Raw genomic sequence first — 56,678 nt, 5'->3', positions numbered from 1 at the left:
GCCGGGTCGGCGAACACGGCGACGACGGTGTTCACCACCATCCTCGGCTTGCTCGCCCTCCTGCTGACCTGGTGCGCCCGGCGCGCCCGCCGCGGGACCCCGGCCGGTGCGGGGTCGGGTGCGCTGACGTCGGCGGGCGTGCTCACCGCGCTCTACCTCCTCGCGCTGTACGCCGCCTGGAGGTTCAACGCGATCAGCCCGTACGTCCTCTCCGACGACCAGAGCGGCTTCAGCGAGGCCCGGCCCTGGTGGCAGCCGCCCGCCCTCACCCTCACCCTGGCCCTCGCCGCACTGGCCCAGGTGGCCGGCCTGGCCGGGCTCAGCGGTAGGCCGACGCCTGCAGCGAGTACAGGTCGGCGTACAGGCCGTCTAAGGTCATGAGCTGCTCGTGGGTGCCCTCCTCGACGACCTTGCCGTGGTCCAGCACGTAGATGCGGTCGGCGTAGCGGACGCTCGCCAGCCGGTGGGTGATCAGCAGGACGGTGCGCCCGTCGGAGTGCGCCCGGATGCGCTCGAACAGGGCGTGCTCGGCCCTGGCGTCGAGGGCGGCGGTCGGCTCGTCGCAGATGAGCAGCGGCGCGTCCCGGTGGAAGCCGCGGGCCACGGCGATGCGCTGCCACTGGCCGCCGGACAGCTCCTGGCCGTCCTTGAAGCGCCGGTCCAGGAGTGTGCGGTAGCCGTACGGGAGTTCGGCCACGACCTCGTCGGCGCCGGCCACCTCGGCGGCCGAGACCAGCGCCGCCTCGCCCTTGTCGGTGCCCATGGTGATGTTGTAGCGGGCGGTCAGCGGCCAGCGGGTGTGGTCCTGGGCGATGACGGCGGTGTTCAGGCGCATCGCCTCGGGAGGGACCAGGCGCAGGTCGAGGTCGTCCCAGGTGACGGTGCCGCTGTCGGGTTCGTACAGGCCGGACAGGATCTTGGCCAGGGTGGTCTTGCCGGAGCCGTTCTCGCCGACGAAGGCGACCACCTCGCCCTTGCCGATCTCGATGCTCACCCCGCGCAGCGCGGGGTTCTCGTTGCCGGGGTAGGTGAAGGTGATGTCCCCGGCCCTGATCAGCTCGAAGTCGGCGGGCGCCGCGGCGGGACGCGGCGCGGCCAGGCGCCGCTCGGCCCCGGCGCAGAAGTCCAGGAAGTCGGTGAAGTACAGGCCCTCCTCGTAGAGGCGGTTGGTGGCGTACATCAGGTTGGCGAGCGAGGTCTGCGCCGACCTGATCGCCAGTACGGCGGTGCCCGCGACCGCCAGCGGCACGGCCCCGGCCGCAAGCAGCAGGCCGAGCGCGACGTAGACCAGGCCGGTGCCGAGCCCGCCGAGCGCCTCGCCGACCAGCCTGGCGAACGTCTGCCGCCTGGCCAGCCTGAGCAGCACCTCCTGCTCGGCCCGGGCGACCGCGTCGTACATCCGCAGCAGGAATCCGCGCATGGTGAACGAGCGCACCTCGGCGGCGGCCCTGCGCTCGGCCAGCAGCTCGGAGATGATCCACTTGCGGCGGCTGACCGGGATGAGGGCGTACAGGGTGGAGTAGCGCATCTTGGCCGTGCGCACGGCGGCCCACGCGTCGGGGAGGACGGCGAGCACCAGCAGCGGCAGCAGCACCGGATGGAGCACGCCGAGCACGCCGGCCACGGCCACGATGCCGATGAGCGCGGTCAGCACGTTGATCGCGGTGGCCACGACGGCGTCGGCCATGGACACCCCGCGCGTCCTGGCCCGCTGGAGGGCGTCGTGGAACTCTGAGTCGTCGTAGGAGGCTAGGTCGACGAGGCTGGTCAGGCCGTACAGCCGCTCCTCGATGACGCGGGAGACCTGCGGGTCGAGGCGGGACTGCGCCCAGCCCGCGGCCGCCTGGGTGGTGGTGCGCAGCACCGCCGCGGCGGCGACCAGGATCAGGCTGGGCAGCGCCGCCGTGACCCGCTCGGCGGTCGGCCCCTCGCTGAACAGCGCGTAGAGCACGCCGGTGGTGGCCAGCAGGCCGAAGGCGGTGAACACGCCGCCGAGCAGGTTGAGCGCCACGGTGGCCACGGTGTCGCGGGGGCTGGCCCGCCAGGCCAGGCGCAGGGCCTGGCCGACCAGAGCGGGCAGCCGCCGGGCGATCGTCAGGAAGCCGACCTCGGTCAGCTTGTCGGTGTGCGCGTACCAGTCGGAGATGGATAGCTCGCCTAGTTCGAGTGGTTCTTCCGCGTCCGCCATGACTGCAGTGTGAGCTGAGTCACCGACAAATCTCCAGGGGTGTGAGTACGCCATGCGGCGGACGGTGATCGGTGGAACACTTCGAGTGATGCTCCAACGTCAGATCCACTCAGGCACCGTGAACGCGCCGAGCAACCTCCCGGTGGAGGCCAACGCGTTCATCGGGCGCGCGTCCGACGTCGGCGAGCTCCTCGACCTACTCGCGGCGGCCCGCGCCGTGACGCTGTGCGGCTCGGGCGGGATCGGCAAGACGCGGCTGGCGCTACGGGTGGCCCGCGAGGCCGCCGCCACGTTCGCCGACGGCGTCTGGCTGGTCGAGCTGGCCGACGTCGACAGCGGCGGCCGGCTCGCCGAGCATGTGGCGATGGCGCTCGGCGTGACCGCCTACGGCGCGGTGGACGCCACCCAGGCGGTGGTGTCGGCGCTGGCCTGCGGGCGGCAGCTGGTCGTGGTGGACAACTGCGAGCATCTGATCGACGAGTGCGCGCGGCTGTGCGCGCGGCTGCTCGCCTCCTGTCCCGAGCTGCGGCTGCTGGCCACCAGCCGCGAGCCGCTGCGGGTGCAGGGGGAGACGGTGTGGCGGGTGCCGCCGCTCTCGGTCACCGCGACCGCCGACGCGCGCAGCGACGCGGTGCGCCTGTTCGTCGACCGGGCCGGCGCGGCCAGGCCCGACGCCCGCTGGAACGGCGCCGACGGCGAGGCGGTGGCCGCGCTCTGCGCGGCGCTGGAGGGCATCCCGCTGGCCATCGAGCTGGCCGCGGCGATGACCAGGGTGCTGTCGGTCGAGCAGATCACGGCCCGGCTCTGCGACCGCTTCCACCTGCTGACCAACGGGGCGCGTACGGCTCCCGCCCGCCAGCGCACCCTGCTGGCCACGGTGGAGTGGAGCTACCGCATGCTCACCGGCCCGCAGCAACTGCTGCTGCGGCGGCTGACGGTCTTCCGTGGCGGCTGGACCCTCGGCATGGCCGAGCGGGTGTGCACGTCCCCCGGGCTGCGCGTGGAGCAGGTCCTGCAGACGCTGACCGAGCTGGTCGACAAGTCCCTGGTGCTGGCCGACGAACTCATCGGCGAGGAGGTCCGCTACCGGATGCTGGAGACCGTCCGCGACTACGCCAGGCAGTTGCTGCCGCCCGGCGCGGGCGACGACGGCCTGCGCCAGCGGCACCTGCTCTGCCTGTGCGAGATGGCCGCGCACGGTGGCGAGCTGATCGCCCAGCGGTCGCGCTCGACCTGGCCCGAGGTGTGCCGGCAGATGTCGATCATCGACGCGATGCAGCCCAACCTCTACGCCGCGATGGGCTACGCGATCGCGACCGGCCAGATCGAGCGCGGGCTGCGGGTCTGCACCGACCTGCACTGGGCGATCATCAGCGGCGGCCGGTTCGACGAGTACGTCCGGCTGCTCGACCGGCTGCTGGAGAACGCCGCCGCGGCGCCGCCCGGACTCGTCGGAGAGGCGTTGGCGCTGCGCGCGGCGCTGTGCTACTTCGGCGGAGACGCCGGGCCGGTGGTCGAGCTGGCCACCAGGTCGCTGAGCCTGTCGAGGCTCGGCGGCAACCGGACGGGCGAGGGGCTGGCGCTGATCGTGCTGTCCATGTTCGAGCCGCGCGGCGCCGAGGAGTCGCTGCGCCGGGCCTTCGAGCTGGCCCGCGAGGCGGACGACGGCTACCTGGAGGCGTTCGCCCTGTACGCGCAGGCCATGCGCGCCCAGCTCGCCGGGCGGCTGCGCGAGGCCGAGCGCGGCTACCTCCTGCTGCTGGACAACCAGCGCGACGCCAACGACTGGGGCATGGCGATGGCGATCATCGGCCTGGCCGAGCTGGCCCACGGCCGGGGTGACCTGGCCGCCGCCATGGACCACTACGAGCACGCCCAGAGGCTGCTGGACACGCTCGACTACCGGGGCGAGCGCATCCGCTGCCTCAACGGCCTCGGCCGCATCGCGATCGAGCTGGGCGACGTCGAGACCGCCCGCGCCAGGCTGGCCGAGAGCCTGAGCCTCAGCAGCGGCCTCGGGCGCCGGGCCACCGCCGTGGAACTGGTCGGCGCCTTCGCCGAACTGGCCTGCCTGGAGGGCGACCACTGCCGTGCCGTACGGCTGGCGGGAGCCTCCGCCGCGCTGCGGCAGCGGATGGGGGTGGCCGAAGGGGCCGGGGTGGGCACCCGCGCCGAGGCGATCACCGCGGCGGCCCGGAGGGAGCTGGGCGAGCCGATGGTGGCACGGCTGTGGAGCGAGGGGGTGACCCTGCCGTGGGCCAGGACGGTGGAGTACGCCCTGTCCGATCCCCCCTCGGGCAGGCCGGTGCCGCCGCTGGCGGAGCCGGTTCGGGCCGCCCCGGCGGGGGTGCTCACCGAGCGGGAGCGCGAGATCGCCGCGCTGATCGCCCGCGGCCTGTCCAACCGGGCGCTGGCCGACGAACTGGTGATCAGCCCGGCCACGGTGGCCAGGCACGTGTCCAACATCCTGGCCAAGCTCGGATTCACCTCCCGGATCCAGGTGGCGGCCTGGGTGATCGAGCATGTGGGCGGGCCACGCGGATAGCACGGCGTACACAGGTGGCGGGCCGGGGCGCGCCCGCCTACACATCCCCGCCCGTCGCGTATACACCCTCGAATGGCCATCTCGGCGCATGCGCGCGGCCGGTCGCCCGCCTAGCGTTCTCGATGTGATCGACCGGCGGCGCAGACCTCGTCCCCAGACCTCAGGGGCGCTCACGCCTGAGGCCGCGTTACCGGCCGGTCCTTCGGGGACGTCGCGTACCTCGCTCGCCGGATCTCCTCGGAGGGGTGGGGGTTCGTGCACGGGTGCGCGACAGCGGGCTCGAGCCGCGCAGGGCTCGGGCCCGCCCAACCATGGGAGAGCCCTCGATGAATACACATCGCTCTACATACATCGGGGGATGCTGTGTCCCACGGGCCGGGCATACCGTCTGCGGTATGACGCCGACACCCACCCCGTCGGCCACAGGCACCGTGATCCGCGAGGTGTTCGGCGGGGCCTACGACCGAGGCGACCGCCCCGCCCTCATCGACCTGCGCGGCGGCCTGGTGTACGGCTACCGCAAGCTGGTCACCGAGGTGACCGTGGCGGCCTCGGGGCTGGTGCGCAGGGGCGCCAGGCGCGACCAGGTGGTGGGCGTGCTGGTCAGCACGGCCTGCGCGCAGACCCTGGCCGTGCACACGGTGCTGGCGGCCGGGGGTGTGGCGGCGCCCGTCGACCCGGCGCTGCCGCCGGAGCGGGTGGCCGAGCTGCTGAACGGCTGGGACGCGCGGATGCTGATCACCACCTCGGACCTGGCCGACACGGCGGTCCGGGCGGCCGACCAGTCCAGGGTCAGGCAGGTGCTGTCGTTCGGCGACGCGCTGGACACCATCGACTTCGCCGACCTGTTCGGGCTGGAGCCCGCCTCGCTGCCGTCCATCGACCCCCGGACCCAGCAGGCCGTGGTGACCGCGGGCGGCGTCCCGCTCACCCACCGGGCGGTGCTCGCCAGGATGGCCGAGCTGGACGTCCCGGCCCGGCTCACCGAGGCGGACGTGCTGCTGGTGACCTGGCCGCCGGACGGCGGCTACGACCTGGTGGCGCTCATCGGCCTGGCCGTCGCCAGGGGAGCGCTGGTGGTGGCCGCCCACGGGCTGGGCCTGGCCGACCTGCCGGCCACCGTGCACGACTTCGGGATCACCGTCACCGCGCTGCCCGACGGGTCGATCGAGCGGCTCTGAGCCGGAGAGAGCGCTCCCCGGCTATGCCGAGCTGTTACCACCCACGCCTTGACGCCCCTGTGGGCGGAATGCGTTGATGGCCCTACTGACAACGTTGTCAAATCGGTCTCGGGGGTCGGAAAAGGACGGTGCGAGATGCGACGACGATGGCTGGTGACCGTCGCGATCACCATGACGAGCGTGCTCGGCCTGACCGCCTGCGGAGGCGGGGGCGGCACGCCCACGGACAAAGCCTCCGGCGGCGGGGGCGACGCCAAGAAACAGGTCGAGGTCTTCTCCTGGTGGACGGGCCCCGGCGAGGCCGACGGCCTCAAGGCGATGCGGGCGATCTTCGAGCGGGAGAACCCGAACCTGACCTTCTTCGACGCGGCGGTCGCGGGCGGGTCGGGCGACAAGGCCAAGGCCGTCCTGCAGTCGAAGCTGCAGGCCAAGACCCCGCCCGACAGCTTCCAGGGGCACGCGGGCGCCGAGCTGCAGGGCTACATCAAGGCCGGTGACCTGGAGCCGCTGAACTCCCTGTACGACGAACTCAAGCTCAGGGACGTCTTCCCGGCCCAGCTCGTCGAGCAGATCAGCACCGGCGGCCAGATCTACTCCGTGCCGGTGAACATCCACCGCTCGAACGTGCTGTGGTTCAACCCCGCCGTGCTGAAGGAGGCGGGGGTCGCGGGAGCGCCCAAGACGATCGAGGAGTTCATCGCGGCGCTGGGCAAGGTGAAGGCCAAGGGCAAGATCCCGCTCTCGATCGGCTCGGAGTGGACGGTCACCCACCTGATGGAGAGCGTGCTGCTCGGCTCGCTCGGCACCGACGCCTACAACGGGCTGTTCAAGCCCGGCGCCAACTGGGCCGACCCCGCGGTGACCAAGGCGCTGGACAGCTTCAAGACGATCATGTCCTTCGCCGGCGACCCGCAGGACGACTGGCAGCCGGCCGCCCAGCAGGTGGCCAACGGCGAGGCGGCCTTCAACATCATGGGCGACTGGGCCTACGGCTACTTCCACAACCCGCCGGAGGGCGGCCTGGGCAAGCAGTCGAAGACGGACTTCGACTGGGCGCCGTCGCCGGGCACCGAGGGCACGTTCCTGTGGCTGTCGGACAGCTTCACGCTGCCCAAGGGCGCCAAGAACCGGGACGGGGCGGTGGCCTGGCTGAAGGTCGCGGCGAGCAAGGAGGGGCAGGACGCCTTCAACCCGAAGAAGGGCTCGATCCCCGCGCGCAAGGACGCCGACACCTCGCTCTACACCGACTACCTCGCCGACTCGCTGAAGGACTGGGGCGGCGACAAGCTGGCCGGGTCCATCCAGCACGGCGTGAGCGTGAACCAGCCGTGGCTGGCCTCGATCAACGAGGCGGTCGGCCTGTTCCTGGGCACCAAGGACGTGGCCGCCCTGCAGACCGCGCTGGCCGACGCGGCCAAGGCCAACACGCAGTGACGCTCGTCACCCTCGCCTCACACCCCCTGGAGGGGGCGTGAGGCGGGTCCGCGCCTGGCTGCCGGGCCTGCTGCTGGTGGCCCCGTCGATCGTGGCGATCGGCGTGTTCGTGTACGGCATGCTCGGCTGGAACCTCCGCCTGGCCATGACCGACCAGCACGACGAGCTGAGCGAAGGGACGTTCGTCGGCCTGGACAACTTCGTCGGCATCTGGGACCAGCCCCGGTGGCACCTGTCGGTGCAGCACGCCGTGCTGTTCACCGTCGTGTTCGTGCTCGGCGCGCTGGTGCTGGGCTGGCTGCTGGCCTTCCTGATGGAGAAGGGGATCAGGGGCGAGGGCACCTTCCGGGCGATCTACCTGTTCCCGATGGCGATCTCGTTCGTCGCGACCGGGATCGTCTGGCGCTGGCTGATGAACTCGGGGCAGGACGAGCGGGCGGTCGGCCTGAACCGGCTGTTCGATGTGATCGGCCTGCCCCAGTGGGAGTGGTTCAGGAATCCCGACTGGGGCATGGCCGCAATGGCCATCCCAGCAATCTGGCAAATGTCCGGATATGTCATGGCGTTGTTTCTGGCGGGGTTCCGGGGCGTGCCCGAGGAGTTGCGGGAGGCGGCCCGGGTGGACGGCTGCACCGAGTGGGGGGTCTACCGCCACATCGTGCTGCCGCTGCTGCGCCCGGTCACGCTGACCGCGCTGATCATCCTCGGCCACATCTCGCTCAAGGTCTTCGACCTCATCGTCGCGGTGTCCGGCAAGCAGATCATCACCGACGTGCCCGCCGTGTTCATGTGGGTGGCGGTCTTCGACTCCCACGACCCGGCCAAGGGGGCCACCATCGCGTCGTACATCGTGCTGAGCGTGGCGGTCTTCGTGATCCCCTACCTGATCTGGTCGGTGCGCAGGGAGCGGCGCCGGTGAGCGCGCGGGCGGTGTCGTGGGTCAGGTTCGCGCTGCTGATCGCCTTCGTGCTGGTCTTCCTGATCCCGGTCTACGTGCTGCTGGTCACCAGCTTCAAGCCGCTGAGCGAGGCCTCGCCCGGCCAGGCGTGGAACCTGCCCGCCACCTGGACGCTGGAGGCGTGGCGGGTGGCGTGGGAGAAGCTCTCGCCCGGCCTGCTGAACAGCGTCCTGCTGGCCGTGCCCGGCGCGCTGCTGTCGTGCGCACTCGGCTCGCTGAACGGCTATGTGCTGTCGAAATGGCGCTTCCCCGGCGCCGACCTGCTGTTCACCCTGTTCCTGTTCGGCATGTTCATCCCCTACCAGGGGGTGATGATCCCGCTGGTGCGGCTCCTGGTGAACCTCAACGAGGTGACCGGGCTGCAGGGCGTGTTCTACGGCGGCATCCCCGGGCTGATTCTGGCGCATGTGGTCTACGGCATCCCGATCTGCACGCTGATCTTCCGCAACTACTACGTGACGATCCCCGACGAGCTGATCGAGGCGGCGCGGGTGGACGGGGCCGGGCTGATCCGGGTGTACCGGTCGATCGTGCTGCCGGTCTCCGGGCCGGCGATCGCGGTCGTGATCATCTGGCAGTTCACCTCGCTGTGGAACGACTTCCTGTTCGCGGTCTTCCTCACCGGGCCGCAGAGCTGGCCGGCCACCGTGCTGCTGAACAACATCGCGGGGGCGCAGGCCACGCCGTACAGTCAGCAGATGGCGGCGGCGCTGCTGTCCTCGATCCCCACCATGCTCATCTACCTGTTCCTGGGGCGCTTCTTCATGCGCGGGCTGATGGCGGGGGCGCTGAAAGGTTAGGGGGCGACGCCCGTGGCCAGGGCGTCGCCCAGCGGGGTGCGGGCGTACAGGACGCTGCGGCCGGTGCGGGTGCCCAGGATCAGGCCCGCCGCCCGCAGGGCCGCGAGGTGGCCGCCGACGGTGCCGAGGCTCTGGCCGAGCAGCGCGGCGAGCTGGGTGGTGGTCGCGGGCTCGGCCAGCTCAGCGAGCAGGCGCGCCCGGGTGCGGCCGATCAGCCGCCGCAGCCCCTCGCCGCCGGGGTGCGGCATGGCGCCGACCCCGCGCGCGGGATAGACCAGCGCGTACGGCCAGGCCTGGTTCAGATAGGCGCCCAGCCGGGCCCCGAACACGGTCGGCACGAACAGCAGCCCGCGCCCGCCGGGCCGGTGCCGCCCTCCGGCGCTGAGGCGCAGCTCGATCACGCCGTCCCGCCAGCGCACCTGCGAGCTGAGATCGTCCAGCGCGGCGGCCCAGCCGAACGTCGCCAGCCGCCCGGCCCGCTGCACCACGTCCCGCTCCAGCACGGCGCGGAAGCGCGGCCACGCCGTGGAGACGATCTCCTCCCACAGCGCCTCGAAGCCGTCGGCCACCAGCCGCACGACCTCGTCCCCGAGCAGCGTCCGCCTGGTCGCCTCGGGCACGCGCGGCAGCTCGGCCAGCACCCGGCGGACCTCCTCGTGCGCCCGCTCGACCGGGGTGGCCCGCACGGCGGCCAGCTCCAGCTCGAACGGCACGTTCACCCCGGTCGGCGGCGGCGCGATGAAGTCCACGTTCGCGTTCCCCCGATTCCCGGAGATCGCCAGCGCCGCCCGCAACCCGGGAAACCCCCGTTCGAGCCCCCGGTACGGCTCCCGCCACCGCTCCACGAACCGGCGGTGCACCCCCGCTTCGTGCTTGCCCGCCAGCACCCACAGCGCGTGCATCGTCTCGATGAGCGGCGAGATGGCGAAGCGGCTGGCCGCGACATCCTGCAGGCTGACCTCAATCGTGGTCATATTTCACGACCTTTCGCCTATTTCCGAAAGCTTAGCCGGGGCGTGCCCGGCCCCCCGAGCATCGGAGGTGTGACAGAGGTGTCCGAGCGTGGAGCCACGTTCAAAGACGTGTTCGCGGTCAAGGAGTTCCGGGTGCTGTTCGGCAGCTTCGCGCTGCTGGTGGGCGGCGACTCGGTGAAGATGCTGGCCCTGTCCGTGCTGGTCTACGACAGGACCGGCTCGCCCGGCCTGTCCGCGGCGGCCTACATGGCGGGCTGGCTGCCGTACATCTTCGGCGGGCTGTTCCTGCTCTCGCTGGCCGATCGCCTGCCGCCGCGCGGGCTCATGATCGCCGGTGAGGTGGTCCGGCTGGTGGTGTGCCTGCTGATGGCGTTCGCGGGGCTGCCGGTGTGGGCGATGCTGGCGCTGGTCCTGGTCAGCGGGCTGTTCTCGCCGGTGTTCGGCGCGGCGCGGAACGCGCTGCTGCCCGACCTGCTGCCCGGGGACGCGTTCGTGCTGGCCCGCTCGCTGCTCGGGGTGACCTCGGCGAGCGCGCAGATCGGCGGGATGGCCCTGGGCGGCGGGATCCTCGCGCTGACCGGTCCGGCGGGCGCGCTGGCCCTCACCGCGGGGTTGTCCGCCGTGGCGGCGGTGGTGCTCAGGTTCGGGCTGCCGTACCGGGCGGCCAGGAACGCGGGCGGGCGGGGGACGATCAGGACCACGCTGCGGGTGAACCGGGGGCTGGCGGCCGACCGGCGGGTGCGGGGGCTGCTGCTGGCGATGTGGGTGCCGGTGATGTTCCTGGCGGGGGCCGAGGCGGTGCTGGTGCCGTACCTGGGGGCGGCGGCCGGGGTGGCGCTGGCGGCGGCGGCCTGCGGGATGGCCGTGGGGGAGTTCGTGGTGGGCCGGTTCGTCGCGCCGGGGACCAGGGAGCGGCTGTCGCTGCCGCTCGCCGCGATGATCGGGGTGCCGTGGCTGGGGTTCGCGCTGCAGCCTGGCGTGGTGGTCGCCGCCGCGCTCGCCGCGCTGTCGGCCGGGTGCATGGCCTACCAACTGGGGTTGCAGCGCCGCTTCGTGACGGCGGTGCCCGAAGACGTGCGCGGGCAGGCGTTCGGCCTGCAGTCGGCGGGCCTGATGACCGGCCAGGCGGTCGGCGCCGCCCTGGTCGGCGGGCTGGCCGAGGTGACCGGTACGCACCAGGCGATCGCCGTCTCCGGGGGCCTGGCCATCCTCGCCGCGCTAGCCCTGGCCCGGCCGCTCCGCCCCGAGCTCCCCTGAGCCGCGCGGGACGAGCCTGACGGGCAGCGTCAGGTGCTCGGCGGGCCCCTGGTCGCCGCCGATCCGGCGGAACAGCAGCTCGGCGGCGGCCCGGCCGAGGCCCGCCGGGTCCTGGGCGATCACGCTGACGCCGGGGGTGAGCAGATCGGCCAGCTCGAAGTCGTCGAAGCCGACCAGCGCCAGCCGCCGTCCGGCCAGGGCGCGCAGGGCGGTCACGGTGAGGCGGCCGTTGCCGGTGAACACCGCCGTGGGCGGGTCCGGGAGGGCCAGCATGCGCTCCAGGTCGGCGCGCAGCCGGTCGAGGCCGGGCGGGGCCATCGAGACCAGGCGGTCGTCGGCCAGGTCGCCGAGGGCGTCGCGGTAGCCGTACAGGCGTTCGGCGGCCGTGAAGATGGACGGGCTGTCGCCGAGGAAGGCGATGCGGCGGTGACCGTGGCGGCGCAGGTGCGCCACGGCCAGCCGCGCGCCGCCCGCGTTGTCGCACAGCACCGTGTCCACGTCGAGGCCGGGGCCGGGAGGGCGGTCGAGGAACACGGCGGGCGTGCCCGCGTCCAGTTCGGGACGCAGGTAGGAGTGGTCGGATCCGGCGGGTACCACGATCAGGCCGTCGACGCGCCGGGCGCAGAAGGTGAGCACCAGCTCGCGCTCCCTGGCCGGGTGCTCGCCCGAGGAACCGCTGAGCACCAGGCTGCCGTGCCTGAGCGCGACGTCCTCGACGGCCCGGGTGACGCCGGAGTAGAACGGGTCGGCGACATCCTCGATGACCAGTCCGACACTGGACGTACGGCCCCGCCGCAGCACCCGCGCGCTCTCGTTGCGGCTGTAGCCGAGCCGCTCGATGGCCGTCCGCACCCGCTGGGCGGTCGTCGCGTTCACCCCGGGCTCGTCGTTGACCACCCTCGACACGGTCTTCAGCGCCACCCCGGCCGCGGCGGCCACGTCCTTCATCGTCGGTCTCACACCTGGATCATTTCTCACCCGCGGACCATGGACAACGTTGTCAGGGATCGCAGCGCGTGGTCGCGTCCACGCCCAGATCCAGCGGGCCAGAGGTGAACGATGAGCCGTCCCCGGCCGGGAGATATCGTTTCCCGCGTGCCTGAGACGCCGTGGAGATCGGCCCTTCTGGTCGCCGGGTTCGTCCTGGCCGCGCTGAACATGCGCCCCGCCCTGGCGGGGATCTCGCCGCTGCTCGACGAGATCATGACCGATGTGGGGCTGACCCCGGCGGGCGGCGGCGCGATCACCACGGTCATGGTGGTGTGCCTCGGCCTGTTCAGCGCCCTCACCCCGATGCTGGCCAGGCGGATCGGTCTCGACCGGACCCTGCTCGCCGCCCTGCTGCTGCTCGCCGCCGGGATCGCGGTGCGCAGCCTCGACGGGGCGCCCCTCCTCTACCTGGGCGCGGCCGTCGCGGGCACCGCCATCGCCATCCTCAACGTCGCCATGCCCGGCATCGTCAAACACCACTTCCCCGGCAAGATCGGCGTGTACACGGCCGTCTACGTCACCGGCCTGGTGGCGGGCGCCTCCGCGGCCTCCGCGCTGATGATCCCGCTGGAGCGGGCCACCGGCTACGACTGGCGCGGCGCCTCCGCCCTGCTGGCCGTGCCCGCCCTGGCCGCCGCCGCGCTCTGGCTGCCCCAGACGTTCCGTAGCGAGCGGAGCCCCGGCAACGGCCCGCGGCATTTCGCCGCCCTCATGCGCAGCCCCGTCACCTGGTACGTCACGGCCTTCATGGGCCTGCAGTCGATCACCTTCTACATCGTGCTCGCCTGGCTGCCGACCATCTTCCAGGAGGCCGGGCTGCCCGCCGACCAGGCCGGATACCTGCTCGGCCTGACTAACCTGGCCCAGGTCGCGGCCACGCTGACGGTGCCGCCGCACGCGGGCCGGGCCCGCTCGCAGGTCCCGCACGTGGCCGCCGCGGCGGTGCTGACCATCGCCGGGTACGCGGGCGTGCTGCTCGCGCCCACGACCCTCCCGTGGCTGTGGATGATCGTGCTGGGGCTCGGCCAGGGCGCCTCGATCGCGCTCGCGCTGCTCATCATCACGCTGCGCGCGCCGGACGCCTCCTCGGTCACCGCGCTGTCGGCGGTGGCCCAGTCGTTCGGGTACGCGCTGGCCGCGCTCGGGCCGGTGCTCATCGGCGTGCTCCGGCAGGTGTCGGGCGGATGGACGGTGCCGCTGCTGGCCGGGCTCGCCCTCTGCCTGATCCAGTTCACCGTAGGCGTCATGGCCGGTCGCCCTCTGCTACCTTAGGTAAGGCTAACCTTTTTATCTGGAGGGCCTGCCCGTGCCGCTCGCCGAGTTGACCGGCGTCCTCGAACGCCTCTCCGCCGAGCGCGGCGGCGTGCTCGGCGTGCCGCCCGGCCTCCTCGTCGAACCGGACGACGGGTGGACGCCGGTGACGGAGCTGCTGCGGGAGCCGTACGAGCTGCTCGGGGGGCTGGTCGAGCAGACGGCGGCGCGCTGGGACGCGCCGCGGCATGTCGGGGCGGCGCTGCTGTGGAAGTCCTACGGGTACTGGCACACCGTGCCGATGGCGCTCGGGTGGGCGCTCGGGCGGCGGGTGCCGATCATGCGGCTGGCCGACACCTACGTCAAGGTCTCCGGCACGGGGCTGACCATCGGGGCCACGGCCGTGTCCGTCGCCTCCGACGCCGCCGCCATCCGGGCCGCGCTGCTCGACGGGCAGGCGCCGCTGGTCGCCGCGATCAGCTCGCTGGCCAGGGTCGGGCAGCGCACGCTGTGGGGGTCCACGGCCGAGGCGTTCGCCCACCCGCTGCGGCACTTCGTCCAGGCCGACTACATGGAGCTGCTCGCCGCCGTCGGCGCGCCGGTCGACGGGCTCATCGAGCGCACCGCCGACGGCCACCGGCGCAAGACCTGCTGCCTGTGGGTCACCCTGCCCGACGTCCAGCCGTGCGCCACCTGCTGCGTCCGGTGCCGCTAACCTCCCTGGCATGATCCCGCACCGGCCCATCGTCATCGCCCACCGGGGCGCCAGCGCGCACCGGCCCGAGCACACCCTGCTCGCCTACGAGGCCGCGATCGCCCTGGGCGCCGACTACATCGAGCCCGACCTCGTCGCCACCAGGGACCACGTCCTGGTGGCCCGGCACGAGAACGAGATCTCCGGCACGACCGACGTCGCGGCCCGCCCGGAATTCGCGGCCAGGCGCGCCACCAAGACGATCGACGGGCGGACGGTCACCGGCTGGTTCACCGAGGACTTCACCCTCGCCGAGCTGAAGACCCTGCGGGCCAAGGAGCGCATCCCCGACCTGCGGCCCGGCAACACCGCCTTCGACGGCCTGGCCGAGATCCCCACCTTCGAGGAGATCGTCCGGCTGGCGCGGCGGCACGACGTGGGCGTCTACCCGGAGACCAAGCACCCCGGCTACTTCGACTCGATCGGCCTGTCGCTGGAGGAGCCGCTGCTGGAGGTGCTGGAGTCGGCCGGGCTGCGGAAGGTGTTCATCCAGTCGTTCGAGACGGCCAACCTGCGCGAGCTCCGGCTCAGGACGCGGCTGCCGCTCATCCAGCTCATCGGGGCGAGCGGGGCGCCGTACGACTGGGTGGCCGCCGGGGACCCGCGCACCTACGACGACATGGTCACCCCCGAGGGGCTGCGCGAGGTGGCCGAGTACGCCGCCGGGATCGGCGTGGACACTCGCCGGGTCGTGCCCGTCGGGCCGGACGGCAGGCTGGGGGAGCCGACCACGCTGGTCGCCGACGCGCACCGCGGGCGGCTGGACGTGCACGTGTGGACGGTGCGCAACGAGAACGCCCAGCTCCCGTTCGACCACCGGCTCGGCGACCCGGCCAGCCCTGCCTACGCTCAGGCCACCGGGGACGTGATGGGGTGGTTGGCCAGGCTGGTGGAGCTGGGGGTCGACGGCGTGTTCGCCGACGACCCCGGCCTGGCCCGTGCTGTACTCGCCGGACGGGGTCAGGCGACGACGACGTCGTCCAGCGGGCGGAGCTCGTCGGCGTAGCTGACCGACACCCGGCGCATCACGCCGGACTCGTCGATGGAGTACTGCCCGAGCCGCCACAGCGGCGGTGAGTACGCGTGGATGGACACGCTGCGGTCCACCGCCCCGGTGAGCCGGTGGATGTGGTCGGGGCCGAAGGAGAACGACTGCCCCTCGGGCACGACGGTCTCCAGGTGCTCGCCGCCGATGCGCGGGTTGCACTCCCGCAGCGCGCCCTGCACCACGTGCACTGCGCCCGAGGAGATGTCGTGGTCGTGCCAGCCCGTGTCGTCCTCGGGCCGCCAGCACAGCAGCCAGACGTCCACGTAGGCGTCGCGGTAGAGCGAGGCGTAGTGACGGCCGCCGTCGGCGGGGAAGTCCACCTCCTGCCGCCACTCCTCCGGATTCGCGGCCAGGTCGTTCACCAGCTCGCGCAACTCCCGCCGGTCCAGGGTCCGTTCGGGGAGCCCCGCGCAGGTCCGCTCGTCCTTGAGCTGGTTCGTGTTCACGTACGAGACTCCTTTCGGCCTAGGAGGCGGCGGGGGTTGGTGACGCGGATGGCCTGGTCGGCCGCCGCGCCGAGTCTGGGGTCGGGGGCGGTGGCGTAGGGGGCGTCGGAGCCGTTGACGACGACGTCGATGCCGAGTTCGCGGACGACCGCGTCGATCGCGCGCGGGCCGTAACTGGAGGTCTCCAGGTAGAAGCCGGGGTCGACCTGGCCGCGACCGGTGCCGCCCCTGGCGATCAGCCGTTCGGAGTGCAGCGGCGCGAGCCCGGCCAGCAGCGCGAAGCACACCCGCAGCCCGGGGTGCCGCGGCCGGACCACGGCGTGGAAGTGATGCCACGCCTCGTGCATCTGCTGCACGTACGGCACGACGGCGGCCCACCACCCGGGCCGGCCTGGCCGCCCTGCGGCAGGTCCCGGGTGCACGAACAGCGGGAGGTCGCGCTGCACGAGGAGGTCCAGCAGGCGGTCGTCGGGGTCGGCGGTGGCGGGGATCTGCAGCCCGGCGAAGCCCCGGTCGAGGTCGTGGGCCAGGCGGCCGGGGTCGGGCTCGCTGTGGCAGGTCGCGGCCCACGCGCCGAACCGTCCGGGCAGCGCCAGGGCACCCTCGTGGTAGGCGTCGATCAGCGGCCAGGCCTGCTCGGGCGGGAGGAACTCGATGCCCAGCGGGCTGGACAGGGAGACCAGGGCGAGGTCACCGGTCTCCCGGACGGCGGGGTCGTGGTCGGCGGGGTCCACCTCGTACGGCGGCTCCCCGTCGAGGTGCAGCGTCCACCCGTCGAGGTAGGGCGGGGCCGTGCGGCGGCGGAGCGCGTCGACGAAGGACGGGGTCCAGACATGCTGGTGCACGTCGATGCTCACGACCACTCCTCCCTCTATTTCCTACTAAGAATATAGGCAAACCTGCTGCGCTGCGGAATCGGGCTTGTGAACCGATTCAGTGATGCGTTTCAGTGAACCGCTTCACAAGAGAGTCTGTCAACATGCCCGGCAATCTGTCGGCGTCGCGGAATAAGCTGGCGTGATGCCTCGAAAACGAGCGACGATCCGAGAGGTCGCCCAGGCCACGGGACTGTCACCGGCAGCCGTGTCCTACGCGCTGCGCGGTCTCCAGGTCTCCGAGGAGACGATGGAGCGGGTGCGGGCCGCCGCCGCCGAGCTCGGCTACGAGGCCGACCCCATCGCCCGAGCCCTGGCCAGCGGCAAGACCGGCATGATCGGCGTGCTCTGCGGCTCGCTGGAGGACCTGTGGCAGCAGTCGCTCGCCGTCGGCATCAGCAGGGGCCTGCGCGAGAAGGACCGCTACGCGCTCATCCTCGACGCCGTGGGCGACCCCGCCAGGGAGCGCACGCTCGCCCAGCAGCTACGCGACCAGCGGGTGGACGGCCTGATCGTGCAGCCGGTCGATCCGGCGGCGACCTTCTGGGCCGCGCTCTGCGAGAGCGTGCCCGTCGTCACCATCGGCGACGGCCTGGCCGGGGCCGGCGCCGCGGGCGAGGTGGTCTTCGACAACCGCAAGGGCGTGACGCTCGCCCTCGAACACCTGCACGCGCTCGGCCACCACCGCATCGGCGTCCTCACGCCCACCAAGGCGAGCACCCCCGACCGCCCCGCCGACCTGCACGTCAGCGCCGAGGGCGAGCGCCTGGGGCTCGACATCACGGTGGCCACCGCCCCGCACGGCCTGGCCGCCGCCACCGAGGTCGCCGGCCGCCTGCTCGGCGGCGACCGCCCCACCGCCGTGTTCTGCTTCTCCGACTCGATCGCCTACGGGGTGTACGCGGCGGCGGCCGAGCGCGGCCTGTCCATCCCCGGCGACGTCTCGGTGATGGGCTACGACGCCCACCCCATGTCCGGCCTGCTCAGCCCCGGCCTGACCACCGTCGACTGGAACATCGGCGGCATCGTCCGGGCCGCCGTCCGCCTGGTCTCCGCCGCGGCCGACGGAGGCGCCCGCCGCCGCCGCGTCGTGCAACTGCCCACCCTCCGCGAACGCGCCTCGGTCAGCCCGCCTGCGGCCTGAGCCGGAGCCGGGCCTGGATGAGGGCCTCGTCCAGCGGGTGGTCCGGTGGGGGCGGGGGGTTCAGGGCGCGGGTGGAGGCCACATGCTCGCAGGCCAGGATGATCTCCAGGGGTTCGACGCAGCGCAGGGCGTGTCTCGCCGCCTGGGTGGCGAATCCGGCGTGGTCCTCGGTCCCCCGGGAGATCACGGCGGTGGCGCCGGTGACGGGAGCGGCCAGGTGCCGCAGTTCCGCCAGGGCGTCCTGGGCGATGTACTCCAGGATCATGACGCCGGACTCGCCGGGCGTCGCCGCGAGGAAGGGCAGGTGGCCGGTGTAGGCCGGGTCCATCAGGGTGGCCAGCCGGGCGGTGCTGAGCTGGGCGGTCGGGACCACGGCGGCGCGCAAGGCGTCCAGTGCCAGGGCGATCGGGGCCGAGTGGAAGTTGCCGTTGTGCCAGGCCAGGTCGCCGGCGATCAGCGGGTTCTCGGTGGCGGCGTTCAGGTCGACGGCGACGACCTGGTCGGCTCGCTCGCGGGCGTCCACGGCCGCGCCGTGCACCTGCGCGAAGGCGCGGTAGCCGTACGGGTCCTGGATTCTGGTGGCGTGCTCCCGGGAGAGCAGGCCGCGCAGGCGCGCGGCCGTGACCGCCTGTCCCGGATGCGGCCTGGCCTCCTGTACGGCCCCGGCGAACGGCTCGGCCGACGCCCCGGTGGCGACGAAGGAGAGGGCGGCGACGTCGACGGCGACGTCCAGCAGATGCCCGAGGGAGTGACAGGCCAGCGCCGCGTCACCCAGAGTGGCCGCGCCGGAGGAGATGAATGGCAGCGCGTCACCGGAGGCCAGCGCGAACCGCGGCTCGGCGGCGGGCGGGGCGAAGGCCGATGGCGAGCTGGGCGCCCGCCAGGGGACCTCCCCCAGCAGACAGAGGGCGGTGGTGGCCAGGGCGGTGAGGTCGCCGGTGCCGATGGCGCCGTACCGGCGGATCGGAGGAGTGCGGCCGGAGTTGATCGTGTCGGCCAGCACGGGCAGCAGACGCGGGTCCACGCCCGAGCCGCCGGCCAGGAGTTGGTTGAGGCGGACGACGAGCATCGCCCGCGCCCGCACCTCCTCGACCACCGGCCCGGCGCCTCCCGCGTGGCTGCGGAGCAGGGCGAGCCCGCCCGCCGCCACGTCCACGTCCTTGTTGGCGCCGACCCCGGTGGTCTGGCCGTAGACGGCGCCGGACAGCGACCTGGCGGTACGCCAGGCGGTCCGGGCCCGATCGAGGGAGTCGATCGAGACCGGCGCCCGGCCGTACGCCGCCGCGGAGACCTGCGCGCAGGTCAGACCGGAACCGTCGAGGCGCATGGGACTAGTCGGGGATGATCAGGTCGAGCAGCCAGCTGACCACGGCCACGATGATGCCGCCCAGCAGGGCCGTCCAGAAGTCGTCGACGTGGAAGGGGACGTTGAGCTGCTCGGCGATCCAGCTCGTCAGCAGCAGCAGACCCGCGTTCACCACCAGGGCGAACAGTCCGAGTGTCAGCACGTAGAAGGCGCAGCCGATCGTCTGGATGATCGGCTTGAGGACGGCGTTGATGACACCGAAGATCAGTGACACGACGACCAGGGTTCCCCAGTACTTGGCCGTGGTCGTGGTGGTGATCTCGATGCCGTCCAGGAGTTGGGCGGCTACCCAGAGGGAGACCGCGACTACCAGGATTTTGATGATGAACTTCACGCGACAGCATCCTCGCACTTCTGGCCGGGGGTTCGATAGAGGCGCAGGGCCGCCAGGGGATAGAGCATCACGCTGAGGACCCCGGCGGTGACCATGGCGGCGGCAGTGCCGGAGGTGATGGCCCCGGCCTCGACGCCGGCGGTGGTGAGCACCACGATCAGCGGGAGGCCCGCGGCGGCGAACAGCGCGAGCGCCTTGGCCTCGCCGGGCCGCAGCGCCGGGTCCCGGCGGTGCAACACATACGTGGGCAGGCCGCGGACCAGCAGGAACAGCAGCAGGAAGATCGGGATCAGCAGCAGGCTGGCCGGACTGGCGACCAGTGACCTCAGGTCGAGCTTGACGCCGCTGACCACGAAGAAGAACGGGATCAGGAAGCCGAAGCCGATGGCGTCCAGCTTGGCGGAGACGACGTGTCCCTCGACGGGCGAGCCCGCCTCCATCGCCAGCCGTACCACGATGCCCGCCGCGAACGCGCCGAGCAGCACGTCCAGCCCGAACTTCTCGGCGATCCACAGCATGCCGACCAGCGTGAACATGACCAGGCGGACGGCGAGCTGGCCGCTGCCGCCCATGGTCGCGGTGACGAGCTGGGCGAGCATCGGGTGGCGGGGGCGGGCGGCCATGACGGCGGCGACCAGCGCGATCAGCGTGAACAGGACGATGGGGATGAGCGTGTGCAGCTTCCTGGCGTCCTCGGAGAAGACGAACGCCATCGCCACGATCGGCCCGAACTCGCCCAGCGCGCCGATCGCCAGCACCCGCCCGCCGAACGGGGTGGGCAGCGCGCCCGCGTCCCGGACCATCGGCAGGATGGTGCCGAGCGCGGTCGTGGTGACGGCCAGCCCGACCACCTGGCCCGCGATGCCGAACCCCTGCGTGGCCAGCCCGAAGCTCACGCCCAGGACCAGCGAGACGAACCACCCGATGGTCGCCAGCCTGATCGGCCTGCCCTTGATCCGGTCGAACTCGATCTCGTAACCGGCCATGAACAGCAGCATGGCCAGCCCGAACTGGGCGAAGGCGTCGACCACGACGTCCATCACGACCCAGCCGAGCACCACGGGCCCGGCGAGCACGCCGAGCAGGATCTCCAGCACCACGCCGGGCATCCTGACCCAGCCGGCCAGCACCGGCGCCAGCATGCCGGCGAGCACGACGACCAGGACGCTCGTCAACGCGCTGTCGGACATACACGTGGTGTGCCCCTCGGTCACTCTTTGTAGTCGCCTACGGTGGGGAACATGGAGAATCGCACGCGGGAGATCCGTCTGGCGTCGCGGCCGAGCGGTTGGCCGACCGCCGAGACGTTCGACCTGGTCACCGCAGACCTGCCGGAGCTCGGCGAAGGTCAGGCGCTGGTCCGCAACCTGTACCTGTCGGTGGACCCCTACATGCGCGGGCGGATGAGCGAGGCGAAGTCCTACACGCCGCCGTACGAGGTCGGGAAGGTGATGATGGGCGGCGCGGTGGGCAAGGTGATCGACTCGCGCACCCCCGCGCTGGCGCCCGGCGACCTGGTGCTCCACGGGTACGGCTGGCGCGAGCACGCCGTAGTGGACGGCACCGACGCCCGCCAGATCGAGCCGGTCCCCGGGCTGCCGCTCTCCGTCTACCTGGGCGCGCTCGGCATGCCGGGCCTGACGGCGTACGCGGGGCTGCTGGACGTGGCCGCGTTCAAGGAGGGCGACGTGGTGTTCGTCTCCGGCGCGGCGGGCGCGGTCGGCGGCATCGTCGGGCAGATCGCCAGGCTGAAGGGCGCCGCCAGGGTGATCGGCAGCGCGGGATCGGCGAAGAAGGTCGACTATCTCACCGGCACGCTGGGCTTCGACGCCGCCTTCGACTACAAGCGGGCGCCGGTCGCCGAGCAACTCGCGGAGGCGGCCCCCGACGGGATCGACGTCTACTTCGACAACGTGGGCGCCGACCACCTGGAGGCGGCCATCGGCGCGATGAACATCCACGGCCGGATCGCCGTCTGCGGCATGATCGCGACCTACAACGCGACCGAGCCGCCGTGCGCGCCGCGCAACCTCGGGCAGCTCATCGGCAAGCGGATCACCATGCGCGGCATGCTCGTGCGCGACCACGCCGCCCGCATGCCCGACCTGGTCCGCGACGTCGGCGGCTGGCTGCGCGACGGCAGGCTCGTCTTCAGGGAGACCGTGGTCGACGGGCTGGAGAACACGCCCCAGGCGTTCCTCGACATGCTGCACGGCGCAAACACCGGAAAGATGATCGTTCGCCTTTGATGGCGTTAATGAGGCCGATTCAGGGGGAGAAGCGGTCAAGGGGAGGGAGTGACATGGACAGTGAGGCTCTCGATTCACTGCCGGCCAGCGAACTGCACGAAAGGGCTGTGCGCTACGCGGTGCGCCACGGGGACTTCGGGTTCCTGTGGGACCTGCTCAGCAAGATCCCGGCCGCCGAGGTGGCGAGTGGGCACTCCGGCGAGGCCGCCAACGACCTGAGCAGGGTCTCCGCGCTGCTCAGCGATGCCATGAGCGCGGGCGAGGGCCACCTGGGAGAGGCGTTGCGGCCGGTCTACGTCGAGTACCTGACCAAGCATCCCGACGCCTGATCAGTCCGTGAGCCGGGCCTCCGCCGATCCGCCGTGCCCGGATCACGCCCTTTGCCGTGCCTTGAACAGCGGGGGCCTCGGCGTCCTCGCGGGCACCTCCAGCCTGGCGAGCGCGCCCCTGACATATCTGGCGAAATCGCGCGGGCCGGTGACGTACACCTCGCGGTCGGCGACATCCGGGACCAGGCGGGACAGGCCCGAAGCGCTCATCAACTCCTTGGCGCGCGGGTCGTGCTCGGCGCCCTCCACCACGATCAGGCGCTCGGCCAGGTCGCGCAACTCCTCCGCGCAGGCGGCCTCGTACTCGTCGCGGGCCCGGTAGACCACCACGGGGCGCTCGGCGTCGCGCAGCGTGGCGCGCATACGGCCGACGCCGGTGCCTGAGGCGATCAGCAGCGTGCCGTACCTGGTGCGGGCGTTCGAGCGGGTGGTGCGGGTCCAGACGGCCACGATCAGCGCGGAGCCGTACAGCAGGAACGAGCCGGTGCGGCTGAGGCCGGTCACGTACGCGCTGGTGGTGAGCTGGTGGGCGACCATCAGGAAACCGGACAGGTAGGCGGCCAGGCGCAGTCGTCGCCAGGCGTCCTCGCTGAGCCAGCCCTCGGCCGCGTGCACGGTGATCAGGCCGAGCGTGACCAGCAGCGCGGCGCCGGCGAAGGCGCTGGCCTGCCACGGGTAGCTCCAGCCGGGATGGATGGCGCCGAACTGGCCGACGGCCACACCCGCCCAGAACAGGACAGGCCACAAGGACTTGTGCTGGGCGGCCCTGAGCTGGTTCGTTCTCTCCTGGGGCGCCTCGCGAGTCAGCGTGCTGGTAGCCATGACTGAGACGATGCGCGACGGAGATGAGATTTGCGTGAAGACGACATGAGTAAGGGTGACGTTCTCGTCGTCGACGACGAGCCGCAGGTGCGCGACGCCGTGGCGCGGGCTTTGCGGGTGGAGGGCTACCAGGTGGCGTCGGTGGCCGACGGGGTCACCGCGCTGGCGGTGGCCGCGGTGGACCGGCCGGACCTCATCGTGCTCGACGTGATGATGCCCGACATGGACGGCCTGCAGGTGTGCCGCAGACTGCGGGCGGAGGGCGACCGGACGCCGGTGCTGATGCTGACCGCGCTGGACGGGGTCGGCGACCGGGTCTCCGGGCTGGACGCGGGCGCCGACGACTACGTGATCAAGCCGTTCGCGCTGGAGGAGCTGTTCGCGCGGGTGCGGGCGCTGCTGCGCCGTACCTCGGCCTCCGGCGGCGCCCTGGAGTACGGCGGGCTCGCGCTCAACGTGGAGACCCGGCAGGCCCGGCGGGCGGGACGGGTCTTCGACCTCACCCGCACCGAGGCGGCGCTCCTCGAACTGCTGCTACGCAACGCGGGAAACGTGCTGACCAGGGAGCTCATCCTGGAGCGCATCTGGGGCTACGACTTCACCCCCGGGTCCAACTCGCTGGAGGTCTACATCCGCTACCTGCGGCGCAAGACCGAGCAGGGCGGCGAGGCACGGCTGATCCAGACCGTGCACGGCCTCGGGTACGTGGTGCGGGAGGGGCATTGAAGCTGCATCTGAGGCTGGCGCTGGCCGCCGGGATCGCGGCCGCGACGAGCGTGCTCGCGGTGCTCGGAGTGGCCTACTACGTGGTGTGCCGCCGGGCGGAGAGCGTGGTCGGGGAGATCGGGCGCTGGCAGTCGGAGTTCGGCTGGCCGTTCGCCGCGGTCGCGGCCGGCGGGCTGGTGCTGGCCGCGGGGTTCGGCTGGGTGGCGGCCGGGGCGTCGCTGCGACCGCTGTCCACGCTCACCCAGACCGCCGGGCGGATCGCCGTCACCCGCGACCTCGGCCTGCGCATCACCGTGGCCAGGGACGACGAGATCGGCAGGCTGGCCGCCAGCTTCAACACCATGCTGGACGCGCTGGAGCGCTCGGCCAAGGCGCAGAAGCGGCTGGTGGCCGACGCCTCGCACGAGCTGCGCACGCCGCTGACCGCGGTGCGCACCAACGCCGAGCTGCTGGTCAGGGGCGACGTGCCGGAGGGCGAGCGGGCCGAGGTGGGCCGGGCCGTGGTCTCGGGCCTGGAGGAGCTCACCCACCTGGTCGCCGACCTGGTCGAGTTGGCCCGCGACGAGGAGCCGGCCGCGCTGGTGGAGGAGGTGCGCCTGGACGAGCTGGTGCTGCGCCAGGTCGACCGGGCCGCCGCGCACTGGCCGTCGACCACGTTCTCCTGCGCGGTCGAGCCGACCCCCGTGCGCGGCGTGGCCGACCGGCTGGCCCGCGCGGTGGCCAACCTGCTCGACAACGCGGCGAAGTACGGCCCCGCCCGAGGGCAGGTGGAGGTGTCGCTGCGGTCGGGCGTGCTGGAGGTGCGCGACCACGGGCCCGGCATTCCCGCCGCCGACCTGCCGTACGTCTTCGACCGCTTCTACCGTGCGCCCGGCGCCCGCGCGAGGCCCGGCTCCGGGCTGGGGCTGGCGATCGTCCGGCAGGTCGTCGACAGCCACGGCGGCACGGTCCTCGCCTCCTCGGCGACGGGAGGCGGCACGCTGGTGCGGCTGGTTCTCCCGGTAGGTTCGTGAACATGGCGAATGTGCGGGTTGAGCGGACTGACGATGGTTTCGTGGCGACCAACTCCCGGGGCGCCCGCGTGGCGATCGGCAGTGGTGACGAGGAGGGGGTGTTCACGCCGGTCGAGTTGCTGCTCGCGGCCGTCGGCGGATGCAACATCGTCACCGTGGAGCCCCTGACCGCGAAGCGCGGGCACCGGTTGCTGCGCCTGGCGATGACGGTCGAGTCGGAGAAGGTCGAGCCGAACCTGCTCGGGCCGGTCACGGTGACCTACGACGTGGAGGTTCCGTCGGAGCAGGCGGACGAGGTCTTCCGGGCGGTCGCGGAGCGGGTGCACGACAAGTACTGCACGGTCAGCCGCTCGCTTCAGGAGGGCACGGTCGTCCGCTTGGCTCTCCCCTAGGCTGTTTAGGGACATAATCGACTCCGTCATGACGAGTCCGTTGCATTCGGCTCTGTAGTGTTTAAGCAGGTCAAGGGTGCTGCGACTGACTTGCAGACTTTTGCCGATGCGGACGCGGAGGGGGACCGTCGTCTGCGAGCGGGACCGCCGACGCTTCGGGGGAAGGTGTCGGCCTGGACCGCGGTAGATCGGAGCCGGGTAGTTGGGGGACTACCCGGCTCCGATTCATGCTCGGACCGGACTGGCCGGATTCATATGTAGTCTCCGGTTTGTGCACAAAGTCCTGATTGACTGTGATCCTGGTATCGACGACGCGCTGGCCATCACGCTTGCGCACGGCTCCCCTTCGCTGGAGATCGTCGGGATCACCACCGTGGGCGGCAACGTCGACCTCCACCTGACCACCGCCAACGCGCTGGCCCTGCGGGAGTTCCTCGACCTCGGCGACGTGCCGATCACCCCCGGCAGCGCGGGCGCCCTGCTGCGCGAGCGGATCCACGCCGCCCGGGTGCACGGCGCGAGCGGCCTGGCCGACGTGATCCTGCCCGAGCCCGTGCGCACGGTCGCCGACGGGCACGCGGCCGACTTCATCATCGACACCCTGCGGGCCGCGCCCGGCGAGATCACGCTGGTGGCCGTCGGGCCGCTGACCAACGTGGCACTGGCCGTACGGCGGGAGCCCAGGATCGTGGAGTGGGCCCGGTCGCTGGTCATCATGGGCGGCTCCTACACGCGGGGCAACACCACGCCCGCCGCCGAGTTCAACATCCACGCCGACCCCGAGGCGGCGGCCATCGTGTTCGGTGCGGGGTGGCAGGTGACGATGGTCCCCCTCGACGTCACGCTGACCGCGCTGGTCACCTCCGAGGTGCTGCGGCGGATGGAGAACCTCGGGCGGCTGTCGGACCTGGTCGTGCCCTGCTGCCGCTACTACGGCGTGGTGACGGCCGTGGGCGGGCCCGCGATCCACGACGCGTGCGCCGTGGCGTACGTGATCGATCCGTCGTTGATGACCGTGGTTCCGGCGGTGGTCGAGGTGGAGACCCTGGGGCGGCACACGGCCGGGATGACGGTGACGGACTTCAACGTGGGCGACCGGACGCCGAACGCGCTGGTGGCGACGTCCATCGACGTGCCGCGCTTCTGGGACCTCGTGGTGGAGGCTTTCGGGAGGGTGGGGGAGCGTCTCGGCTGATGTGCGAGCGGTGCTTCGCTGCTGCTACAGTTACTCCCGTCGCAAGCGCCGCTAGCTCAGTTGGTTAGAGCAGCTGACTCTTAATCAGCGGGTCCGGGGTTCGAGTCCCTGGCGGCGCACCCGATGACGTAGGGCGTTCTCCGAACTTCGGAGAACGCCCTACGTCGTTGTGCGCATCCATCGGGCCCAAAAGGTCATGTTCTTCCTTCGCCGTATTCTCCCAAGCTCAACCCTGATAAATGGGTATGGAAGAACGTCAAGCGCGACTTATGGTCGCCATCTGGCATCTAGCCCAGCACACACGCATAAAGCGCGCCATTTTGGCTATTGGTGAGGCTTTGTAGATTGTTGGCGACCGGATCGAATAATGGCGGGATTGTGCTGCGCGCCCGCAGGGTAGCCCATAAATGGCTATTCGAAAGGTTCGGTCGGGCATAGAAAGGAATTCCACTTATGGCTTACTTCTCCGGAGGGGCCGGAAAAGGATTTCGCGTAGGAGCGACCATTGTCGTGGTGGCGACAGCCTGCACACTGAGCACTCTTGCGGCGAACGCTCAAAGTGGCACTGGTTCCAACACGATCGCCGAGGAAGTCTCACCACCGCCGCGCCACAAGACGGGTCTCCACGCGCCCGGCCGCTGTCACCCTCGCCACCATCGCAAGTGCAAGCACAAAGCCTGCCACTGCCCTCCTGGCCCGGCGGGTCCCACAGGGCCGGCTGGACCTGCGGGACCGGCGGGCCCCCCGGGACAGCCCGGCTCCAGCGCCGGCATCGACACCGCCTTCCAGGGGAACAACAAGTTCGTCGGTAGCGCCCCCGGAAATGGAAGTACCTTGGTCCGGGACCCTCGGACAATACCCAGATGGCACGATATTTCCGGTCTCAGTGGCTACCCGGGCAATGTCACCGACGTGTCCCTGGCCGTCATGGGTAATCGGCTCCATGTCACGGTCCGGAGTTCAACAGGGCGGATCGCTCAGACGAGTTGCCGGGTGAATCCACGACCGGGAACGGGCGGAAATCCGGCATGGCCCGGAAACTGCGGACCCTTTGTCAACATGACACCTCCCGCGTAGTTGTTTTGGATCGCCCCTCCGGGCCGCCGTACCGGAGGGGGGTCCACTCGTCAGGAGGGGGAGGCTCATCCCCAGGGATTCGTGAGCTCCTCGCTCGTCGCGGACGAGCCGCCGGTACGGAGCGCGAGCACGACACGGCCGCCGGCCCCGGCCCCGACGGCCAGGCTCCTCGACTGCCAGACCCCGTTGCACTCCTTCGTCCGGGCCACCTCGTCACCCCTGCCGCGGGCCGCCGACCACAGCTCGAACCGGGCGCAGTGGCCGTCGCCGGGACCCGAGTCGCGGAGCTGCCCGGAGACCGTGACCCACACGCGCTTCTCGACACGGTCCCTGCGCCAGGTCACCGTGCCGTTCCGAAGCTGTGCCCTGGCCTTGCCGGTCTCCGGGTACTGCAGGTAGGGGAGTTTGTAGGACTTGACGTCCATCCCGTTCCGGGGCGATGCCGAGGCCGCCGACGGTGCAGGCAGCACCGTGGCGAGCGTCAGGCCCGCCGCCACCACGGCGTGGAGAGATCGCTTCAATGTGCCCCCAGTGTCGCTGAAGTGCGCTCGGGGTGAGGATCGGCTGTCTCGGTATACGGGCGGTATATCGGCAGGGCTACGACCCATGTGGTGATCTTGACAGTGCGCTTTGCCGCGAACGATGGTGAGATGACAGGAGATTCGCGGACGTGGGGCATGGGTGGAGTTCCGGATACTTGGGCCGCTGGCCGTGGCGGATGGGGAGATCGACATCGGGGGTGCGGGTAAGCCGCGTCTCCTGCTCGCGCTTCTCCTGTCGCGGGCGGGCCGGCCGGCCCCGATCGACTGGCTGACCGAGGCCATCTGGGGTGACGACCCACCGCCCTCGGCCCGGCGCAACATCCAGCTCTACGTGTACCGGCTGCGGCGCGCCCTCGGCCCGGAACGCATCGTCGGGCACCGGGACGCCTACTCCATCGACGCCTCCGATGAGCAGGTGGACGCGCTGCGGTTCCAGCGGCTGGCCGGTGAAGGGGACGCCGCGCTCGCCGGAGGGCGCCCCGGTCAGGCGGCCGAGTACTTCAGGAGGGCGCTCGCGCTGTGGCGGGGCGAGCCGTACACGGACTTTCCGGAGTGTCTCCCGCTCGTCCTCGAGGCGGATCGGCTCACCCAGGCGCGCCTCGCCGCGCAGGAGAGGTGCGCGGAGGCGGAGCTGGCGCTGGGCCGGGCCGCCACGCTGATCCCGGAGCTGTCCGAGCTGGTCGGCAGGCACTCGCTGCACGAGCGGTTCAGCGCCCAGTTGATGCTCGCCCTCTACCGGGCGGGCCGCAGGGCCGAGGCTCTGGAGATCTTCCAGCGGATCCGGCGGGAGCTCGTCGCCGAACTGGGCCTGGAGCCGGGCACCGAGCTGCGCGAGCTGCACCGGCGCGTGCTCGCCGACGACATACGGCTGCTGCCCGGGCCGCCGAGCAGGCTGCCGTCCGACATCGGTGACTTCGTGGGGCGCGACGACGAGCTCGTCCTGATCGAGAAGCACCTCTCCGCGCGGGAACCGCGGGCCGGGGGCGGTGCCGTACCGGTCGTCGTGGTGTCGGGGCAGGGCGGTGTCGGCAAGAGCACTCTGGCCGTGCGCGCGGCGCACCGGCTTCGGGCGTCCTATCCGGGCGGGCAGCTGTACCTGGGCCTGCGGGGGACCGAAGCCCACCCGCTGACGCCGCTGGAGGCGCTGGAGCGCCTGCTCCGGAACCTCGGCGTCGAGGGGCCGGGCGAGAGCGCCGGCCTCGACGAGATGGCGGCGCGGTTCCGGCAGGCGCTGTCCGGGCGTCGCCTGCTCGTCATCCTCGACGACGCCGGGAGCGTGGAGCAGATCCGGCACCTGATCCCGGGCGATCCGGGATGCGGCGTGATCGTCACCAGCCGCCGCCGGCTGGCCGGGCTGCCGAGCACCGCCCGGGTCGAGATGCGGGTCCTGTCCGACGCCGAGGGCCTGGACCTGCTGAGCCGCGCCGCCGGCGCCGAGCGGATGAGGGCCGAGCCGGACGCGGCCGCCGAGGTCGTACGGCTCTGCGCCGGGCTGCCCCTGGCCGTCCGCATCGCCGCCGCCCGCCTCGCCACGCGCCCGCACTGGGCGATCTCGGACCTCGTGCACAGGCTCGCCGACGAGCGCCGCCGCCTGGACGAGCTGACCGTGGACGACCTGGACGTCCGCGCGAGCGTCGCGCTCGGTTTCCGGGGTTTGGCGGCGGACGACCGGCGGGCGCTACGGCTGATCAGCCTGCTGGGATCGTCCGGGTTCACCCCCTGGGCCGTCGCCGCGCTCCTCGACCTGCCGCTCGACCGGGCACTCGAACTGGTCGAGGAACTCGTCGACCATCGGCTCCTGGAGATCGTCGGCGGCCGGGGGCCCGAGGTGCGGTGCCGTACCCACGACCTCGTCCGGGTGTACGCGGCCGAGCGGGCCGCGGCGGAGGAACCGGCGGAGGAGATCGCCGCCGCGGTCGAACGGGTGGCCGAGGTCAGCCTGCGCATGATGGGGACGCTGGCCACGCGGCTGCCGCTGGCGCTGCCGAGGCTGCACGGCCCGCCGGAGCCCGCCGACCTCGCCGTGGTCCCCGGCCCCGACTGGCTCGCCGACGAGGAGGAGTTCCTGGTCGGCCTGGTCGAGCGCGTCGCGGAGTCCGGGTTCGACGAGCTGGCCTACGCCCTCATCGAGGCGCTGGTGCACGCGCTGTTCGCTGTGCACAACCGGTTCGGTCCCTGGAACCGCGCGCTGGACGCCGCCCACGCGTCCGCGCGCGCCGCCCGCAGCCACCGCGTCGAGGCGGCGGTGGAGAGCGGGCTCGGACAGCTGCGCTACTGCGAGGACCGGCTCGGCGACGCCAAGCGGCACTTCACCCGGGCCCTCCTCCTCTACCGGGACCTCGGCGACGAATGCGGCGAGGCGAACGCGCTGAACGGCCTGGGCACCGCGCACAAGGAGCTCGGCGAGCACCGGGAGGCGATGCCGCTGCTCACCCGGGCGCGGCTGCTCTGCCAGGAGTTCGGCGACGAGGAAGGCGTCGCGCACGCCCTCTACGGCCTGGGCGCGGCGCACCGGGAACTGGGCGAGGACCGGTTGGCGGCGGCCCGGCTGGGCGCGGCGGCGCGGGCCTTCCGCAAGGCCGGGCACCGCTCCGGGGAGGTGATCGCCCTCCGCGGGATCGGCCTGGTGTTCCGGGCGAGAGGAGACCTCGCGCGGGCGGAGACCTGGTGCGCGGAGGCGCACCGGCGGGCGGCCGGGCTCGGCGACCGGCACCTGTGCTGCTACACCGGCCAGGCCCTGGCCAAGGTCTGGCTGCGCACCGGGCGGACCGACGAGGCCGAGCGGCTGCTCGCCACCGGCCTGGGCGTGAGCACCGACCTGGGCGACCGCTTCGGTACGGCTCTCGCCCTGCGCACCCTCGGCGAGGCGCACCTCGCGGCCGGACGCCCAGACCGCGCGCTCGACCACCTCCACCTGGCCCTGGCCGCCTGGCAGGAGATGGACCACGACCTCTGGACCGCGCGCACCCACCGGGACCTGGGGGCGGCGCGGGCCCGGCTCGACGGCTGCGCGTCCGCGCACGAGCCGTGGCGTTCGGCCCTGCGCACCTTTACGAGAACGGGCGTGCGTGAGGCGGCGGAACTGACCGCCTGGCGCCGGCGGTGGGGCTGCGGCTGCGACCTGTGAGCGGAATGTCGGAGCGGATCTCTACACTTCGCGGGCATGGTGAGAGTGAGCTGCGTCGATGGGACGACCCCGGGTGAGCGGCATGAGGCGTAGCGGTGTCCTCCGGAAGTATCTCGAGGACCTCCGGATCGACGTGGCGCTCGCGCTGCTGAAGCACGCCGACCTCTACATGCCTGTCCTTCTCCAGGGTGTGCCGCTCACCGGGCGCCTCGACCTGGCGGAGGCGGTCATCGGCCGAGCCGCCAGGATGGGGGTGTACTTCGCCGACGACCTTCTCATCAGCGCGGTCGGCGCCTGGCTGGAGGCGGGCCGCGTGCTCCCGGGGGCGGTGGTGGGCGTGATGCGGCGTACCGCGCAGCGCCTGCGGGCCGGGAGCGAGCTCCACGACCAGGTCGCCCTCCTGGGCCTCCCCGTGCTCAACCCCGGCGAGGTCTGGGCGGATCAGGTGCTCGCCGACCTGGCCGTGCTGGGGGAGGAGTGGCGGGAGCTGGTGGCGCACGCGATGACCGCCACCTCGGCCAAGCCCTCCGGCAAGTGGGAGGAGCGGGCGCGGCTGCTGCTCGGCGCGGCGGGCCGGGAAGCCGCGCGGGCGAGGATCGCCGGGTGGCTCGCCCTGGTGGGGCGGCCGCGGAGCCTGCCTGACCGCCATCTGGACGATGCCGCGTTCGACCCGTACAACGCGGTCGGCGTTCGCGGGCTGGTCTGGACGCTCGCCCTGCTGCCCGCGTCGCCGGACAGTGCGCGGTTGCTCGGGGACCTGGTCGAGACGGCGCTGCGCAAGGTGCCCGGGATCGGTGCGCGGCACCCCATGGTGGCCAACGCCGCCGTGTACGCGCTGTCCAGGTCCGAGGGGGAGGCGGCGCTGGCCCAGCTTGTCCGGCTGGCGACCCGGATCACCTACAAGGGCACGCTGAAGGTGCTCGGCGCGGCCCTCGACGCGCGGGCCGCGGCGCTGGGGCTGTCCCGGGAGGAGGTCGAGGAGCTGGCCGTACCGGCGTATGGGCTGACCGAGGTCGGGCGTAGGACGGAGGTGCTCGGGGAGGCGACGGCGGAGCTGGTCGTGGCCGGTTCCCGGGCGGTCGTCAGGTGGCGGAACGCGGCGGGGCGGGAGGTGAAGGCGCCGCCGGCGGGTGTCCGCCGCGACCACGCGGAGGCGCTGGGCGAGTTGAAGGCGTCGGTGAAGGACATCGACAAGATGCTCTCCGCGCAGGTCGAACGGCTTGACCAGCAGTTCCTGGCGCGGCGGGCCTGGCCGTACCGGAGCTGGCGGGCGCGGTATGTGGACCATCCGCTGGTCGGGACGCTGGGCAGGCGGCTGATCTGGCTCGTCGACGAGGTGCCCTGCGCGTACGCCGACGGGGAGCTGCGCGGCATCGATGACGCGCCGGTCGTCGCAGCCGGGGACGCCGAGGTGCGGTTGTGGCATCCGATCGGGCGGGACGCGGGCGAGGTGGCGGCCTGGCGGGACTGGCTGGAGCGGCACGCGATCACCCAGCCGTTCAAGCAGGCCCACCGCGAGGTCTACCCGCTCACGGCGGCCGAGGAGAACACGGGCGTCTACTCCAACCGGTACGCGGCGCACATCCTGCGCCAGCACCAGTTCCACGCGCTGGCCGCGCTGCGCGGCTGGCGGAACAAACTGCGGCTGACGGTCGACGACACCTGTCCTCCGGCCGTCCGGGAGTTGCCTCACTGGGGGTTGCGGGCCGAGTTCTGGGTCGAGGGCGACGGGGGCGAATACGGCGCCGACACCCTCGACTCGGTCGCCTACCTCCGGCTCGGCACCGACCAGGTGCGCTTCTATCCCCTCACCGCGCCCGAGAACCACGCCCAAGCCTGCGGCGGCGGGTACGAGCAGTGGCTGCGCGACGGCGAGGATCCGGTGGGGCCGCTTCCGCTGGAGCAGGTGCCCGCGCTGGTGTTCAGCGAGGTCATGCGGGACGTGGACCTGTTCGTCGGGGTCGCCAGTGTGGGGAACGACCCGGAGTGGCAGGACGGGGGGCCGGACGGGCGGTTCCGCGAGTACTGGACCTCCTACGGGTTCGGGGAGCTGTCGGGGAGCGCGCGGACCCGGTGGGAGGTGCTGGAACGGCTGGTGCCGAGGCTGGCGATCGGTGACCGGTGCGAGCTGGAGGGGCGGTTCCTGCGGGTGCGGGGCGAGCTCAGGACCTACCGGATCCACCTGGGGTCGGGGAACATCCTGATGGAGCCCAACGACGAGTACCTGTGCATCGTGCCCAAGCAGGCCGCCGAGACCGGCGCCGGGCAGGTGTTCCTGCCCTTCGAGGGGGACCGGGTGCTGGCGATCATCCTCAGCAAGGCGCTGCTGCTGGCGAAGGACACGGAGATCACCGACCCCACGATCACCCGGCAGATCCGCCGGTGGGAGGCCGGCGCGCTCGCCTAGGGGACTCTGGCGACGACACCCATCGGCTCCTGGGTGGAGCCGATGTCGAGGAACTGGCGCGTTCCCTGGCGGGCGAGCAGGTCCACGACCCGACGGGGGCGATTTCAGGAGGCCGGGGTGGAGCGCCGCGTGAGGTATCCCCTGAGGAAGACCAGGGGGGTGCCGATCAGTGACGCCAGCGCGCAGTAGAGCAGCGGCATGTCGGTGAAGGTGGCGAGCGTGAAGAACAGGATGGGGAGGATGACCAGGTCGTCGAGATAGGGGTGCGCGTCGCTCCAGGCGACCATGCGGTCCCAGATGAGCAGGCTCGTCGCCTGCAGGCCGTACAGGGTCCCGGCGGCGAGGCCCATGACGAGCCCGCGTTCGCCGGCCACGGCCAGTGACGCCAGCAGGGCGACCGGGAAGGCGAGCAGGCGGAGCCACAGAGGCGGGCGGGACCAGCCTTTGCGGGCCGGGGGAGCTTCGTCGTTCGAGTGCGTCATGGGGACCTCCAGGGGAGAACGGTTCACCCCGTAGGGCGTTCCATCCCGTTCCACGGCATTTGGGCAAGTGGTGGTCAAGGCGGATGCAAGCGCGTGCTCTTGACTGGAGGCAGGCGGGGGACCCTGGGAGGAGGCGCGCGCATGGCACCGGAGCTGGATGTCCGCCCATCGACCTGCGAGGGGAACGTTGAGTTCGCGCTCATGGCCGGAGAACGGGCCCTCGCCGTCGAGGGGAACCTGCGGGACGGCCGCCGCTGGTTCGACGCGGCCTACCTCGCCGCGCACCGCCTGGGGAACGGCCCGGGGATGGCCCGCGCGGCCCTCGGGCTCGGCGGCGTGTGGGTGCACGAACACCGCACGGCCGCGGACGCGGCGCTGGTGCGCGCCCGCCAGCACCAGGCGCTGGCCATGGTCCCCCCGAGATCCGTGCCGGCGCTCAGGTTGCGCGCCAGGCTGGCGGGGGAGGCCGACTACCGCGCGGGCGAGCACGCCGCGATCTTCGCGGTGCTCGCCGAGGCCAGGACCGTGGGCGACCCTGTGGCGCTGGCCGAGGCGCTGAGCCTGGCCCACCACTGCGTGCTCGGACCCGGCCACGGCGCGCTGCGGCTGGAGCTGGCCGAGGAGCTGATCGGCCTGGCCCCGCTCACCGGGCGTCGCGGCGACCTGCTCATGGGGCTGCTGTGGCGGACCGCCGACCTGTTCGCCGCCGCCGACCCGCACGCCGAGCGCTGCCTGTCGGAGCTGCGCGGCCTGCTCGCGGCCGAGGATCACCTGGCCGTCGGGTTCGTGGTCAGCGCCATGGAGGTCATGCTCGCCGTCCGGGCGGGCCGGCTCGCCCAGGCGGAACAGCTCGCGGCCGCCTGCGCCGAACGCGGCGCCGCGGCCGGCGACATCGACGCCACCGGCTGGTACGGCGGGCAGCTCGCCTCGATCCGCTGGTACCAGGGCCGCCTCGCCGAACTCCTGCCCACGCTGTCCGAGCTGGTCAACTCCCCGATGCTGAGCGCGGTGGACAACGCCTACTTCGCCGCCCTCGCGGTGGCCGCGGCGAGCGCGGGCGACCGGCGCCTGGCCGTGTCCATGCTGGCCCGCCTGCGCGGCCGGGACCTGGCCGACCTGCCCCGGTCGAGCAGCTGGCTGAGCACCATGTGCGGGGTGGTGGAGGCGGCCCACCTGCTGGCGGACGCCGACACCGCCGCGCGGGCGGCCACCCTGCTCGCCCCCTTCGCCGATCTGCCGATGATCGCCAGCCTGGGCGTCACCTGCTTCGGCTCGGTCCGGCAGGCCCTCGGCGTGGCCGCGCTCACCACGGGCGACGCCGACGCGGCGGCGGCGCACCTGCGCGCCGCCGTACACGACAACCTGGCGCTCGGCCACTGGCCCGCGGCGGTTCTGTCCCGCTGGCGGCTCGGCCAGGCGCTGGCGATCCGCCACGGCTCCCGCGACGAGCGGGCACGCGCCGAACTGGAGACCGCCACCCGGGAGGCCGGGGAACTGGGCATGGCGCTGCCCGCCTGCCGGGCGGCGGCAGAGGTCCGGGCGCCGATGATCGTGTGCCGCCGCAGGGGGCGGCAGTGGCGGATCGAGCTGGGCGGCCGGGTGGCGCTCGTCGAGCAGAGCGTCGGCATGCGGCACCTGGCGACGCTGATCGCCAACCCGGACAGCGAGATCCGCGCCTGCGACCTGGCCGCAGGACCCGGCGGCGGGCCGGACGACGGCGACGGCGCCTCGGCGCAGCCGCTCCTCGACGACCTGGCCAGGCGCACCTACCGGCAGCGCCTGGCCACCCTGCAGGACGAGATCGAGGAACTGGAGGCGATGAACGACGCCGAGCGCGCCGCCGCGCTGCGGGCCGAACGCGAGTGGCTGGTGGACGAGCTGGCCGCGGCCACCGGCATGGGCGGGCGCACCCGACGCTTCACCGGGCACGAGGAACGGGCCAGGATCGCGGTGGGCAAGGCGATCAGGCGGGCCGTGAACCGGATCGCCGCAGCGGACCCGGTGATCGGCGACGAACTTCGCGCCACGGTGCAGACCGGCCTGCGCTGCAGCTACCGGCCACGCTGAACCACCCCCGGGCCGCGTACGGCTACAGCGTGGAGGGCAGGCGGAGGTCGGCGAAGACGCCCCGGTGGTCCGTGCCGGGGACGTCGAGGATCTCGACCTGGGTGACGGACACCCGGCGGTCGGCCAGGACGTGGTCGATCGTGATGATCGGCGGTATCTTCCTGCCGTTCGGCCAGGTCGGCACCAAGCCCTTACCCACCTGGTCGGCCGCGTCGGCGTACCCCCGGTCCAGCAGGTCGCGCATCGCGCGGTGGTCCAGGCTGGCGTTGAAGTCGCCGGCCAGGACGCGGATCACGTCGGGGGAGGCCGAGGGGAAGGCGTCCAGCGCGGCGTTCCACTCGGCCTCCATACGGCCCAGCGGCGGGTTCGGGTGGATGGCGGCCACCTGCACCCGCTCGCCGGCGGGCAGCGTGAGGGTCGCGGCGGGCATGTTGTGCCCGATGGGGGTGAACAGATCGTCGAGCGGGGCGAGCGGGTGCTTGGCGAACAGGCCGCTGCCGGTCGCCCCCCAGTCGGCCTGCAGCACCCGGTGCGGCATGAGCGTGCCGAGCCCGGCCGCGTCGAGCTCCGTGACGCTCTCGGGGGTCAGCTCCAGGGCGCTGAACACGTCGGGCCGGTACTCGCGGACCAGCTTGACCACGGCCTGCGCGTCCGCCCGGCCGAACAGGTTGACGGTCAGCACCCGCAGTGGGGCGCCCGCGGCCTGTGGCGTACCGGAGCTGGCGTGGACGCTGTCGGCCGGGGCCGAGAACGCGCGCGGCGCGACCGTGGCGGCCAGCGCGAGGCAGGCGGCCAGGGCGACGGCCGCCGCCGGGCGGTTGCGCCTGACCACCAGCAGCGCGGTCAGCAGGGCCAGCACCACCGCGTACGGCGTCATCGTCATGAGCTGGGTGGGGAACGAGCCCTGCTCCAGGCCGCCGACCCGGACGATCGCCCAGAGGGCGAAGAACGTTGTCACGGTCCACGACAACCAGCGCCCGCGCCGCCTGGGACGCCGCGCGCCGGCGTCCTCGGGGATCGGCTTCGTCTCGGTTGTGATGCTCACCGTGTCGCTCGTCTCGCTAGTGCCGTGGTTTCCAGGCTTGACCCTAATCGGCGTTCGTGCAGCTTTGGTGCAGAGCCAGGGGCGTGGCGCCTTTGTCCACAGGCTTTGGCGGAGAGTGGCGAAGCGGTGACTTTGTGTGATCTTCTAGGGGGGAGGCAAGCGTGAAGGGGGCAGTCGGATGCGTTGCGGGCTCGGGGTGGCCGCGTCGCTGGTCTGCGTCGCGTCACTGGCCGCGGCCTGCGGGGCGGACGAGGAGGGGGGCGTGCCGGTGGTCAACCTGTACAACTCGCCGCAGCAGAACATCGACGCGATCGCCGACCGCTGCACCCGGCTGGCCGCCGGACGCTACCGGATCGTCGTCAACGTCCTGCCCCGCGACGCCGACGGCCAGCGCGAGCAGATGGTGCGCAGACTCGCCGCCGCCGACCCCGGCCTCGACGTCCTCGGCCTGGACGTGACGTGGACGGCCGAGCTGGCCCAGGCGGGCTGGATCCGCGAGTGGACGGGGGAGCACGCCGAGCGGGCGCGGGCGGGGACGCTGGCCAAGCCGCTGGAGACCGCGATGTGGCGGGGCAGGATGTACGCGGCGCCGTACACGACGAATGTGCAGTTGCTCTGGTATCGCGGGGATCTGGTGGAGCGGGCGCCGCGGACGTGGCGGGAGCTGATGGAGGCGGCAGCGAAGCTGGCCGCGCAGGGGAGGCCGCACTACGGCGAGGTGACCGGCGCGCAGTACGAGGGGCTGGTCGTCTGGTTCAACAGTGTGGTCGTGTCCGCGGGCGGGAGCATCCTGACGCCGGACGGGATGCGGGTCGCACTCGGGCCGCCCGCGCTCAAGGCGCTGCGGGTGATGCGCGACTACGCCAGGTCGAAGGCCGCCGACCCGTCGCTACCCAACACGCACGAGGACGAGGCGCGGCTCGCGGTCGAGGGGGGCAGGGCCGCCTTCGAGGTCAACTGGCCCTACGTGTACGCGTCGATGGCCGCCAACAAGCCGGAGCTGCTGCCGAGCTTCAGATGGGCGCCCTACCCGGGCATCGACGGGCCGGGGGCCTCGCCGCTCGGCGGCGCCAACTTCGCGGTCAGCCGCTACTCGCGGCACCCGGAGGAGTCGTTCCAGGCGGCGCTGTGCCTGCGGGACGCGGAGAGCCAGAAGACCGCCGCGGTCAAGGACGGGCTGCCGCCGACGATCGAGGCGGTCTACGACGATCCCGAGATGGTCAGGCCGTACCCGATGCGGCAGGCCATCCTCGACGCGCTGAAGAGCGCCGCGCCCCGCCCGAAGACCCCCACCTACCAGAACGTCTCGACGGTGACCTCGGCGATCCTGTCCCCGCCCGCCGCGATCGACCCGCCCGCCACGCTGGCCGAACTGCGGGAGCAGATCGCCGACGCGCTGCGGAGCAAGGGGGTGCTGCCGTGAGCCACCGGGCGGGCAGGGCACGGGCGCTGCTCAGCGAGGGCAAGCGGTCCGAGCGGCGGCTGGGGCTGTGGCTGAGCGCCCCCGCGATGATCATCATGGTCGCGGTGACCGGCTGGCCGATCATCTACTCGTTCCTGCTGTCGCTGCAGCGCAACGACCTGCGCTTCCCGCAGGACCAGGTGTGGATCGGCCTGGACAACTACGGCACGGTGCTGGCCAGCCCCTACTGGTGGAACGCGTTCTGGGTGACGATCCTGATCACCGTGGTCAGCGTGGCCGTCGAGCTGGTGCTGGGCATGCTGCTGGCGATCGTGATGTACCGCACGCTGGTCGGCAAGGGCCTGGTCCGCACGGTGATGCTGATCCCGTACGGCATCGTCACCGTGGCCGCCGCCTACGGCTGGAAGTACGCGTGGACGCCGGGCACCGGCTGGCTGGCGAACCTGCTGCCCGCGGGCAGCGCCCCGCTCACCGAGCGCGGCCCGGCGATCGCGATCATCATCGTGGCCGAGATCTGGAAGACCACGCCGTTCATGGCCCTGCTGCTGATGGCGGGCCTCGCCGTGGTGCCGGAGGAACTGCTGCGGGCCGCCTCCATGGACGGCGCGAGTCGCCGGCAGCGCTTCGTCCGGGTCACGCTGCCGCTGATGAAACCGGCCATCCTGGTGGCGCTGCTGTTCCGCACCCTGGACGCCTTCCGCATCTTCGACAACATCTACGTGCTGACCAACGGCGCGCAGGACACCAGCTCGGTGTCGATCACCGCCTACCACAACCTGATCGGCGGGCTGAACCTCGGCATCGGCTCCACGATGTCGGTGCTGATCCTGATCACCGTGGCGATCATCGCGTTCATCTTCATCAAGATGTTCGGGGCCGCCGCGCCCGGAGGTGACGGCCGATGAAGGCCAGATGGGCGCTCGTCGACCTGGTGGTCCTGGTCTACGCGCTGGTGCCGGTGCTGTGGATCGTGTCGCTGTCGTTCAAGGACCCCAGCACGTTCACCGACGGCTCGTTCGTCCCGACCCGGTGGACGTGGGCCAACTACTCCGGCATCTTCCGGAACGACGACTTCACCCGCGGCCTGATCAACTCGATCGGGATCGGGCTGATCTCCACGTTCGTCGCGATCCTGTTCGGCACCATGGCCGCCTACGCGGTGGCCCGGCTGACCTTCCCCGGCAAGAAGGTGCTGGTCGGCTTCTCGCTGCTGATCGCGATGTTCCCGCAGATCTCGCTGGTGACGCCGCTGTTCCAGATCGAGCGCGGTCTCGGGCTGTTCAACACCTGGCTGGGGCTGATCCTGCCGTACATCACCTTCGCGCTGCCGCTGACCATCTACACGCTGTCGGCGTTCTTCCGGGAGATCCCCTGGGAGCTGGAGAAGGCGGCCAAGATGGACGGGGCCACCCCGTTCCAGGCGTTCCGGCAGGTCATCGCACCGCTGGCGGCGCCCGGCATGGTGACCACCGCCATCCTGGCCTTCATCACCTGCTGGAACGACTTCCTCTTCGCCATCTCGCTGACCTCCTCCAACGCGGCCAGGACCGCCCCGGCGACGATCTCGTTCTTCACCGGCAGCTCGCAGTTCGAGGATCCGACGGGGTCGATCTCGGCGGCGGCCGTGGTCATCACCGCACCCATCGTGATCTTCGTGCTGTTCTTCCAGCGCCGGATCGTGGCCGGCCTCACCTCAGGAGCCGTGAAGGGTTGACCGATGGCTGAGATCGTCCTCGACGGAGTGACCAAGAGATACCCCGACGGCACCACCGCCGTCGACCGCTTCGACCTGCGGATCGCCGACCACGAGTTCGTCATCCTGGTCGGCCCCTCGGGCTGCGGGAAGTCCACCACGCTGAACATGATCGCCGGCCTGGAGGACATCACCGAGGGCGAGCTGCGCATCGACGGCGCGCGGGTCAACGAGAAGGCGCCGCGCGACCGCGACATCGCGATGGTCTTCCAGTCCTACGCCCTCTACCCGCACATGACCGTGCGGGAGAACATCGCCTTCCCGCTCAAGCTCGCCAAACTGGCCAAGACCGAGATCGACGCCAAGGTCGAGCACGCGGCCGACCTGCTCGACCTCAAGCCGCACCTCGACCGCAGGCCCGCCAACCTGTCCGGCGGCCAGCGGCAGCGGGTCGCGATGGGCCGCGCCATCGTGCGCAGCCCGAAGGCGTTCCTCATGGACGAGCCGCTGTCCAACCTCGACGCCAAGCTGCGGGTGCAGATGCGCACCTCCATCTCGCGCCTGCAGAAGAACCTCGGCACGACCACGGTGTACGTCACGCACGACCAGACCGAGGCGATGACCCTCGGCGACCGGATCGTGATCATGCGCTCGGGCCTGATCCAGCAGGTGGGCGCCCCGCAGGAGCTGTACGACCACCCCGCCAACCTGTTCGTGGCCGGATTCATCGGCTCCCCGTCGATGAACTTCCTGCCCGCCGAGGTGTCCGAGGGCGGCCTGCGCACCGGGATCGGCACCATCCCGCTCGGCGACCGGGTGCGCCGGGCGATGGCCACCCGGCGCGTGCCCGGCGAGGTGATCGTCGGGCTCCGGCCCGAGGCGTTCCAGGACGCTGCCCTCGCCGGCGACCCCGGCCACGGCGGCACGTTCACCGACAGCGTGGACATCCTGGAGTCGATGGGGTCGGAGAAGCTCGCCTACTTCACGCTGGAGTCGGGCGCCGCCCAGTCCGAGCACCTCGCGGAGGTGGCCAGGGACGCCGGCGCCGACGACGTGCCCGGAGTGGTGCAGATCGTCGCCCAGCTCGACCCGAAGTCGGCGGCGCGCGAGGGGCGGCCGATGAAGATCTGGTTCGACTCCGACGCCGTCCACCTGTTCGACCCGAAGAGCGGGAGCAACCTCACGGAGGTGTGAGGGGGAGCCGGGCGGTCACCTCGAAGCCGCCCTCGTCGCCGGGGCCCGCGGTCAGGGTGCCGCCGTGCGCCTCGGCGCGGGCGCGCATGGCGGCGATTCCGCTCTCGGGGCCCTGCTCGGCGGGGGAGGGGCCGTCGTCGGTCACCCGCAGGGTGAGCTCGGCTCTGCCGTACCCGATCTGGATGGTGGCGGTCGCGCTGGGGCCCGCGTGGCGCAGGACGTTCGTGAGGGCTTCCTGGGCGATCCGGTAGGCCGCGTGGCTGAGCGGCGCCGGGAGGTAGGCGGGCTCGCCGTCCCGCTCCGGCCGTACGGCCAGCCCGGCCTGGCGCATCGCGTCCAGCAGCGCGTCCAGCCGGTCGAGGCCGGGGCTCTCGCCGTGCAGCAGGCCCGTGGTGGACTGCAGCTCGCGCAGCGCCGCCCTGCTCGCCGTTCTGATCGCCCGCAGCGCCGCGACCGCCTCGGCCTCCTCCTCGTTCAGCAGGTGCAGCGCGGCCGAGGACTGCACGCCGATGCCCGCCATGCTGTGGCCCACCACGTCGTGCAGCTCGCCCGCCAGCCTGAGCCGCTCGCGCGCCTCGGCGCTCTCGGCGCGGGCGCGGGCCAGCTCGCGCCTGCTCCGGACGACCTCGGCGGCCAGCAGCGCGGTCGTGGGCAGCACGAGGCAGGCGGCGGCCAGGGCGGCGCGCTCGCGTAAGGCCTGGCCGGGCCAGGTGGCCACGGCGACCACCGCCAGCGCCACCCCCACGGCGGCCGGCGCCCAGAGGCGGCGGGCGAGCAGGGCGTGCAGAAGGCGGCGATTGGTGGGCATCGCAGGCGACTCTACGGCAGCGCGGCCGGTGAGCTCCGGCCGGTTCGTCAGGTGGGCACCCGTTCCAGCAGGCTCTTCAGGTCGTCGGCGTGCTCCTCCTCCTTGGCCAGGAGCTCCTCGAACACCCTGCGGGTGGTGACGTCCTTGTCGCCGAGCCACTGGATGATCTCGGTGTAGGAGGCGATGGCGACCCGCTCCGCGACCAGATCCTCCTTGATCATCTCCTTGAGGCCCAGGCTGGCGTCGTACTGCGAGTGCGACCGGCCGGAGAGCGTGTCGGGGTCGAAGTCCGGAGCGCCGCCGAGTTGCACGATCCTGGCGGCCAGCTTGTCGGCGTGCTCCTGCTCCTCGCCGGCGTGCTCCAGGAACTCCTGGGCCACGGACTCGGCCTGGATGCCCGAGGCGGTGTAGTAATGGCGCTTGTAGCGCAGGACGCAGACGAGCTCGGTGGCCAGGGCCTCGTTGCACACCTGGATCACGCGCTCCAGGTCGGCACCGTAGGCGTCGGTGATCGGACCCTTGCCGATCTCCGCCCTCGCGCGCTCGCGGATGGTGTTGATGTCGGTCAGGAACTCAGCCATGGCCCGCATATGCCCGCGCAGCGGGGCACGATGCTCACGCCCTGGCAAACAGGCGTGCATCTTGCGATCACTTGGGATTGACCAGCCCGCTTCGGGGCAATCGGTGTGACCATGAGCACCGTTGCCGAGCAGTTCGTCGAGGTCCTGCTTCAGGCGGGCGTCCAGCGCATCTACGGGGTGGTGGGCGACAGCCTGAACCCCGTGGTCGACGCCATCCGCCGGGCCAAGGGCATCGAGTGGATCCACGTCCGCAACGAGGAGGCGGGCGCGTTCGCCGCCTCGGCGGAGGCGCAGGTGACCGGCAGGCTGGCGGTCTGCGCCGGAAGCTGCGGCCCCGGCAACACCCACCTGATCCAGGGCCTGTACGACGCCCACCGCAGCGGCGCGCCGGTGCTCGCGCTGGCCTCGCACATCGAGAGCGAGCAGATCGGCACCGAGTTCTTCCAGGAGACCCACCCCGAGCGGCTGTTCGTCGAGTGCAGCCACTTCTGCGAGATGATCAGCACGCCCGCGCAGCTCCCGCGGGTGCTGCGCGGCGCGGTGCAGCAGGCCGTCGGTTACGGCGGTGTCTCGGTGGTCGTGCTGCCCGGCGACGTGGCCCAGGAGGAGGCGGCGGCGCCGACCGGCTCCAGCGACCTGCTGGTCCGGCGCGGCACCCTGCACCCGCCGGACGCCCAGGTCGCCGAGCTGGCCGCCGCGATCAACGCGGCGAAGAAGGTGATGCTGTACTGCGGGGCCGGCACGCGCGACGCCCACGACGAGGTGATGACGCTGGCCGGGCGCGCGCTCTCGCCCGTGGGGCACACGCTGCGCGGCAAGGAGTGGATCCAGTGGGACAACCGCTACGACGTGGGCATGAGCGGCCTGCTCGGCTACGGCGCCTGCCACACGGCGATGCACGAGGCCGACCTGGTGGTGCTCCTCGGCACCGACTTCCCCTACGACAGCTTCCTGCCCGGCCGCCGCACGGTCCAGGTGGACCACGACGCCGGACGGCTCGGCCGGCGCACCCCGCTGGACCTGGCCGTGCACGGCGACGTCGGCCAGACGCTGCGCACTCTGCTGCCGCAGGTGGAGCGCAAACACGACCGGTCCTTCCTCGACCGGATGCTGCGCGAGCACGCCAAGGCGCTCGAACAGGTGGTCGGCGCCTACGCGGGCGGCCTGAAGGACCGCAGCCCGATCCACCCGGAGTACGTCGCCGACGTGCTGGACGAACTGGCCGCCGACGACGCCGTGTTCACCGTGGACACCGGCATGTGCAACGTCTGGGCGGCCCGCTACCTCACGCCGAACGGCCGGCGCCGGGTGATGGGCTCGTTCCTGCACGGCTCGATGGCCAACGCGCTGCCGCACGCGATCGGGGCGCAGTTCGCCGACCGGCGCCGGCAGGTCGTGTCGATGTCCGGCGACGGCGGGCTCGGCATGCTGCTCGGCGAACTGCTCACGGTCAAGCTGCACGACCTGCCGGTGAAGATCGTGGTGTTCAACAACTCCTCGCTCGGCATGGTCAAGCTGGAGATGCTGGTGGACGGCCTGCCGGACTTCGGCACCGACCACGCCCCGGTCGACTACGCGGCGATCGCCAGGGCCGTCGGCCTCGAAGCGGTCCGGGTGGAGCGGCCGAGCGACGTCCGGGACGTGCTGGCCACCGCGCTGGCCTTGCCGGAGGCGTGCCTGGTCGACGTGGTGACCGATCCCGACGCGCTGTCCATGCCGCCGAACATCTCCGCCGCCCAGGTGAAGGGGTTCGCGCTGGCGGCGGGCAAGATCGTGCTCGGCGGCGGGGTGGGCCGGATGCTCGACCTGGCGCGGTCGAACCTGCGCAACATTCCGAGGCCCTGACTCACGAGTAGAGGCGCAGCAGGTCCTCTTCGGTCTCCCGCCTGACCACCGCGCGGGCTCCGCCGTCGCGCACCGCGACCACGGCCGGGCGCGGCACGTGGTTGTAGTTGCTGGCCATGGAGCGCTGGTAAGCGCCCGACACCGGCACCGCCAGCAGGTCGCCCGGGGTCAGGTCGGCGGGCAGCGGCAGGTCGCGGACCAGCACGTCGCCGCTCTCGCAGTGCTTACCCACCACGGTGACCGGCCGCGGCCCGGCCGTCGAGGCGCGCGAGGCCAGGGCGGCGATGTAGTTCGCGTCGTACATCGCGGGCCTGGGGTTGTCGCTCAGGCCGCCGTCGACGCTGACGAAGTCGCCCTTGATGGTGCCGACCTCGTAGATCGCCACCGTGGAGGGCCCGGCGATGGACCTGCCCGGCTCGACGGCCAGGTGCAGCCCGCCGGTCTCCTTCTGCAGCGCGGCGACCAGCTCGGCGGGGGTGGGCGGGAGGGGGTCGCCGGGGACGTAGCCGATGCCGAGGCCGCCGCCGAGGTCCAGGCGGGTGACCTGGTAGCCGTGCTCGGCCTCCACGGCGGCGACGAAGTCGGTCATGCGGGCGGCGGCCAGGCGGAAGGAGTCGGTTTCGAGGATCTGGGAGCCGATGTGGGAGTGCAGGCCGTACAGCTCCAGGGAGGGCTCGGACAGGACGTGCGCGACGGCGCGCATGGCGAGGCCGGCGCTGAGGGAGAAGCCGAACTTGGAGCCGTCGCCGCCGGTGGCGATGAAGGCGTGGGTGTGCGGGTCGACGCCGGGGGTCACCCGGATCATGACGCGCTGGCGGACGCCCAGCTCGCGGGCGATCGCGGCGAGGCGGTCGATCTCGGTGAAGGAGTCGACGACGACGCAGCCGATGCCCCACTCGACGGCCTTGCGCAGCTCGGCGGGCGACTTGTTGTTGCCGTGGAAGACCACCCGCTCGGGCGGCATCCCGCCGGCTCGCGCGACGGCCAGTTCGCCGCCGGTGCAGACGTCGAGGGACAGGCCGAGCTCGGCCAGCCAGCGGACCACCTCGGGGCAGAGGAAGGCCTTGCCGCCGTAGTGGACGTCGCCGTCGGGCAGCGCGTCCAGCCAGCTCAGGCAGCGCTCCTTGAAGTCGGCCTCGTCGATGACGTACAGCGGTGTGCCGTACTCCGCGGCCAGCGCCCGCACGCCGACGCCACCCAGGGTCAGCTCACCGCCGGACCACGACGCGGTACGCGGCCACACGTTCTCGATCACCAGACTCATGGGACGGAAGCCTAGGGAAGCTCGCGCGGGCTCCCGGTGGAGCATCCAGGGATTCGATGCTCAGGCTCGTAAGCCTTCACGACTGTTGGGCTGGTAGCGGAACGTCGCGACTATGTCCCTCACTGTTGTGAATGTGGAGGAACCATGCGGAAACACCTGGTCATCGCCCTGGTGGCCGTCTGCGCGCTGGGCGTGGGATGCGGTCGCTCGACGTCCGGTACGGCCGCGCCGACCGCCTCGGCCGCCAGCGGGAAGAGTGCCAAGGAACTGGTTCCCGCCAAGGTCCGCGAGTCGGGCGAGCTGCGGGTCGCCACGTCGGAGGGCTACCCCCCGATGGAGATGTACAAGCCCGGCACCCGCGAGCTCACCGGCGTCGACCCCGACCTGGCCACCGCCATCGGCAAGCAGCTCGGCCTCACCACCAAGATCACCAACGCCGCCTTCGACGGCCTGATCCCCGGCCTGCAGGGCGGACGCTGGGACCTGGTCATGTCCTCGATGAGCGACCTGGAGCAGCGGCGCAAGGCCGTCGACTTCGTCGACTACTTCAACGCCGGCGGCTCGCTCATGGTCAAGAAGGGCAACCCCGAGGGCATCAAGACCCTGGAGGACCTCTGCGGCAAGAAGGTCGTGCTGGCCAAGGGCAGCTCCAACCTGGAGATCGGCCAGAAGCAGAACGAGAAGTGCGCGCAGAAGATGGAGATCCTGCAGAGCGAGGACGCCCCGACCGGCCTGCTCACCATCGACTCGGGCCGTACCGTCGCCACCATCGTCGACTCGCCGGTCGCCTACATGTACGCCAACGACACCGGCAAGTACGAGGTCCTGGCCGAGCAGTACGAGGCCGGACCGTGGGGCATCGCCATCGACAAGCGGCAGACCGAACTGCGTGACGCCGTCGCCAAGGCGCTGCAGGAGCTGATCGACAGCGGCGAGTACAAGGCGATCCTCGACAAGTACAAGGTGACGCCCAACGCCGTCACCAAGGTCACGATCAACGCCGGCGCGTCGTGACGCCCGAACTTCCGATCGACGCGGTGAAGCCGCCCCGGCCGGGGCGGATCGTCGCCGCGGTGGTGGCGGCGTTCGCCCTCGCCTGGCTGCTCTACACGATCATCGTCAACGAGAACCTGCACTGGGACATCGTCGCGGAGTATCTGTTCGACGGCCGGGTCATCGGCGGCCTGTGGATCACGATCGCGCTGACCATCCTGTCCATGCTGATCGGCGTCTCGCTCGGCATGCTCGCCGCGGTCATGCAGCTGTCCGACAGCTCCGTGCTGCGCGGCGCGTCCGGCCTGTACACGTGGTTCTTCCGCGGCACCCCGCTGCTGGTCCAGCTCATCTTCTGGTTCAACATCGGGCTGCTCTTCCCGGAGATCGGCCTCGGCATCCCGTTCGGCGGGCCGATGTTCCTGCAGTGGGGGGCCAACGAGCTGATCACGCCGTTCACCGCGGCGCTGCTCGGCCTGGCCATCAACGAGGGCGCCTACATGGCCGAGATCGTCAGGGCGGGCATCCGCTCGGTCGACCCCGGTCAGCGCGAGGCCGCCGAGTCGCTCGGCATGTCGCACGCGAAGATCCTGCGCCGTATCGTGCTGCCCCAGGCCATGCGAGTGATCATCCCGCCGACCGGCAACCAGTTCATCTCGATGCTCAAGACCACCTCCATGGTCTCGGTCATCGCCGGCGCGGAACTGCTCACCGTGTCGCAGCGGATCTACCTCGAGAACTTCGAGGTGATCGCGCTGCTCGTGGTCGCCTCGGTCTGGTACCTGCTGCTGACCAGCGTGGCCAGCGTCGGCCAGCACTTCCTGGAGAAGCGCTTCAGCAGGGGGGAGAGAACATGACGATGGTGAGCATCAGGTCCGTCCGCAAGTCGTACGGCAAGCTCGAGGTGCTCAAGGGCGTCAGCCTCGACGTGCCCGAAGGCGGCGTGGCCTGCGTGGTCGGCCCTTCGGGCTCGGGCAAGTCGACGCTGCTGCGCTGCGTGAACCGCCTGGAGACCATCGACTCCGGCCGGGTCTGGGTGGATGGCGAGCTCATGGGCTTCCGCGAGAAGGGCGACAAGCTGCACCTGCTCAGGCCCGAGGAGCTGTGCCGCCAGCGGGAGAAGATCGGCATGGTCTTCCAGCGCTTCCACCTGTTCCCGCACCGCACGGCGCTGGAGAACGTGATGGAGGGCCCGTGCGGGGTCAAGGGCGTGTCCCAGGACAAGGCGCGGGTTCAGGCCAGGGAGTTGCTCGCCAGGGTCGGGCTGGCCGACCGCGCGGGCCACTACCCGGCGCAGCTGTCCGGCGGTCAGCAGCAGCGGGTGGCGATCGCCCGCAGCCTGGCCATGAACCCCAAGGTCATGCTCTTCGACGAGCCGACCAGCGCGCTCGACCCCGAACTCGTGCAGGAGGTGCTCACCGTGATGCGCGATCTCGCCACGAGCGGGATCACCATGATCGTGGTGACGCACGAGATGGGGTTCGCCAGGGAGGCGGGCGACCACCTCGTGTTCATGGACGATGGGATGATCGTGGAGGAGGGGAAGCCGCGCGAGGTGCTGGCCAACCCCGTGCACGAGCGCACCCGTGCGTTCCTCGGGCAGGTGTTGTGAACCTCGACCTGCTCCTTGCCGGTGGCCTGGTGGCCGACGGCACGGGCGCGCCTTCGCGGCGCGCGGACGTCGGCGTCGTCGGCGACCGGATCGTCCTGCTTCCCCCTGAGCCCGACGGCCAGGGCCCGGACGCGGCCGAGGTGATCGACTGTGCCGGGCTGGTCGTGACGCCCGGCTTCATCGACGTGCACACCCACTCCGACGCGGCCACGCTGCTCGGCGAGCACGCCGCCGCCCTCGCCGCGGCGCCCGTGCTGATGGGCGTCACCACCGAGATCGCCGGGAACTGCGGCTCCAGCCTCTTCCCGGCGCTGCCCGAGCGGCTGGACGCGATGCGTGAGTCCAGCCGCGCCACCTTCGGCGGCGAAGTACCGATATTTCGGGACTACGGGGGGTTCGCTGCGGCGCACCGGGCCACCCCCAGGCCCAACCACCTGACCTCGCTCGTCGGCCACGGCACGCTCCGGGCGGGCGTCGTCGGGTACGCGGACCGGCCGGCCACCCCGGACGAGCTCGACACCATGTGCGCGCTGCTCGACGAGGCGCTGGCGGCGGGCGCGGCCGGACTGTCGACCGGCCTCATCTACACCCCGGGCACCTACGGCGACACCGCCGAGGTCGTCGCCCTGGCGAAGGTCGCGGCCCGGTACGGCCGGCCGTACGTCACCCACCTGCGCGACGAGATGTCCCGCGTCGAGGAAGCCCTCGAAGAGGCCGTCGAGATCGCCCGGAAGAGCGGCGCCGCCCTGCAGATCTCGCACCACAAGACCGCGGGCAAGCACGCCTGGGGCAGGACCGAGCGCACCCTGCCGAGGATCGCCGAACTGCGCGCGAGCGGCCTGGACGTCACCTGCGACGTCTACCCCTACACCGAGGGCAGCACGACCCTGTCGGCCATGCTGCCGCCGTGGGCCAACGACGGCGGCACCGAGGCACTGCTGGCGCGCCTCAGGGACGGCGGCGAGCGGGCCAGGATGCGCGCCGCCATCGCCGACGGGGTGCCCGGCTGGGAGAACACCGTCGGCAACGGCGGCTGGGACCGCATCTCGATCGCGGGCGCGCCCCGCCATCCCGAGCTGGAGGGCCGCACGATCGCCGAGCTCGGCGGCGACCCGCTGGACACGGTCGCGGACCTGCTCATCGCCGAGCGCGGCCAGGTGACGATCATCAGCCACTCGATGCGCGAGGACGACGTGGTCCGGGTGCTCGGCAGCGAGTTCTCCATGATCGGCTCGGACGGCGTGCCCAAGCCGGGGCATCCGCACCCGCGCCTGGCCGGCACCTTCCCCCGGGTGCTCGGCCGTTACGCGCGCGAGCAGGGATTGTTCCCGCTGGAGAAGGCCGTGCACAAGATGACCGGCATGGCCGCCGAACGCTTCGGGCTGACCGGCCGGGGCGTCGTGCGCGACGGCGCGCACGCGGATCTGGTCGTCCTAAACCCCGTGACGGTGGCCGACGGCGCCACCTATGCTGAGCCGTTGCTCCCGCCCGTGGGTCTGCACGCCGTCATCGCCGCCGGACAGGTGGTGGCGCGCGACGGCGTCCTCACCGGCGCACTCCCCGGAAGGATCGTCAGCCTGTGAGACAGCTCGAAGAGATCGCCTGCCCCGGCACGCTGGCGGTCAGCGTCCGCGAGATCGGCGGCAGGCGCGCGCTCTCCCGGGACCAGGACGTGGAGCTGCCACTGGCCAGCGTCGGCAAGCTGCTGCTGCTGGCCGAGGTGGCGATGAGCATCGAGGGCGGCATCCTGCGGCCCGAGGAGCAGGTCGAGCTGTGCGACGAGGACTACTGCGAGGGCTCGGGCCTGCTGCTCGGCATGTCCGGGCGCACCTGGACGGTCGGCGACCTGGCCCTGCTCACCGCGGCGGTCAGCGACAACACCGCGACCAACGCGCTGCTGCGCCGGGTCGGCGTCGACCGGGTCAACGCCGCCGCCTCGGCCCTGGGCCTGTCCAGGACCAGGCTGCTGGACCGGATCAGGGAGCCGCGCGGGCCCGAGCACCCGCCGACGTTCGCCCTCGGCACCGCGGCCGAGCTGGCCCACCTGGCCTGCCTGGTGGCCGGCGATCTCGGCTGGCAGGCGCTGATGCGCGAGTGGATGACGGCCAACACCGACCACGGGCTGGTGCCCGCGTTGCTCGGGCACGACCCCGAGAGCGACTGGCTGGCCAACAAGACCGGCACCGACGTCGGTGTCCGGGCCGATGTCGGCATCGTCCGCGGCCGGGTCGCCTACGCCGTGCTCGCCCACGGCGAGCCCGGCTCCGACCAGGAACTGGCGGCCGCCGTACGGCAGGCGGGGCTGGTCATCGCGGCCTCAGCGGAGTCCTGGATCGAGTGAGTTGCGCAACTGCGCCGAGGCGGTGCGCAGGTAGGCGATGAAGGACCGGGCGGCCGGGTTGGGATTGGTCGGCCGCCTGGCCACGCCGATCCTGCGGAACAGCTGCGGGGTCAGCAGGCGGCAGGTCTGTACGCCGGTGGCCCCGTGCAGGCCGAGGCTCGGCACCAGGGCGACGCCGAGCCCGGCCCGCACCAGGCCGAGCGTCACCTCGTAGTGGTCGCTGCGGCAGCGGATCTGCGGGGTGAAGCCCTCCAGCATCGCGGCCCGCTCCAGGATGGAGACCGGGTGCTCGGCGCCGAAGGTGGTGATCCACGGCTGGTCGGCCAGGTCGGCCAGCCGTACCTTGGGGCGCATGCCGGCGCTGTGCCCGGTGGGCACGACCAGCAGTTGCGGCTCGTCGAACAGGTGCAGCACCTCCACCCCGTCGGGGCAGCTCCACGGGTCGAGCGCGTGCTCGAAGACGACCAGCACGTCCAGCGCGCCGCGCTCCAGGTCGGACATGAGCTCGAACGGCTGGCCCTCCGCCAGGTCGAGCGCGACGCTCGGGTAGCGGGAGGCGAAGCGGGCCAGCGCCAGCGGCAGCAGCCGGTAGCCCGCCGAGGCGAAGAAGCCGATGCGCAGTTCGCCCGAGTCGACCCTGGCCTGGGCCAGCAGGTCCTTCTCGGCCGATTCGATGATGTCGACGACCTCCTGGGCGCGCACGGCGAGGCGACGCCCGGCCTCGGTCAGCCGCAGGCTCTGCGCGTTGCGTTCGACGAGGCCGACGCCGGCCTCGTCCTCCAGTCGGGCCAGTTGGTGGGACACGGCCGAGGGCGACAGCTTCAGCACCCTGGCCGCTCCGGCGATGCTGCCCGTCCTGAAGACCTCCAGCAGCACCCTCAGGCGATTACTACTCAGCACGTGCCCCAGGGTAGGTCACCTGGTGGAACCGAGTTTCGCCGAGATGCGTGCGGCGGCCTCCGCGACCAGCGGCCCGAGGGTGCGCACCCGGGCGGCGGTGATCCGCGAGGTGAGCCCAGAGACCGAGATGGCTGAGCGGGCGGCGTCGTGGTGGTCGAAGACGGGGGCGGCCACGCAGCGGACCTCGGGCTCGTTCTCGCGGTCGTCGACGGCGTAGCCGTACCGTCTGATCCTGGTCAGTTCGGCGCGCAGGCGGGCCGGGTCGGTGATGGTGTGCTCGGTGCGCGGCGGCAGGCCCGCGCCGATGACCTCGTCGATGGCGGGCTCCGGCTGCCAGGCCAGGATCGCCTTGCCGACCGCGGTGCTGTGCGCCGGGCCCCTGCTGCCGATGCGCGAGCCCATCCGGACCGTGGCCTCGTGCTCCACCTTGTCGACGTAGACGACGTGCGGTGGGTCGTAGACGACCAGGTGCACGGTCTCGTGCGCCTCGCTCATCAGCCGGTGTGACTCTTCGGCGGCCACCGTGCGCAGGTCGAGCGCGGCCAGGTAGGTCTGGCCGAGGTGCAGGGCGCCGTGGCCGAGGCGGTAGGCGCCGGTCCGCCGGTCGCGTTCGAGCAGCCCGGACTCCAGCAGCGGCGTGGTCAGCCTGAGCACGCTGCTCTTGGCCAGGCCGAGCGCCTCGGCGAGCCGGGTGAGGGACAGGCCCTGCTCGCCGGTCGCGTGGTCGCGGACGTGCTCCAGTACGGCCAGCCCCCGGCGCAGGGAGGCCGAGCGATTCCGTTCCCCTGACACGCAGGCCATTGTGCACTGCACAACAACTCCCGCGGAGGTCTTCACGCACCTCTCCCGCCTTCCTAGGGTCAGCGTCGAGGAGGTATTAGTGAAGTTTCTTTACTGTGCCGCGGCTGGAGTCGCCCTCCTGGCGCTGGCCGCCTGCGCCCCTTCCACCGCTCCCACCACGGGCGGCGGCGACGAGAAGACCGGAACGCTCCGGGTGTGGCTGTTCGACGAGCCCAACCGCGCCCCCAAAGAAAAGGTGATCAACGAGGCGATCCAGGAGTTCACGGCCGCGAACGCGGGGGTGAAGGTCGAGGTGACCTACATCCCGACGACGCCCGCCAGGCACGAGAAGTTCAAGGGCGCCTTCAACGACCCGGCGAGCGCGCCGGACGTGGCCGAGTACGGCAACACCGACCTGGCTGAGTACGCCACCGCGGGCGGCTTCGCCGACCTGAGCGCCGACCTCACGAGCCAGGACCTGACCGCCGACCTGGTCAAGTCCGCCACGGTCGACGGCAAGCTGTACGGCCTGCCCTGGTTCATCGGCATCCGCGCCCTGTACTACCGCACCGACGTCTTCACCGACCTCGGCCTCAAACCCCCGACCACCCTGACCCAGCTCACCGAGTCCGCCCGCACCATCCGCGCCAAGAAACCCGACCTGTACGGCATAGCGGTAGGCGGCGAGTACACCTTCGGCGCGCTGCCCTTCGTCTGGGACGCCGGCGGCGACATCCAGAGCCTCGACAGCGCCGAGTCCCGCAAGGGCGTCAAGGCCTACACCGACCTGCTGGCCGACGACGTCTGCCCGCCCCAGGCCTGCGCGGGCCTGACCGGCGGCAAAACCGTGGAGCTGTTCGCCAGTGGCAAGGCGGCCATGGGCATCCTGGGCAACTTCAGCCGCTCGGCCGTGGACGCGGGCGCGGCGGCGGGCAAGTACGCCGTGGTGCCGCTGCCGGGCTCGGCCGAGGGCTCGATCGCGCCCGCCTTCGCCGGGGGCAACAACCTCGGCGTCATGAAGAACGCCGCGCACAGGTCCCTGGCGGTCAAGTTCGTGCAGCTTCTCGGCGGCAAGGCGTACCAGGCCAAGATGTACGACGCCATGGGCAACCTGCCGACGCTGACCTCGGCCCGGGAGGAGGTCGCGGCCAGGGAGCCGTTCCTCAAGCCGTTCCTGGAGACCGTGGCCAAGGGCACCCGGTTCGTGCCGATCGACCCGGCCTGGGTGAAGATCGACAACGGTAAGGTCATCCCGACCATGCTGCAGAAGGTCGCGACCGGTCGGGCGACGGTCGACCAGGCGACCACGGAGGCGGCCGCGGCCGTCAAGTCGGCCTTCGGCGGGTCGTGAGGCACGCTCGGCCGCGGGCATGGCTCTACCTGCTGCCCGCGGCCGCCGTCCTGGTCCCGCTGTTCGGCTACCCGATCTACATGCTGGGCCTGCTGTCGGTCTTCGACTACCGGCAGGCCCAGGTCAGCGGCGGTGAGCCGACCAGCTTCGTCGGGTTCGCCAACTACGCCAGGCTGCTCGGCGACGAGCGCTTCTGGTCGGTGCTCGGCCAGACCGTGGTGTTCGCCGCCGCCCTCGTCGCCGCCACCCTGGCCGTCGGCGCGTTCCTGGCCGTGGTCCTCACCCGGGCCGGTCGCGTCCCGGGGCTGCTGCTGTCGCTGGCCGCGCTGGCGGCCTGGGCGGCCCCGGCGATGACCGGCTCCACGGTCTGGATGTTCCTCTTCGACGCCGACCTCGGCCTGGTCAACCAGGTGCTCGGCATCGAGGGGTACAGCTGGTTCTACGACAAATGGGTCACCTTCGGGGTGGTCGGCGCGACCGTGGTGTGGCACTCCTTCCCCCTGGTCATGCTCACCCTCTACGCGGGCATCCAGGCCATCCCCGCCTCGGTGCTGGAGGCCGCCTCGCTCGACGGCGCCTCGGCCTGGCAGTCGTTCTGGAAGGTCGTCGTCCCGGTGCTGCGGCCGCTGATCACCATCGTGGTGATCCAGTCGATCATCTGGGACTTCAAGATCTTCACCCAGATCTACGTGATGACCAGCGGCGGCGGCATCGCCGGGCAGAACACGGTGCTCAACGTCTACGCCTACCAGACCGCCTTCGGCTCCTCGGAGTACGGCCTCGGCTCGGCGATCGGCGTGATCATGACGCTCATCCTGCTCGTCGTCACCCTCGTCTACATCCGCATGCTCTACCGCTCGGGGGAGAGGCTGTGAGCAGGTCCCGTCTGGCGGCCGACACGGTGGCCGTCGTCGTCGCGTTCCTCACCGCGTTCCCGATCTACTGGATGGTCCTGTCGGCGCTCAAGCCCGCCGGCGAGATCCAGTCGCTGGACGTCCGCCCGTGGACGCTGTCGCCCACCCTCGACCACTTCGAGCGGGTGCTCACCGGCGAGAACTTCGGCCGCTACCTGCTCAACAGCGCCGCCGTGGCGCTGACCGTCGTCGTGCTGTCCGCCCTGGTGGCCTTCCTCGCCGCCGTCGCGGTGACCAGGTTCCACTTCAAGTTCCGCACCACCGTGCTGATCATGTTCCTGATCGCCCAGATGGTGCCGGTCGAGGCGCTGACCATCCCGCTGTTCTTCCTCATGCGCGACCTGGGCGTGCTCAACACGCTGGCCTCGCTGGTGCTGGTGCAGCTCGCCTTCTCACTGCCGTTCGCGATCTGGATGATGCGCGGCTTCGTCGCGGCGGTCCCCGAGTCGCTGGAGGAGGCCGCGATGATCGACGGCGCCAGCCGCCCGGTGGTGCTCTGGCGGATCCTGTTCCCGCTGGTCGCGCCCGGCCTGGTAGCGACCAGCGTGTTCTCCTTCATCACCGCGTGGAACGACTTCCTCTTCGCCAGGACCTTCATCATCTCGGCCAAGGACAGCCAGACCCTGCCCGCCGCCCTGCTGGTGTTCTTCAAACCGGACGAGAACGACTGGGGAGGGATCATGGCGGCCTCGACGCTGATGACGATCCCGGTGCTGATCTTCTTCGTCGCGGTCCAGCGCAAGCTGGTGTCAGGTCTTGGAGGCGCCGTGAAGGACTGACACCTCGTGCCGGTCGCCGGGGGCCAGGAACTCCAGCAGGCGGGCCGCCTCCTCGGTGACCGCCGCCAGGTCCGCGGCGGAGAACGGGTCCCACTGGTGGATCGAGAGCGTGGTGGTGCCCTTGGCCCTGCTGGTCGTCCAGTCGCCCGCGGTGAAGCCGTCCAGCAGGATCATCCGGGGCTGCACGTTCGCCTTGACGAACGCGGGGAACACCGCCCTGGCCCGCTCGGTGATCACCCGCGACCGGTCGGCGTGCGACAGGAACAGGTTGTCGTAGTCGTACATCAGCCGCGCCGGGGCGGGCGTGTCCGCGGGAGGTTGGGGAGCGTCGGGCAGGTCGTAGAGGGCCGTGCCGTCGTCGGCGCGGAAGCGGGCCAGCTCCAGAGACTCCACCACCTCAGCCAGCCGGGTCAGCCCCGACCAGGTCTGCACGTCCTTGACCGAGGCCGGGCCGAACGCGGCGAGGTAGCGCAGCACCATCTCCGCCGGGGGCATCGGCGGCTCCTGCGCGCCCAGCCAGTGCTCGGCGCTGGTGTGCGCGACCGGCCCGCTGCGCCCCCACAGCCCGCGCGGCGGCACCTGCACCAGCGGCACCCGCCACCGCAGGCCCTGGCCGAGCGCGTGCGGATCGTGGTCCGGCCAGCGCCCGTTCAGCGCCTTGCCCAGCTCGGCGAAGGTCATCGGCCGCTCCTCCACCAGCGAGCGCCCGAGCGCGGCCAGCTCGTCCAGGTCGACGCCGTCCAGTTGCTTGCCGAACGTCGACCTGGTCATCCGCCCGGTGACCGGTTCGAGCAGCGGCCGCATCGCCAGGCAGTCGCGCGCGCCGACCAGGTGGATGGTCGAGCGCATCAGCGCGACGCGGACCAGCTCGCGCCCGGCCAGCAGATCCGAGGCGTCCTCCGCCCGGAAGTTCTCGATGCGGTTCCACAGCCCCGTGTACCAGGTGTGCGGGGTCTGCGCCTGCAGGCCCGCCAGGTGGTCGACCATCTCGGCGGTGGACAGCCCCGACCTGCTCAGCAGGTGCTGGCGGTGCAGGGTGGCACGGTTCAGGTCGAGGCGGGTGAGAACGGGTTCCATGGGATACACGCTAGATCGCTGATGTGAAATTCGGGTTAGTGATCGTAGGCGGTCAGGGACCGTTTCACGGGTGCGCCGGTGTTCCAGTTGTGCCAGATGACGGCG

The 56,678-nt window shown here is 71.8% G+C and carries 51 protein-coding genes and 1 tRNA gene (1 of these 52 running past the window's edge); 34 read left to right on the top strand and 18 right to left on the bottom strand.

From position 1 onward, the window contains the following. On the top strand, positions 1 to 381 hold the end of the coding sequence (locus ABZ911_RS36295; RefSeq protein ID WP_358066769.1) for a hypothetical protein. It extends 711 nt beyond the left edge of the window; only the last 381 of its 1,092 coding nucleotides appear in the window; its start codon lies beyond the left edge, outside the window; its stop codon occupies positions 379 to 381. Here the strand turns inward: ABZ911_RS36295 and ABZ911_RS36290 are convergent. After that, a complete protein-coding gene (locus ABZ911_RS36290; RefSeq protein ID WP_358066766.1) occupies positions 320 to 2,188 on the bottom strand; it encodes an ABC transporter ATP-binding protein in 1,869 nt (622 codons plus the stop codon). The genes ABZ911_RS36295 and ABZ911_RS36290 overlap by 62 nt on opposite strands. Before the next feature lie 88 nt (positions 2,189 to 2,276). Here ABZ911_RS36290 and ABZ911_RS36285 point away from each other — a divergent pair, with 88 nt between their 5' ends. From ABZ911_RS36285 to ABZ911_RS36265, 5 genes are all read left to right on the top strand, one after another. Next, positions 2,277 to 4,733, top strand: a complete 2,457-nt coding sequence (locus tag ABZ911_RS36285) for a LuxR C-terminal-related transcriptional regulator (protein ID WP_358066763.1) — start codon at positions 2,277 to 2,279, stop codon at positions 4,731 to 4,733. A gap of 395 nt (positions 4,734 to 5,128) precedes the next feature. Beyond that, the gene (locus tag ABZ911_RS36280; protein WP_358066760.1) at positions 5,129 to 5,914 is read left to right on the top strand and encodes an AMP-binding protein; all 786 of its coding nucleotides are present in this window, start codon (positions 5,129 to 5,131) and stop codon (positions 5,912 to 5,914) included. A 135-nt stretch (positions 5,915 to 6,049) separates the two neighbouring features. Continuing rightward, a complete protein-coding gene (locus ABZ911_RS36275; protein WP_358066758.1) occupies positions 6,050 to 7,348 on the top strand; it encodes an ABC transporter substrate-binding protein in 1,299 nt (432 codons plus the stop codon). A 37-nt stretch (positions 7,349 to 7,385) separates the two neighbouring features. After that, entirely contained in the window at positions 7,386 to 8,267 is an 882-nt protein-coding gene (locus ABZ911_RS36270) for a sugar ABC transporter permease (protein WP_358066755.1), read from the top strand. Next, entirely contained in the window at positions 8,264 to 9,106 is an 843-nt protein-coding gene (locus tag ABZ911_RS36265; protein WP_358066752.1) for a carbohydrate ABC transporter permease, read from the top strand. Before ABZ911_RS36270 ends, ABZ911_RS36265 begins: the two co-directional genes overlap by 4 nt. Here the strand turns inward: ABZ911_RS36265 and ABZ911_RS36260 are convergent. Beyond that, entirely contained in the window at positions 9,103 to 10,080 is a 978-nt protein-coding gene (locus tag ABZ911_RS36260) for a helix-turn-helix domain-containing protein (protein ID WP_358066749.1), read from the bottom strand. The genes ABZ911_RS36265 and ABZ911_RS36260 overlap by 4 nt on opposite strands. Before the next feature lie 78 nt (positions 10,081 to 10,158). On the opposite strand from ABZ911_RS36260, the gene ABZ911_RS36255 reads away from it, so the two are divergent. Further along, a complete protein-coding gene (locus tag ABZ911_RS36255; protein ID WP_358066746.1) occupies positions 10,159 to 11,337 on the top strand; it encodes an MFS transporter in 1,179 nt (392 codons plus the stop codon). Here the strand turns inward: ABZ911_RS36255 and ABZ911_RS36250 are convergent. After that, positions 11,299 to 12,297 (bottom strand): LacI family DNA-binding transcriptional regulator, encoded by a 999-nt coding sequence (locus ABZ911_RS36250; RefSeq protein WP_358066743.1) that lies wholly within the window; start codon positions 12,295 to 12,297, stop codon positions 11,299 to 11,301. The genes ABZ911_RS36255 and ABZ911_RS36250 overlap by 39 nt on opposite strands. A gap of 135 nt (positions 12,298 to 12,432) precedes the next feature. On the opposite strand from ABZ911_RS36250, the gene ABZ911_RS36245 reads away from it, so the two are divergent. The 3 genes from ABZ911_RS36245 to ABZ911_RS36235 are packed head-to-tail and all read left to right on the top strand — an operon-like array spanning position 12,433 to position 15,338. Next, positions 12,433 to 13,599, top strand: coding sequence for an MFS transporter (locus ABZ911_RS36245; protein WP_358066740.1), 1,167 nt, complete (start codon positions 12,433 to 12,435; stop codon positions 13,597 to 13,599). Between the two features lie 34 nt (positions 13,600 to 13,633). Next, positions 13,634 to 14,293 (top strand): hypothetical protein, encoded by a 660-nt coding sequence (locus tag ABZ911_RS36240; RefSeq protein ID WP_358066737.1) that lies wholly within the window; start codon positions 13,634 to 13,636, stop codon positions 14,291 to 14,293. 10 nt (positions 14,294 to 14,303) lie between these two features. Further along, complete coding sequence (locus ABZ911_RS36235; RefSeq protein WP_358066735.1) at positions 14,304 to 15,338, top strand: glycerophosphodiester phosphodiesterase family protein; 1,035 nt, start codon at positions 14,304 to 14,306, stop codon at positions 15,336 to 15,338. On the opposite strand, the gene ABZ911_RS36230 is transcribed toward ABZ911_RS36235, so the two are convergent. Beyond that, positions 15,293 to 15,826 (bottom strand): cysteine dioxygenase family protein, encoded by a 534-nt coding sequence (locus tag ABZ911_RS36230; RefSeq protein ID WP_358066732.1) that lies wholly within the window; start codon positions 15,824 to 15,826, stop codon positions 15,293 to 15,295. The two genes, ABZ911_RS36235 and ABZ911_RS36230, sit on opposite strands and share 46 nt — an antisense overlap. Then, positions 15,823 to 16,683 carry an amidohydrolase gene (locus tag ABZ911_RS36225; RefSeq protein WP_358066729.1) on the bottom strand — a complete coding sequence of 287 codons (861 nt, stop codon included), beginning with the start codon at positions 16,681 to 16,683 and terminating at the stop codon, positions 15,823 to 15,825. Before ABZ911_RS36225 ends, ABZ911_RS36230 begins: the two co-directional genes overlap by 4 nt. Before the next feature lie 163 nt (positions 16,684 to 16,846). On the opposite strand from ABZ911_RS36225, the gene ABZ911_RS36220 reads away from it, so the two are divergent. Next, on the top strand, positions 16,847 to 17,845 hold the full coding sequence (locus ABZ911_RS36220; protein WP_358066726.1) for a LacI family DNA-binding transcriptional regulator: 999 nt from the start codon (positions 16,847 to 16,849) through the stop codon (positions 17,843 to 17,845). Here ABZ911_RS36220 and ABZ911_RS36215 read toward each other — a convergent pair. The 3 genes from ABZ911_RS36215 to ABZ911_RS36205 are packed head-to-tail and all read right to left on the bottom strand — an operon-like array spanning position 17,826 to position 20,735. Then, complete coding sequence (locus ABZ911_RS36215; RefSeq protein WP_358066723.1) at positions 17,826 to 19,172, bottom strand: aromatic amino acid ammonia-lyase; 1,347 nt, start codon at positions 19,170 to 19,172, stop codon at positions 17,826 to 17,828. The genes ABZ911_RS36220 and ABZ911_RS36215 overlap by 20 nt on opposite strands. A gap of 4 nt (positions 19,173 to 19,176) precedes the next feature. Then, on the bottom strand, positions 19,177 to 19,545 hold the full coding sequence (locus ABZ911_RS36210; protein ID WP_358066720.1) for a phage holin family protein: 369 nt from the start codon (positions 19,543 to 19,545) through the stop codon (positions 19,177 to 19,179). Continuing rightward, positions 19,542 to 20,735: a cation:proton antiporter gene (locus tag ABZ911_RS36205; protein ID WP_358066717.1), complete on the bottom strand. Its 1,194-nt coding sequence runs from the start codon at positions 20,733 to 20,735 to the stop codon at positions 19,542 to 19,544. Before ABZ911_RS36205 ends, ABZ911_RS36210 begins: the two co-directional genes overlap by 4 nt. A 51-nt stretch (positions 20,736 to 20,786) precedes the next feature. On the opposite strand from ABZ911_RS36205, the gene ABZ911_RS36200 reads away from it, so the two are divergent. Both ABZ911_RS36200 and ABZ911_RS36195 read left to right on the top strand, forming a co-directional pair. Further along, entirely contained in the window at positions 20,787 to 21,794 is a 1,008-nt protein-coding gene (locus ABZ911_RS36200) for an NADP-dependent oxidoreductase (protein ID WP_358066715.1), read from the top strand. A gap of 53 nt (positions 21,795 to 21,847) precedes the next feature. Further along, entirely contained in the window at positions 21,848 to 22,123 is a 276-nt protein-coding gene (locus ABZ911_RS36195; protein ID WP_358066712.1) for a hypothetical protein, read from the top strand. Positions 22,124 to 22,165: 42 nt separating this feature from the next. On the opposite strand, the gene ABZ911_RS36190 is transcribed toward ABZ911_RS36195, so the two are convergent. Next, positions 22,166 to 22,945 (bottom strand): hypothetical protein, encoded by a 780-nt coding sequence (locus ABZ911_RS36190; RefSeq protein ID WP_358066709.1) that lies wholly within the window; start codon positions 22,943 to 22,945, stop codon positions 22,166 to 22,168. A 45-nt stretch (positions 22,946 to 22,990) separates the two neighbouring features. On the opposite strand from ABZ911_RS36190, the gene ABZ911_RS36185 reads away from it, so the two are divergent. The 5 genes from ABZ911_RS36185 to ABZ911_RS36165 all read left to right on the top strand — a co-directional run bounded on the left by ABZ911_RS36185 (position 22,991) and on the right by ABZ911_RS36165 (position 26,390). After that, positions 22,991 to 23,671 carry a response regulator transcription factor gene (locus tag ABZ911_RS36185; protein WP_358066706.1) on the top strand — a complete coding sequence of 227 codons (681 nt, stop codon included), beginning with the start codon at positions 22,991 to 22,993 and terminating at the stop codon, positions 23,669 to 23,671. Next, positions 23,668 to 24,684 (top strand): HAMP domain-containing sensor histidine kinase, encoded by a 1,017-nt coding sequence (locus tag ABZ911_RS36180; protein ID WP_358066703.1) that lies wholly within the window; start codon positions 23,668 to 23,670, stop codon positions 24,682 to 24,684. The genes ABZ911_RS36185 and ABZ911_RS36180 overlap by 4 nt, the downstream gene beginning before the upstream one ends. Positions 24,685 to 24,725: 41 nt before the next feature. Further along, a complete protein-coding gene (locus ABZ911_RS36175) occupies positions 24,726 to 25,076 on the top strand; it encodes an OsmC family protein (protein WP_358066700.1) in 351 nt (116 codons plus the stop codon). Positions 25,077 to 25,347: 271 nt separating this feature from the next. Beyond that, on the top strand, positions 25,348 to 26,271 hold the full coding sequence (locus tag ABZ911_RS36170) for a nucleoside hydrolase (RefSeq protein WP_358066697.1): 924 nt from the start codon (positions 25,348 to 25,350) through the stop codon (positions 26,269 to 26,271). Between the two features lie 45 nt (positions 26,272 to 26,316). After that, positions 26,317 to 26,390 (top strand) — tRNA-Lys (locus tag ABZ911_RS36165). Positions 26,391 to 27,413: 1,023 nt separating this feature from the next. On the opposite strand, the gene ABZ911_RS36160 is transcribed toward ABZ911_RS36165, so the two are convergent. Next, positions 27,414 to 27,869, bottom strand: coding sequence for a hypothetical protein (locus ABZ911_RS36160; protein WP_358066694.1), 456 nt, complete (start codon positions 27,867 to 27,869; stop codon positions 27,414 to 27,416). Positions 27,870 to 28,029: 160 nt separating this feature from the next. On the opposite strand from ABZ911_RS36160, the gene ABZ911_RS36155 reads away from it, so the two are divergent. Together ABZ911_RS36155 and ABZ911_RS36150 are read left to right on the top strand one after the other, a co-directional pair. Further along, on the top strand, positions 28,030 to 31,017 hold the full coding sequence (locus ABZ911_RS36155) for a BTAD domain-containing putative transcriptional regulator (protein WP_358066692.1): 2,988 nt from the start codon (positions 28,030 to 28,032) through the stop codon (positions 31,015 to 31,017). Between the two features lie 82 nt (positions 31,018 to 31,099). Next, the gene (locus tag ABZ911_RS36150) at positions 31,100 to 33,424 is read left to right on the top strand and encodes a DUF4132 domain-containing protein (RefSeq protein ID WP_358066689.1); all 2,325 of its coding nucleotides are present in this window, start codon (positions 31,100 to 31,102) and stop codon (positions 33,422 to 33,424) included. A 104-nt stretch (positions 33,425 to 33,528) separates the two neighbouring features. Here the strand turns inward: ABZ911_RS36150 and ABZ911_RS36145 are convergent, their stop codons facing one another. Continuing rightward, positions 33,529 to 33,906, bottom strand: coding sequence for a hypothetical protein (locus ABZ911_RS36145; RefSeq protein WP_358066686.1), 378 nt, complete (start codon positions 33,904 to 33,906; stop codon positions 33,529 to 33,531). Between the two features lie 141 nt (positions 33,907 to 34,047). On the opposite strand from ABZ911_RS36145, the gene ABZ911_RS36140 reads away from it, so the two are divergent. After that, positions 34,048 to 35,973 carry a hypothetical protein gene (locus ABZ911_RS36140; RefSeq protein WP_358066683.1) on the top strand — a complete coding sequence of 642 codons (1,926 nt, stop codon included), beginning with the start codon at positions 34,048 to 34,050 and terminating at the stop codon, positions 35,971 to 35,973. Positions 35,974 to 35,995: 22 nt separating this feature from the next. Here the strand turns inward: ABZ911_RS36140 and ABZ911_RS36135 are convergent, their stop codons facing one another. Next, entirely contained in the window at positions 35,996 to 37,018 is a 1,023-nt protein-coding gene (locus ABZ911_RS36135; RefSeq protein ID WP_358066680.1) for an endonuclease/exonuclease/phosphatase family protein, read from the bottom strand. A gap of 178 nt (positions 37,019 to 37,196) precedes the next feature. Between ABZ911_RS36135 and ABZ911_RS36130 the strand changes: the two genes are divergently transcribed. From ABZ911_RS36130 to ugpC, 4 genes are read left to right on the top strand one after another with little or no spacing between them, the layout of a single operon-like run. Beyond that, positions 37,197 to 38,441 carry an ABC transporter substrate-binding protein gene (locus ABZ911_RS36130; protein WP_358066677.1) on the top strand — a complete coding sequence of 415 codons (1,245 nt, stop codon included), beginning with the start codon at positions 37,197 to 37,199 and terminating at the stop codon, positions 38,439 to 38,441. After that, a complete protein-coding gene (locus ABZ911_RS36125) occupies positions 38,438 to 39,346 on the top strand; it encodes a sugar ABC transporter permease (RefSeq protein ID WP_358066674.1) in 909 nt (302 codons plus the stop codon). Before ABZ911_RS36130 ends, ABZ911_RS36125 begins: the two co-directional genes overlap by 4 nt. Then, complete coding sequence (locus ABZ911_RS36120; RefSeq protein ID WP_358066671.1) at positions 39,343 to 40,155, top strand: carbohydrate ABC transporter permease; 813 nt, start codon at positions 39,343 to 39,345, stop codon at positions 40,153 to 40,155. The genes ABZ911_RS36125 and ABZ911_RS36120 overlap by 4 nt, the downstream gene beginning before the upstream one ends. Before the next feature lie 3 nt (positions 40,156 to 40,158). Then, positions 40,159 to 41,328, top strand: coding sequence for a sn-glycerol-3-phosphate ABC transporter ATP-binding protein UgpC (gene ugpC, locus ABZ911_RS36115; protein WP_358066668.1), 1,170 nt, complete (start codon positions 40,159 to 40,161; stop codon positions 41,326 to 41,328). Here ugpC and ABZ911_RS36110 read toward each other — a convergent pair. Next, positions 41,315 to 42,136 carry a histidine kinase gene (locus ABZ911_RS36110; RefSeq protein ID WP_358066665.1) on the bottom strand — a complete coding sequence of 274 codons (822 nt, stop codon included), beginning with the start codon at positions 42,134 to 42,136 and terminating at the stop codon, positions 41,315 to 41,317. The two genes, ugpC and ABZ911_RS36110, sit on opposite strands and share 14 nt — an antisense overlap. Positions 42,137 to 42,183: 47 nt before the next feature. Then, entirely contained in the window at positions 42,184 to 42,717 is a 534-nt protein-coding gene (locus ABZ911_RS36105) for a ferritin-like domain-containing protein (RefSeq protein ID WP_358066662.1), read from the bottom strand. Positions 42,718 to 42,828: 111 nt separating this feature from the next. Here ABZ911_RS36105 and ABZ911_RS36100 point away from each other — a divergent pair, with 111 nt between their 5' ends. Beyond that, positions 42,829 to 44,562 (top strand): pyruvate dehydrogenase, encoded by a 1,734-nt coding sequence (locus ABZ911_RS36100; protein WP_358066660.1) that lies wholly within the window; start codon positions 42,829 to 42,831, stop codon positions 44,560 to 44,562. 1 nt (position 44,563) lies between these two features. On the opposite strand, the gene lysA is transcribed toward ABZ911_RS36100, so the two are convergent. Continuing rightward, positions 44,564 to 45,826, bottom strand: coding sequence for a diaminopimelate decarboxylase (gene lysA, locus ABZ911_RS36095; RefSeq protein WP_358066657.1), 1,263 nt, complete (start codon positions 45,824 to 45,826; stop codon positions 44,564 to 44,566). A 144-nt stretch (positions 45,827 to 45,970) separates the two neighbouring features. Here lysA and ABZ911_RS36090 point away from each other — a divergent pair, with 144 nt between their 5' ends. Genes ABZ911_RS36090 through ABZ911_RS36070 form a run of 5 tightly spaced genes read left to right on the top strand, consistent with a single transcriptional unit; the run spans position 45,971 to position 50,772 of the window. Next, positions 45,971 to 46,840 (top strand): ABC transporter substrate-binding protein, encoded by an 870-nt coding sequence (locus ABZ911_RS36090; protein ID WP_358066654.1) that lies wholly within the window; start codon positions 45,971 to 45,973, stop codon positions 46,838 to 46,840. Beyond that, positions 46,837 to 47,676, top strand: coding sequence for an amino acid ABC transporter permease (locus ABZ911_RS36085; protein ID WP_358066651.1), 840 nt, complete (start codon positions 46,837 to 46,839; stop codon positions 47,674 to 47,676). The genes ABZ911_RS36090 and ABZ911_RS36085 overlap by 4 nt, the downstream gene beginning before the upstream one ends. After that, positions 47,673 to 48,431: an amino acid ABC transporter ATP-binding protein gene (locus ABZ911_RS36080; protein WP_358066648.1), complete on the top strand. Its 759-nt coding sequence runs from the start codon at positions 47,673 to 47,675 to the stop codon at positions 48,429 to 48,431. The genes ABZ911_RS36085 and ABZ911_RS36080 overlap by 4 nt, the downstream gene beginning before the upstream one ends. After that, positions 48,428 to 50,014, top strand: coding sequence for an amidohydrolase family protein (locus tag ABZ911_RS36075; protein WP_358066645.1), 1,587 nt, complete (start codon positions 48,428 to 48,430; stop codon positions 50,012 to 50,014). Before ABZ911_RS36080 ends, ABZ911_RS36075 begins: the two co-directional genes overlap by 4 nt. Next, complete coding sequence (locus tag ABZ911_RS36070; protein WP_358066643.1) at positions 50,011 to 50,772, top strand: serine hydrolase; 762 nt, start codon at positions 50,011 to 50,013, stop codon at positions 50,770 to 50,772. The genes ABZ911_RS36075 and ABZ911_RS36070 overlap by 4 nt, the downstream gene beginning before the upstream one ends. Here ABZ911_RS36070 and ABZ911_RS36065 read toward each other — a convergent pair. Together ABZ911_RS36065 and ABZ911_RS36060 are read right to left on the bottom strand one after the other, a co-directional pair. Beyond that, on the bottom strand, positions 50,749 to 51,672 hold the full coding sequence (locus ABZ911_RS36065) for a LysR family transcriptional regulator (RefSeq protein WP_358066640.1): 924 nt from the start codon (positions 51,670 to 51,672) through the stop codon (positions 50,749 to 50,751). The two genes, ABZ911_RS36070 and ABZ911_RS36065, sit on opposite strands and share 24 nt — an antisense overlap. A gap of 15 nt (positions 51,673 to 51,687) precedes the next feature. After that, a complete protein-coding gene (locus ABZ911_RS36060) occupies positions 51,688 to 52,473 on the bottom strand; it encodes an IclR family transcriptional regulator (protein ID WP_358066637.1) in 786 nt (261 codons plus the stop codon). A gap of 79 nt (positions 52,474 to 52,552) precedes the next feature. On the opposite strand from ABZ911_RS36060, the gene ABZ911_RS36055 reads away from it, so the two are divergent. The 3 genes from ABZ911_RS36055 to ABZ911_RS36045 are packed head-to-tail and all read left to right on the top strand — an operon-like array spanning position 52,553 to position 55,496. After that, a complete protein-coding gene (locus tag ABZ911_RS36055; RefSeq protein ID WP_358066634.1) occupies positions 52,553 to 53,803 on the top strand; it encodes an extracellular solute-binding protein in 1,251 nt (416 codons plus the stop codon). After that, the gene (locus tag ABZ911_RS36050; protein ID WP_358066631.1) at positions 53,800 to 54,678 is read left to right on the top strand and encodes a sugar ABC transporter permease; all 879 of its coding nucleotides are present in this window, start codon (positions 53,800 to 53,802) and stop codon (positions 54,676 to 54,678) included. Before ABZ911_RS36055 ends, ABZ911_RS36050 begins: the two co-directional genes overlap by 4 nt. Beyond that, positions 54,675 to 55,496: a carbohydrate ABC transporter permease gene (locus tag ABZ911_RS36045; RefSeq protein ID WP_358066629.1), complete on the top strand. Its 822-nt coding sequence runs from the start codon at positions 54,675 to 54,677 to the stop codon at positions 55,494 to 55,496. The genes ABZ911_RS36050 and ABZ911_RS36045 overlap by 4 nt, the downstream gene beginning before the upstream one ends. Here the strand turns inward: ABZ911_RS36045 and ABZ911_RS36040 are convergent. Next, positions 55,467 to 56,573 carry a winged helix DNA-binding domain-containing protein gene (locus tag ABZ911_RS36040; RefSeq protein WP_358066626.1) on the bottom strand — a complete coding sequence of 369 codons (1,107 nt, stop codon included), beginning with the start codon at positions 56,571 to 56,573 and terminating at the stop codon, positions 55,467 to 55,469. The two genes, ABZ911_RS36045 and ABZ911_RS36040, sit on opposite strands and share 30 nt — an antisense overlap. Between the last annotated feature and the right edge of the window lie 105 nt (positions 56,574 to 56,678).

Source organism: Nonomuraea sp. NPDC046570, from assembly GCF_040645915.1.
GTDB lineage: Bacteria > Actinomycetota > Actinomycetes > Streptosporangiales > Streptosporangiaceae > Nonomuraea.
The sequence above is the reverse complement of the archived record's forward strand: the minus strand, read 5'-3'. Positions and strand labels throughout refer to the sequence as shown.

Excerpts from the sequence above, each read along its gene's own strand:
- ABZ911_RS36280 (WP_358066760.1), top strand. The coding sequence starts at position 5,129 with ATGACGCCGACACCCACCCCGTCGGCCACAGGCACCGTGATCCGCGAG.
- lysA (WP_358066657.1), bottom strand. The coding sequence starts at position 45,826 with ATGAGTCTGGTGATCGAGAACGTGTGGCCGCGTACCGCGTCGTGGTCC.
- ABZ911_RS36185 (WP_358066706.1), top strand. The coding sequence starts at position 22,991 with ATGAGTAAGGGTGACGTTCTCGTCGTCGACGACGAGCCGCAGGTGCGC.
- ABZ911_RS36290 (WP_358066766.1), bottom strand. The coding sequence starts at position 2,188 with ATGGCGGACGCGGAAGAACCACTCGAACTAGGCGAGCTATCCATCTCC.
- ABZ911_RS36140 (WP_358066683.1), top strand. The coding sequence starts at position 34,048 with ATGGCACCGGAGCTGGATGTCCGCCCATCGACCTGCGAGGGGAACGTT.
- ABZ911_RS36110 (WP_358066665.1), bottom strand. The coding sequence starts at position 42,136 with ATGCCCACCAATCGCCGCCTTCTGCACGCCCTGCTCGCCCGCCGCCTC.
- ABZ911_RS36080 (WP_358066648.1), top strand. The coding sequence starts at position 47,673 with ATGACGATGGTGAGCATCAGGTCCGTCCGCAAGTCGTACGGCAAGCTC.
- ABZ911_RS36205 (WP_358066717.1), bottom strand. The coding sequence starts at position 20,735 with ATGTCCGACAGCGCGTTGACGAGCGTCCTGGTCGTCGTGCTCGCCGGC.
- ABZ911_RS36120 (WP_358066671.1), top strand. The coding sequence starts at position 39,343 with ATGAAGGCCAGATGGGCGCTCGTCGACCTGGTGGTCCTGGTCTACGCG.
- ABZ911_RS36130 (WP_358066677.1), top strand. The coding sequence starts at position 37,197 with ATGCGTTGCGGGCTCGGGGTGGCCGCGTCGCTGGTCTGCGTCGCGTCA.
- ABZ911_RS36105 (WP_358066662.1), bottom strand. The coding sequence starts at position 42,717 with ATGGCTGAGTTCCTGACCGACATCAACACCATCCGCGAGCGCGCGAGG.
- ABZ911_RS36100 (WP_358066660.1), top strand. The coding sequence starts at position 42,829 with ATGAGCACCGTTGCCGAGCAGTTCGTCGAGGTCCTGCTTCAGGCGGGC.
- ABZ911_RS36275 (WP_358066758.1), top strand. The coding sequence starts at position 6,050 with ATGCGACGACGATGGCTGGTGACCGTCGCGATCACCATGACGAGCGTG.
- ABZ911_RS36200 (WP_358066715.1), top strand. The coding sequence starts at position 20,787 with ATGGAGAATCGCACGCGGGAGATCCGTCTGGCGTCGCGGCCGAGCGGT.
- ABZ911_RS36220 (WP_358066726.1), top strand. The coding sequence starts at position 16,847 with ATGCCTCGAAAACGAGCGACGATCCGAGAGGTCGCCCAGGCCACGGGA.
- ABZ911_RS36260 (WP_358066749.1), bottom strand. The coding sequence starts at position 10,080 with ATGACCACGATTGAGGTCAGCCTGCAGGATGTCGCGGCCAGCCGCTTC.
- ABZ911_RS36285 (WP_358066763.1), top strand. The coding sequence starts at position 2,277 with ATGCTCCAACGTCAGATCCACTCAGGCACCGTGAACGCGCCGAGCAAC.
- ABZ911_RS36040 (WP_358066626.1), bottom strand. The coding sequence starts at position 56,573 with ATGGAACCCGTTCTCACCCGCCTCGACCTGAACCGTGCCACCCTGCAC.
- ABZ911_RS36150 (WP_358066689.1), top strand. The coding sequence starts at position 31,100 with ATGAGGCGTAGCGGTGTCCTCCGGAAGTATCTCGAGGACCTCCGGATC.
- ABZ911_RS36090 (WP_358066654.1), top strand. The coding sequence starts at position 45,971 with ATGCGGAAACACCTGGTCATCGCCCTGGTGGCCGTCTGCGCGCTGGGC.
- ABZ911_RS36195 (WP_358066712.1), top strand. The coding sequence starts at position 21,848 with ATGGACAGTGAGGCTCTCGATTCACTGCCGGCCAGCGAACTGCACGAA.
- ABZ911_RS36145 (WP_358066686.1), bottom strand. The coding sequence starts at position 33,906 with ATGACGCACTCGAACGACGAAGCTCCCCCGGCCCGCAAAGGCTGGTCC.
- ABZ911_RS36060 (WP_358066637.1), bottom strand. The coding sequence starts at position 52,473 with ATGGCCTGCGTGTCAGGGGAACGGAATCGCTCGGCCTCCCTGCGCCGG.
- ABZ911_RS36215 (WP_358066723.1), bottom strand. The coding sequence starts at position 19,172 with ATGCGCCTCGACGGTTCCGGTCTGACCTGCGCGCAGGTCTCCGCGGCG.
- ugpC (WP_358066668.1), top strand. The coding sequence starts at position 40,159 with ATGGCTGAGATCGTCCTCGACGGAGTGACCAAGAGATACCCCGACGGC.
- ABZ911_RS36235 (WP_358066735.1), top strand. The coding sequence starts at position 14,304 with ATGATCCCGCACCGGCCCATCGTCATCGCCCACCGGGGCGCCAGCGCG.
- ABZ911_RS36190 (WP_358066709.1), bottom strand. The coding sequence starts at position 22,945 with ATGGCTACCAGCACGCTGACTCGCGAGGCGCCCCAGGAGAGAACGAAC.